A 42,696-nucleotide genomic window follows, 5' to 3' on the forward strand; every position below is an offset into this window, starting at 1 on the left:
GCTTGGCGATGCGGCGGACGCATAGGGGGAGAGAAGTGTCACCTATGTATCCGGTTCAAAGTGTTACCCATCTATCGGCTGGACAAGCCTGGCTGGGACAGCGCCAACGTCCGGAAAGATGGGGGGGAGCGCCCCGGCCGTAAGCGCAGGTCCTGCACGAAAACTGCACATCCCTGCGGAAAACCTCCTCCGCTCCGCCCCGCCGTTTCCATGCGAGCCCGCGACAACAGCGGCATGCAACAACGAGACGCTCACCTTTGGTCCTCGCCCTATCGCCTGCGCAGCGAAAGCTGGTGGTTGGTCGATCCGCCCCGGGCGGCGGCCCGCCCTTACCTGGAAGCGAGCCTGCTCCCTTTTATCCGCCCACCGGCCGAGCGGACCCAGCCCATCAGGAAAATCCGCGCATGACATCGTTTGCAAGCTTTTCCAGCCGCTTCGGCATCGCCGTCCTGCTCGTGGCGCTGGCGGATTTTTTCTTTTACGGCCAGCCCGCCGGGATCACGGTGCTGCTGTTTGCCATCCTGATCGCCGGCGCGGTGGTCGCTGTGCATCCTGCCGCACTGAATTCCACCCGACCCTGGCTCAAGCCGGCCGCTTTGTCCGTCGCGCTGCTGCCGCTGGCCGAGAACGTCAGCCCGCTGTCGGTGGCGATAGCTGTCGTGGCGCTGGTGGTGTTTGCGCTGTCCCTGTCCGGGCGGCTGCGGCACGGCATCGCCCGCATTGCCGGCCAGGTCGCGCTGTTCCTGCTGGCGGCGCCGCTGCGCCTTATCCGTGACTTTTTCCAATGGCGCCGCACGGTGCGCCGGCTTGGCGGCCGCCGCACCCACCTGGCGTCCATCATCGTCTGGGTCATGCCGGTGACGCTGGGCGCGGTGTTCCTGTTCTTGTTCGGCGCCGCCAATCCGGTCATCGAATACTGGCTGTCGCTGATCGACCTGATGAAGCTGCTCGATCTCATCCAACTGGCGCGGATCGTCTTCTGGCTGCTCGTGCTCGCCGGCGTCTGGGCTTTCCTGCGGCCTCGCCTGCCGCGTTTCCTGCGCCGCCTTCCACGCCGCCTTCCACCTTTGACGCCGTCTGCAGCCGTGGCCGCACCGGCCGCGACAAAATCCGCCACGACGATCGAGGCCGTCGTCTTCGGCAAGGCCGCGATCCTGCGCGCGCTGATCGTCTTCAACGCCTTGTTTGCGCTGCAGACCGGGCTCGACGCAGCCTATCTCTGGGGTGGGGTCGCCCTGCCGGACGGGTTGAGCTATGCCGCCTATGCCCATCGCGGCGCCTATCCGCTGATCGCCACGGCGCTGCTGGCCGCCGGCTTCGTGCTGGCGGCGCTGCGGCCGGGCAGCGAAACCTCAGGCGATCCGCTGATCCGCCGGCTGGTCTATGCCTGGGTGGCGCAGAACATCGTGCTGGTCATCTCGTCGATTCTCAGGCTCGATCTCTATATCGGCGCCTATGCACTGACCTACTGGCGCATCGCGGCTTTCGTCTGGATGGGGTTGGTGGCGTCAGGGCTTGTACTGATCATTGCCCGCATCGCGCTTGGAAAATCCAACGAATGGCTGCTCTCCGCCAATCTTGCGACGTTATCGGCGACGCTTTATGCCTGCTGCTTCATCAACTTCGCCGCAGCGATCGCCAACTTCAATGTCGACCATTCCCTTGAAATGACCGGCGACGGCACGCCTATCGATACCGAATATCTGCGCTCGCTCGGCGCTGCCGCCATGCCGGCGCTGGACCGCCTCTACATGCATCAATTCGGAAACCAAACCACCTGTCTGGCCGATCAAATGATGATCGACGACACTATCGCCGAGCAGAAGCAGTGGCGCGCCTGGAGCTTTCGCGGCTGGAGGCTCGTGCAGGTTCTCGACAAGAGAGGTCCGCTCGTGCTTCCTCCACCTACCCAGCCCTCGCAACCTTCAGTGCCGGACCGTTAGATCCATGCCGCATCAGATCCTGGTCGCCGACGACGATCCGCACATTCGCGAGATCATCTGCTTTGCGCTGGAGAGGGCCGGGATGAAGACGCAGGCCGTCGCTGACGGCGCAGCCGCCCTGCAGGCGATCGAGCGCCGCGTGCCCGATCTCGTCGTGCTCGACATCGGCATGCCGGAGATGGACGGGCTGGAGGTCTGCCGGCGGCTCAGACAACGCTCCGATGTGCCGGTGTTGTTCCTGTCGGCGCGTGACGAAGACATCGACCGCATCCTCGGGCTCGAAATGGGCGGCGACGACTACGTGACGAAACCGTTCAGCCCGCGCGAACTGGTGGCGCGCGTGAACGTCATCCTGCGCCGCGCCCGCCCGGTGGCGCCCGACCCGGTCGACGACAAGAACTTCGCGCATGGCAAGCTCAGCCTGGTGCCGGCCAGCCACGGCGCCAGTTTCGACGGCAAGGCGCTGGCGCTGACGGCGATCGAATTCTCGATCCTGAAAGGATTTCTGGCGCGGCCGGCGCATGTGCTGGGGCGCGACCTGGTGGTCGCTAGCGCCTATGCCGCCAACATCCATGTCGCCGACCGTACCGTCGATAGCCACATCCGCAACATCCGCGCCAAGCTGGCGGCGGCAGGCTGTCTCGACGCCATCGAAACCGTGCATGGCGTCGGTTTCCGGCTTGGCCGATGCGGCGCCTGAGCGACGCCAAATGGATCGGCACCAAATGGCGGCCAAGGCTGGCCACGGTGGTCCTCGCCATCCTCATCATGGTGCTGGCGCTGCCGCTGGTCGGCTTGTTCTTCTTCCGGCTTTATGAAAACCAGCTGATCCGCCAGACCGAGGGCGAGTTGATCGCGCAAGGCGCCGTCATCGCCGCCATCTATGCGCAGAATATCAGTGACGCCGCCATTGCCCCGGAGAAGCTTGGGGTGCCGATGCAGGCTGACAGCGGCGAAGCCAGCCGCGGCGACGACACGCCTTACCAGCCGATCGAGCCTACCCTCGATCTCGCCTCCGACTATTTGCTGCCGACCCGGCCCGCCGGCGTCGCTGCCGCCACCGATCCGGCCTTTGCAGCGATCGGCGCGCGGCTGTCGGGCATTCTCGACACCACGCAGAAAACCACCCTGGCCGGCTTCCGGCTGCTTGACCCGCATGGCGTCGTCATTGCCGGGCGCGACGAGGTCGGCCTGTCGCTGGCCCTTGTAGAGGAGGTGCGCACCGCCCTTACCGGCCACTATGCCAGCGCGCTCAGGCAACGAATTCCCGACCAGCCGCCGCCGCCGCTCTATTCGGTCAGCCGGGGCACCAAGGTCCGCGTCTTCGTCGCCATGCCGATCGCGGTCGACGGCCATGTCGCCGGCGTGATCTACCTGTCTCGAACGCCGAACAACATCGTCAAGCATCTCTATGGCGAACGCGGCAAGGTGACGCTGGCGGCCATCGCCATGCTGTTCGGCACGCTGCTGATCGCGCTGGTCTTCCTGCGCACCGTCAGCCGGCCGCTCTACGCGCTGATGGAGCGCACGAGGCGCATCGCCGCCGGCGACCGCGACGCGATCCGGCCGCTCGACCATCACGGCACGCGCGAAATGGCCGAGCTGTCCGCCGCCTTCCTCGACATGGCCGAAAAGCTGCAGGCGCGCTCCGACTCGATCCAGACCTTTGCCACCCATGTCTCGCACGAGCTCAAATCGCCGCTGACGGCGATCCAGGGCGTGCGCGATTCCGTCGAGGCGATGGACGCGGCAGAGCGCAAGCGGTTTTCCGGCAACATCGTCAACGATGCCGGAAGGCTCAATCTGCTGGTACGGCGCCTGCTCGATCTGGCGCGCGCGGAAAACCTGGCGCCGAGCGGCGAAAGCACATCGCTCGATGCGGCGCTGGCATTGCTGCCGGTGGACGGCAGGCTGGCTGTGACCATCGAGACGGGCGGCGAAACCGGTCTGCGCATCTCGGCCGAGAATGCGGCGATCGTGCTTGCCAACCTGATCGACAATTCCGCCAGGCACGGCGCGACCCAGGTTTTGCTGGCGGCTGCCAGCGCCGACGGCAAAGTGACGATTGCGATCAGCGATGATGGCGCCGGCATTTCGCCGAGCAACAGGGCGCGCATTTTCGAGCCGTTTTTCACCACGCGGCGCGAGTCCGGCGGCACCGGCCTGGGCCTCGGCATCGTGCTGGCCCTCCTGAAAGCGCATGATGGCACGATCGCGCTGGTTGACTCCGGGCGCGGCACGCGCTTCGAGATTTCCTTGCCAGCCGCGTGAGGGCTGGTGGATCGGAGAACAAAGTGCGCTACGACATCGTCATCATCGGCGGAGCCATCGTCGGCTCCTCGGTCGCCTACTACCTTCGCGAGGAAGGCTTTTCCGGCTCCATCGCGCTGATCGAACGCGACCCGCAATTCGCCCATGCGGCAACGACGCTGTCCATGGCCTCGATCCGTCAGCAATTCTCGATTCCGGAAAATATCCGGCTGTCGCAGTTCACGCTCAACCTGTTCCGGCGGCTGAAGGAGACCTTCGGCACCGACGCCGATATCGGTTTTCGCGAAGGCGGCTATCTCATCCTGGCCGGCGACGCCGGGTTGCCGATCCTGAAAGCCAACCACGAGGCGCAGGTCGCCGAGGGCGCCGACATTCTGCTCGAGGACGCCGACCAGCTGGCAAAGCGCTTTTCATGGCTGTCGACCGAAGGCATCAGCGCCGGCGCCTTCGGCCGTACCGGCGAGGGCTGGTTCGACGCTCATGCCATGTTGACGCTGTTTCGCAAGGCATTGCGTGACAGACAAATAGATTTCATCGCCGCCGACGTCACCGGCATTGAGAGGCAGGGCAACCGCGCCACCGGAGTGGACCTCGACAATGGCGAAAGACTGCAAGCCGGCATCGTCGTCAACGCCGCCGGGCCGAATGCCGGCAAGGTGGCCGGCATGGCGGGGCTCGTGCTGCCCGTCGAGCCGCGCAAGCGCAACGTTTTCGTCTTCGAGGCGCGGGAAAAATACGTCGACATGCCGCTGCTGGTCGACCCATCCGGCATCTATGTCCGGCCTGAAGGCTCGGTCTATCTCACCGGCGGCGCCGAACCGGAGGAGGGCGATGGCCCCGCCGACCCCAGGGATTTCGACGTCGACTGGCCGCTGTTCGAAGAGGTGATCTGGCCCGTGCTGGCAACCCGTATCCCTGCCTTCGAGGCGATCAAGCCGACACGCGCCTGGGCCGGCCACTACGACTACAACACGCTCGACCAGAATGCGGTGATCGGCCCGCATCCCGAGGTCGGCAATTTCATCTTCGCCAACGGATTTTCAGGCCACGGCCTGCAGCAGGCGCCGGCCGTCGGCAAGGCGCTGGCGGAGTTGTTGGTGCATGGCGGGTATCGGACGGTGGATTGCTCGGCGTTTGGGTACGCCAGAGTGGCTGAGGGAAGGGCGTTCCGGGAATTGAATGTGATTTGAGGCGGCAAAAGCTCACTGTCGAGTTCCCGCCCACCCCCCTCTGCCCTGCCGGGCATCTCCCCCGCAAGGGGGGAGATTGGCAGCTTCGGCGAAGGCGCCATTCTTGCAACGTCGGCGATTGGCGAAAGCGGTCGCGGCATCTGATCTCCCCCCTTGCGGGGGAGATGGTCGGCAGGCCAGAGGGGGGTGCTGTCCCGCGAGAGTCTAAGCAACCATCGCACTGACAGCCATCGCGTTGCCCAGTGCATGCCCGGCGGCCGTGTTGTCGAAAATGCCCCAGACCTCGGCACCGGAAGCGGCCGCTGCTTCCACTTGCCGCGCAAACCGGTCTAGCGTTTCGGCATCGTAACCCGAATAGTAGATGCGCGGCGCGCCGTGCCAGCGGAAATAGGCAAGGCCGGGCGAGCCACCCGGCCCTGCTGCCTCCGGAACCGAAGCCGGGTCGGCGGCGACCCGTGCGACCTGGTGACCGGCGAGCAGTGCGTCCGCCTCGGCACCGAACCAGCTGGGATGGCGCGGCTCGCATGCCAGCCTTGCCCGGATACGCCTGCCCAACATGTCGAAGAAGCCGCCGGCGACCTCCGGCTCGAAGGGCAAGCTCGGCGGCAGCTGCACCAGAAGCACGCTCAGCTTTTCGCCGAGACCTTCGACCTGCCCGAGAAAGTCCTCTGTCAGCCCCTCGCAATCGGCGAGGCGATGATCATGGGTCATGTTCTTCGGTGCCTTGACCGCGAAGCGGAAGTGCTCCGGCACGGCGTGCGCCCAGCGCTCATAGGTCTCGCGGCGGTGCGGCTTGTAGAACGTGGTGTCGATCTCGACGGCCGGAAAGCGTTTTCCGTAACGTTCGAGATGCGAACCGGATTGCGGAAAGTCAGCCTTGTATCGAGACGGAATTCCCCAGCCGGCGGTGCCTATCAGAGATCGGCGATTTCCCATCCTGCGGATTTGGACCGGATGAAGCGCGGGTCAAGGGCGACAAGGAGGCGTTGCTCCGCGGGGTCCTGAACACCGTTCCGCATTGCCCGAGAACCTTGCCCGCCGCCCGGTCCCTATCGGCGATTGCTTCTGACGCGACGTCAGCCCTTGCGTGAGAACCAGAACGCGTCGGGCATGCGCTTCATGCCGATACGCTCATAGAAGCCGACGGCGTCAGGCATCGAGATCAGGCTGATGGCGACCGAAGGCCCAAGCTGCCGGCGGGCCTCGTCCATCAGGCCCTTGCCGATGCCGACGCCTTGCGCCGATTGCGACACGGCGAGCTCTGAGACGTAGCACACCCAGGAAAAATCGGTGATGGCCCTGATAACGCCGATCAGCGGCCTGCCTTCGATGTCGAGCCGCGCCGTCAGCACCAGGTTCGCGGCCGAAAGCATCGCCTGCAGCCGGGCGTCGTCATCGACGGGGCGTGTTTCGCCGAGCGTGGATTCGACCAGCACGCGGCGGAATTCGGCGACGTCGAGCTCAGGCTCCCGGGCATAGATAATCTTCGATTGTGCGGTCATGGGCGCAAGGTGCACCAACGGCAGCTGGTTTTAAAGACAGTGCCGCGCCGATCTTTCGATCGGGGCCGCGCACCAACAGTTGCCTTTTATTTGCCGGCGGCTTTGTGTAAACCGGGCGCCAGCAAACCCTGACGCAACGAATTATCGATCAAGAACGGGCAAAAGCCATGGAAAAATTCACCAAGCTCACCGGCGTCGCCGCACCGATGCCGATCGTCAATGTCGACACCGACATGATCATCCCCAAGGATTATCTCAAGACGATCAAGCGCACCGGGCTCGGCAGCGGCCTGTTCGCCGAAATGCGCTACAAGGACGATGGCTCGGAAAACCCCGACTTCGTGCTCAACAAGCCAGCCTACCGCAAGGCGCAGATCCTGGTCGCCGGCGACAATTTCGGCTGCGGTTCGAGCCGCGAACACGCGCCGTGGGCGCTGCTCGATTTCGGCATTCGCTGCGTCATCTCGACGTCCTTCGCCGACATTTTCTACAACAACTGCTTCAAGAACGGCATCCTGCCGATCACCGTCAGCCCCGAAGACCTGGAGAAGCTGATGGACGACGCCTCGCGCGGCTCCAATGCGACGGTGTCGGTCGACCTCGAGGCCAAGGAAATCCGCGGCCCCGACGGCGGCGTGGTCACCTTCGACCTCGACGACTTCAAGCGCCACTGCCTGCTGAACGGTCTCGACGATATCGGCCTGACCATGGAGAAGGCCGGCGCCATCGCCTCGTTCGAGAAGAAGAACGCTGCCGAGCGTCCTTGGGCCTGAGTGGTACGAGATGGCCCGGCCGCCACAAAGCCGGGTTCGTGGCGGCTGAACGGAGGGGACAGTCATGACACGTTTTCTTCTTGCCGGCGCCTGCGCGCTGGCGTGGATGCTGATGCCGGTGGCCGGCGCGCAAGCACAGACCGACACGGTCCTCGTGCCGGCAGAAGATCCGTCCGCCGCCGATCCGGGCGCGTCGAGCAATGCGGCCCTGGCGGACGATGACAGCCAGGGGCCGGTCCCGTTCGAGGGCGGGCAGCTGACCATTACCGAGCCAGAGCAGGATGGCGAAAAGGTGCTGGCCTATGACGGCAAGCAGCTGGCCAGCAATTACGACGTGTTCTTCGACAGAACAGTCAAGGTCGGCGGCGTCAACGTGGCGCTGGTCGATGTTGGCGACGGCGGCAACCAGTGCGGCCCGGCCAAGGTCATCGTCTGGAAACCGGAAGGCGGCGAGATACAAAGCCTCAAGGTCGAACAGGACGAATGCGGCGCGCCGCCGGCGGCGGTGGCCGACAACGCCATCTATTTCGTGCCGTATCTGTTGCCGGGCGATACGAAGCAAGCGCTGCAATGGTCGCCCAGCGATGGGCTGACGATCTCGGGCGACCTGACCTACGCGCCGGAGCCGGGTACGGACTGGAAGGACGTCGATCCGGCCAAATACCAGAACATCATCGACGCCTTCCACAATGAGGCCGTCTACAAGGCGGCGCAGACGCTGCTCGGCGACACCATGCCCGACATGGCGACCAGCCTGCTGGTCGGCGGCGGCACCGAAAAGACGGCGTCGGGCGCCTTCTACGCCACCGGCTGCGTGCCGCACGCATGCGGCAGCAATGACGGTTTCATGGCGGTCGACCCGGCCAAGCACACGCTCTACTTCGCCCGGCGCGGCGACAATGGCGAGCCGCAGGCGTGGCCTGACGTGAAGACCTGGCCTGCGGATGTGAAGGAAGCAATGGACAAGGCGCAGGAGTCGGGGAACTAGAGTTCGCGGCAGCGCGGCGAACACTCGGTGTTCATGCTTGTTTCGTCGCGATCCGTCACACGCCCCTCTGCCCTGCCGGGCATCTCCCCCTCAAGGGGGGAGATCAGACGTCACTCTGGCTTTCGCCAATCGCAAATGTGGAAAGCGAGAAAGGCGTCCGAACTGCTAATCTCCCGCCTTGAGGGGGAGATGGCCGGCAGGCCAGAGGGGGGTGCTGTCCCGCCGACGACCAAGATTTGCACCTGACTTGGCCCATGGCCTAGCCGGCCCTTTCCCTGCAAAGTGTCCGAAACCACAGCGAGGCTCCATGCGCACACTCATCTCCACCGGTTCGCCCTTCGAAAAAACCGCCGGCTATTCGCGCGCGGTGGTGCAGGGCGACTGGTGCTTCGTGTCGGGAACGACCGGCTACGACTATGCGACGATGACCATGCCGGAAACGGTGGAGGCGCAGACGCGCAATTGCCTGGCGACCATCGCGGAGGCGCTGAGGGATGGCGGCTTCGACATGGCCGATGTGGTGCGGGCGCATTACTACATCACAGACCGGGCCATCGTGGACGTCGTCTTCCCCATCCTCGGCGAGGCTTTCGGCGAGATCAGGCCGGCGGCGACGATGATCGTGTGCCAGCTCAACAAGCCGGAAATGAAGATCGAGATCGAAGTCACGGCGCTGCGGCGCACGGCTTGAGGAGGCCAAAGCCATGACGGTCCGGCGCATCGTAGCCAATATCGGGACGCAGGACGCGGCGGCGGCGAAACGCTTCTATCAGGACGTGCTTGGCCTCGATGTGCTGATGGATCAGGGCTGGATCGTCACCTACGGGTCCGACGAACGGATGCAGGTGCAGATCAGCTTCATGGCCCAGGGCGGCTCCGGCACGCCGGTGCCGGACCTCTCCATCGAGGTCGACGATGTCGATGCGGCGCTGCAAGGCATGAGGGCCGCCGGCTTTGCCGTCGAATACGGTCCGGCCGACGAGCCGTGGGGCGTACGGCGGTTTTATGTGCGCGATCCGTTCGGCCGGTTGGTGAATATTTTGTCGCACAAGTGATTTGTTCCTCTCCCCCGCCTCTGGCCACGGCGAGGAACCCAGGTCTTGAGAGGCGGGCGCCGTCGTAGCGTTCTTCATCCCCTTGCGCCGCAAGCTCTTGGCGTTTAGCAAGGCCGCGGTTTCTCCAAACAGCATCGGACGGTTCTCCATGGCTTCGAAAAATCTTCTCCTGCTCGCCGGCGACGGCATCGGCCCCGAGGCGATGGCCGAGGTGAAGAAGCTGATCGCGGCCATGAACGCAAAGCTCGGCAGCGGTTTTGCCACTGATGAAGGCTTGGTCGGCGGCTGTGCTTACGACGCGCATGGCGCGGCGATTTCCGACGCCGACATGGCAAAGGCGATGGCTGCGGATGCGGTTCTGTTCGGCGCCGTTGGCGGGCCGAAATGGGACAAGGTGCCTTACGAGGTGCGTCCCGAGGCCGGGTTGCTACGGCTGCGCAAGGATATGGAGCTGTTCGCCAATCTCCGGCCCGCCATCTGCTATCCGGCGCTGGCCGCGTCCTCTTCGCTGAAGCAGGAGGTGGTCGAAGGCCTCGACATATTGATCGTGCGCGAGCTTACCGGCGGCGTCTATTTCGGCGAGCCCAAGCAGATCATCGATCTCGGCAACGGCCAGAAGCGCGGCATCGACACGCAGGTCTACGATACGTTCGAGATCGAGCGCATTTCGGGCGTCGCCTTCGAGCTGGCGCGCACCCGCAAGAACCATGTGACATCCATGGAGAAGCGCAACGTCATGAAATCCGGCGTGCTGTGGAACGAGGTCGTCACCCAGACCCACACAGCCAGATATGCCGACGTCAAACTCGACCACATGCTCGCCGATGCCGGCGGCATGCAGCTGGTGCGCTGGCCAAAGCAGTTCGACGTCATCGTCACCGACAATCTGTTCGGCGACATGCTGTCCGACATCGCCGCCATGCTGACCGGATCGATCGGCATGCTGCCGTCGGCCTCGCTCGGCGCGCCCGATGTGAAGACCAGGAAGCGCAAGGCGCTGTACGAGCCGGTGCATGGCTCGGCGCCCGACATTGCCGGACAGGGCATCGCCAACCCGATCGCCATGATCGCGTCGTTTGCCATGTGCATGCGATATTCCTTCGGCATGGTCGATGAGGCCGACAAGCTCGAAGGCGCAATAGCCGCCGTGCTCGACGACGGGCTCCGGACGAAGGATATTTTGTCCGAGGGCATGACCGAAGTCGGCACTGTCGCAATGGGCGATGCCATCATCGCCAAGTTCCTGGCTTAGCGGCCGACTCAGCGGATCTCGCCGGCCAGCCGTTTCAGCAGGCCGACGAGTTGCGCCTCATCCACGGTTGAGAAAAAAGCAGCGTCGGCGGCTTCGACGGCGACGATAGCGCGCTGGACTGCGGCCGTCCCCGTCGTGGAGACGCGGATCACCTTGGCGCGGGAATCCCGCGGGTCGGTGTCCCGCACAATCAGTCCCTTTGCCTCAAGCCGGGCGACGACGTCCGACGTCATCTTCACCTCGGTGCCGGCCTGCGCGGCGAGTTGGACCTGGTTGGGCGGCTCGCCATAGCGGCCGAGCCACATCGCCGAAGCCAGCAGCACGAACTGGACATGGGTAAGGTCAAGCGGGGCCAGCGCCGCCGTCATGACGCGCTGCCAGCGCATGGTGGTTCGCCAGAGCAACAAGCCGGGGCTCTCGGATGGTCCGCTGAAGCGCGTTTGCAGATCCCCCCGATCAGCCACCGTTCGCCAACTCCCTTGCCTGCTCGAACAGTTTGGCCATCGAAGTGTCGAAATCGCCGCTGATCTGCGGCCCGAGCTCTGGTCCGACCTCGGCGGCCGATGGGCCGGAAATCTCGAGGCGATGAGTCACTTGAGTGCCACCCTCGACCGGCGTCAGCGTATGCCTGAACAGCAGTTTCGTGTCGCCGAACGAGGTCTCGTCGGCATAGGTTACAGCGTCGACGAGGTCGACGATCGTCGATTCGAAGGTGTCCTGCCCGACGGGCGTTACAGAGACGCGGGTGCCCTTGGCGAACGGGCCGTGCAGCACGAAGGTATCGGACCCTTCGTAGGTGAGGCGGCCTTCGTGCAGCGCCTTGAGCGCGTTCCAGATGGCCTGCGCCGAAAGGGGGGAAATTGCGGTGTACTCGTTGGTCCACATTTGTCTTGGCTCCATCATCCGTTTTCGATCGTCGATTTGATGAGTGCACAGATTATCTGTGTGCAGACTAAATGGCAAGAGAAATATTTTGTTCGTCCGGTCAAAACAGCAGCTGCCTTCCTGGCTGCGACCTAAGCCATTGTTAAAGCACGGCTGTCCGCAAACAGCCGGCAGTTCATTTCTGGTGCGGTCTAGGCTCCGCCTCCTCCAGGCACCGGCCCCCACTGGTTTACGTGGGCCTGGGTCGGGATCAATCCGAGGATCAGCGCGAGGATCAGCGTAGCCGGAGCGAACATGAAGGTGATTGCGAAGTAAGGTATTGCCAGCCAGCCGGTCAGGCCGATGTCGTGCAAGCGGCGCACGACGAGCCCGACCCAGGGCAGGAACGTCGCTAGCCAAAACAGCCCCCAGACGCCGATCATCACAATCGGCCAGTTGCCGGCATCGAAATTGCCGACGGCCTGGTCGGCGAGGGCGCCGGCAATTCCGACCAGGATGAAGCTGACGGTCCAGAACAGGCAGTAGCCCCAGAATTCCTTGCGGCGGGCGCGTTCGGCGAAGTTGATGTAGTTGCGCGTCACGCCTCGCCAGAAATAACCCGGCAGTCCGCTATCGCGAACCGCGCCGTCTTCCGCCAGGCGGCCGAAATGCTGTGGCGCGGCTGAAGCGGCAGCCGCCTTGGGCGGCGCGGCGCTTGCCGCTGGCGCAGCGGTGGCGGGACTGGCGGGCTGGGCGCGGATTGAAAAAACGTCGCGCGCCTGACCGCTTGCCGGCAGAAACTCGACCACTGCGCCGTTCGCGATCACGGTATCACGGCGCAGATCCTCGCGCGCGAAGGTGTAGCGGTTGCCGTCCGCCCCGGTGATGAAGCCGAAACCCTGGGCCTCGTCATAGTGAAGAACTTCGCCGCGCATTTAGCCTCGCCCCCGTGCAGGCACAGACTGTTCAAAGTTGCGGCGGACTGCAAGGGGGTGGACGAAATGGAGGGCAAACGGTTCAGGCATGAGTTGCTTATTTTCCGGTGCGTTGGCGCTGCCCCTCACCTGCCTGCCGGCATCCTCTCCCGTATAGTGACGGGGAGAGGGGTCGCTGTTATCGACGATTCCGCCAATCACCAACGCTGCAAGAAGAGCGCCAAGGCTGCGGTCCGCCCTTTCTCCCGTCACTATACGGGGAGAAATGCCCGGCAGGGCAATGAGGGGCAGCGCCTGCATTTGTAATTGGCCGATAAGAGCCTCAAACCGGCCGCTTCTTCGGCTTCTTGTTCTTCGGCCGTCCCGCCTTGTCGAATTTCGGTTTCCCGGCCCAAGGCTTTGCATCGCCGGCGGGCCGTTCCCGCTTCTCGAATTTCGGCTTGTGTGCGCTTTGCGGCGCCTCGAACGGGCGCTTGCCGCGATGCGGTTTCTTGTCCGGCTTCGGCGCCTGGTAGCCGGCCCGCGACAGGTCGGGCGTGCCGTCCAGGCGCTTCACCACGATGTTGCCCTGCAGCTTCTTGTCGGGGCCGATGGCGGCGAGGAAGCGATCGGCCCAGTCGGCCGCGATCTGCACGTAGGTCTCATCCTGCTGCATCTTGATGGAGCCGATCTCGCGCTTGGAGATGTTGCCGGTGCGGCACAGCATCGGGATCAGCCAGCGCGGCTCGGCATTCTGCTTGCGCCCGATCGACAGCGAGAACCAGACACTGTCGCCGAAATCGTCGCGCCGGCCTGGCGCTTCATCGCGGCGCTCGAATTTTTCGCCCGCCGGTTTGTCACGCGAAGGCGTGAACGGTGCGACCTCCGTCAGTTCCTCGGGCGCCGAGCGGCTGGCGCGGCATTGGCGCACGAAGGCGGCGGCCACCTGTTCGGCGCCATGCCTGGCCAGAAGCGCGTCGATGAAGCCGCGCTCGTCCTCGGCAATCGGCTCTTCGAAGGCTGGATCGGCAAGGATGCGCTCGTCGTCGCGCTTGATGACGTCGTCGGCGGAGGGCGGGCTCGCCCATGTCGCCTTCAGCCCGGCATTCTGCAGCAGCCGTTCGGTGCGCTTGCGGGCGCCGTTGGGCACGATCAGCGCGCTGACGCCCTTGCGTCCGGCTCGGCCGGTTCGGCCGCTGCGGTGCAGCAGCGTTTCGGGATTGGTCGGCAGATCGGCGTGGATGACCAGTTCGAGATTGGGCAGGTCGATGCCGCGCGCCGCGACATCCGTGGCAATGCAGACCTTGGCGCGGCCGTCCCGCATCGCCTGCAGCGCGTGGGTGCGTTCGTTCTGGCTGAGCTCGCCCGACAGCGCCACGACGGAAAAATTGCGGTTGTTGAAGCGCGCCGTCAGATGATTGACGGCGGCGCGGGTGTTGCAGAACACCAGCGCGTTCTTCGCTTCGTAAAACCGCAGCACGTTGATGATGGCGTTCTCGCGGTCGGGATAGGCGACATTCAGCGCCCGGTACTCGATATCGAGATGCTGCTTTTCCTCGCCGCCGGCCGAGATGCGTACGGCATCGCGCTGGTAGCCCTGCGCCAGCGTGGCGATCGAGCGCGGCACGGTGGCCGAAAACATCAATGTACGGCGCTGGGTGGGTGCGGCATCGAGGATGAATTCGAGATCCTCGCGAAAACCGAGATCGAGCATTTCGTCGGCTTCGTCCAGCACCACGGCCCTCAGCGCCGACACGTCGAGGGAGTTGCGGGTGATGTGGTCGCGCAGACGGCCCGGCGTGCCGACGACGATGTGGGCGCCGCGCTCCAGCACGCGCCGTTCGGAGCGCATGTCCATGCCGCCGACGCAGGACGCGACGGTGGCGCCGGTCGGCGCGTAGAGCCATTGCAATTCGCGCATCACCTGCAAAGCGAGCTCGCGCGTCGGCGCCACGGCCAGCGCCAGCGGTGCGCCAGCCTGGTCAAAACGTTCGGCGCTTCCAAGAAGGGTCGGCGCCAAAGCGAGGCCGAAGGCGACGGTCTTGCCTGAGCCGGTCTGCGCCGACACCAACGCGTCGGACTCGCCGAGCTCCAGCACGGCCTTCTGCACTGGCGTCAGCTCGGTATAGCCGCGTTTTTCCAGCGCTTCTGCCAGCGCAGGAACAATAGCTTCGAAATTGGACATCTCACTCTTTCGGAATTCAGGGTCTGGGCTCATCATGGAGCACATGCCGGGGCTGACGCACGCCAGCCAAACACTATTTGGGCGTTCGTACTTCTTGCGGCCGCCATTGTACAGGGCAGGCGTGTGCCTGGCCGCAATTGACTCCTGACGCAAACCGCGTAAAAGCCGGCATCGAACGGGATCATTTTCGATGCGCGGCCTTCTGATGGCTCTTCTTGCATTCGACTTCCCCGGCCACAATCATGGGGCCGGGCGCGTTGGCGCGTCTTACCGTTCCAGCAAAACTATGGCCAAAACCACCACCAAAACGGTGTGATTCCCTTGGCCTAACCACCCTCTCCCGGGTCCGGCCCGGGGGACGAAACCCGCATTGGCCGGCGGGTTTTCTCCAAAAACCAAGCGGAGAGGGACAGGAGATTTCTGATGAGTTTCAAGGTTGCGGTAGTCGGCGCCACGGGCAATGTGGGTCGCGAAATGCTCAACATACTGGAAGAGCGCGGCTTTCCGGTAAGCGAAGTCGTGGCGCTGGCCTCGCGGCGCAGCCAGGGCACCGAAGTGTCGTTCGGCGACCGTTCGCTGAAGGTCAAGACGCTCGACCAGTATGATTTTTCCGACACCGACATCTGCATCATGTCGGCCGGCGGCAACGTCTCGAAGGAGTGGTCGCCGAAGATCGGCAAGCAGGGCTGCGTCGTCATCGATAACTCGTCGGCCTTCCGCTACGACCAGGACGTGCCGCTGATCGTGCCGGAAGTGAACCCGGATGCGATCTCGCTGTTCACCCGCAAGAACATCATCGCCAATCCGAACTGCTCGACGGCGCAGCTGGTCGTGGCGCTGAAGCCGCTGCACGATGTCGCCACCATCAAGCGCGTCGTCGTCGCCACCTATCAATCGGTATCCGGCGCCGGCAAGGAAGGCATGGACGAACTCTTTACACAAACCCGCGCGGTGTTCGTCGCCGATGGCGTCGAGGTCAAGAAGTTCACCAAGCGCATCGCCTTCAACGTCATTCCGCACATCGACGTCTTCCTCGACGACGGCTCGACCAAGGAAGAGTGGAAGATGGTCGCCGAGACCAAGAAGATGCTCGACCCCAAGATCAAGCTGACGGCGACCTGTGTGCGCGTGCCGGTGTTCATCGGCCATTCCGAAGCCGTCAACATCGAGTTCGAAAAGCCGATCACCGCCGACGAGGCGCGCGATATCCTGCGCGAAGCGCCAGGCTGCCAGGTCTTGGACAAGCGCGAGGATGGCGGCTACATCACGCCGCTGGAATCGGCCGGCGAGGACGCCACATTCATCTCGCGCATCCGCGAGGATTCGACCATCGACAACGGCCTGTCGATGTGGATCGTCTCCGACAATCTGCGCAAGGGCGCGGCGCTGAACGCGGTGCAGATCGCCGAGCTGCTGGTCGAGCGCGGCCTGATCCAGCCGAAGAAGAAGGCGGCATAGTTTATTCGCTCACGGGCCGTATCGCCGCTGCCGCGGCGGGCCCTCCGCGGGGGCGCCGGAAAGCCGGCGGCCCGCAGTCGCGGGCTCGGCCTTCGGCCGAAGCCTTCCTTCTCCCCGTTCACGGGAGAAGGTCCCGGCAGGGGATGAGGGCAGCGCTGACCTCTGTTGAGAAAAGCCTTTGAACGATCCCACCAAAATCGTGCTGCGCCCCGCCACGGCTTTGGATGCCGCGACCATCGCCATTGTCATGCGGGCCGCACTTGGCTCGTTCTCCTGGATGCCGGTCATCCCGCGAGATCGTGCTGTCCCGGCAGCAGGTGACGGTCGCCGAGGCCGGCACCGGCATTGTCGGCTTCATTGCCCTGAGCGGCGATTGGGTGGAACAGCTCTATCTCGACCCCGCCTGGACGGGGCAAGGCATCGGCAGCCGGCTGCTGGTGCAAGCGACCGCCGCGCTACGGATCGTCAAACTGCATTGCTTCCAGGCCAACACCGGCGCGCGTCGCTTCTACGAGCGCCATGGCTTTCGCCCCGAGGTGTTCGGCGAGGGCACCACCAACGAAGAAGGCCTGCCGGATATCCTCTACGTGCGTCGAGCTTGATACTCAGCCGTCGCTGTCCTTGGCCAGTTGGCGCAATAACTCCATCGCTTCCTCGGCCCGCTCAGCGGGCACGAACAGATGGTCATGATAGAAAGCAGAGACCGGATTGACGCCCATGCCGGCGGCGGCCAGCCGGGCGGTGATGGCGGCGAGGAAGCCGACGGCTTCCAGCGAGGAGTGGACGTTCAGGGTGATCATGCGGCAGCGGAAGGCGGCCTGCAGCCCGGGGGCCTGGTCTTCGGGCAAGATCAGCGTGGTGCCCTCCTTCTCGCGAAACAGCATCACCGGATTGAGCGTCTCGGGAACCGGTGCACCGGGGACCAGGGTGGCGAAGACATGGACGCCGGGAAGCAGTTCCGGCGTCATCGCCGCCAGCAGCTTTTTCAGATCAATCTCGCCGGCCATTCGCTCGTCTCTCGCCCAGCCCTACCAATAGCCGTGACTGGTGGATGTCGATAGTCCGTCAAGGTCGAGGGACAGCACCCCCCTCTGCCCTGCCGGGCATCTCCCCCGCAAGGAGGGAGATCGGCGGTTTCGATGCTCCGCTCATTCATGGAACATTGCCGAAGCGGTCGAGCGTGTAATCTCCCCCCTTGCGGGGGAGATGGCCGGCGGGCCAGAGGGGGGTGTGAAGGATCGCCACGCAGCGGCTTTTGCTTGCTGCTACCCAAAAAGAATCCGCACCCTGTAGGATCGCCGCCCCATCGCTCGTCCTTGGTCCGAAGCCAGCAAACGGTTCGAACCGCTTAGGAGGGAACACCCGTGAGTATTTCTCAAACCATGCCCGTCTCATCGGGCGCCCTGTGGACCGGCCGCGTGCTCAGCGGCCTCATCATCCTGTTCATGATCTTCGACGGCGTCATCAAGCTGCCGCCGCTCGATGTCGTCACCCAGACCATGGTGCCGCTCGGCTGGCCGGCCGATGTCAATGTCGCGCGCACGCTCGGCATTATCGGGCTGATCTCGACCGCGCTCTATGCGCTGCCCCGCACCTCGGTGCTCGGCGCCATCCTGCTCACCGGCTATCTCGGCGGCGCCATCGCCACAAATATGCGCGTCGGCAGCCCGTTGTTTTCGCACACGCTGTTTAGCGTCTATCTCGGCATCATCCTGTGGGGCGGTCTCTATCTGCGCGACCCAAGCGTGCGCGCCCTGATCCCGTTCAGCCGTTAAGCGAGGAGAAAAACATGCTCAGCACCATTCTCATCCTCCTGGTCGTCATCATCGCCGCCGTGCTCATCTATGCGGCGACGAGGTCGAATGATTTCGTCACCGCCCGCACCGCCAGGATCAAGGCCGCGCCGGAAGCGATCTTTCCGCTGATCAACAATTTCAAGCAGTGGCCGGAATGGTCACCCTACGAAAAGCTCGACCCGCTGATGAAGCGCACGCTGTCGGGCGCTGATGCCGGCAAGGGCGCCGCCTACGCCTGGGAAGGCAATGCCAAGGCCGGCAAGGGACGCATGGAGATCGTCAATTCCGTGCCATCCTCGCTGGTGTCGCTGAAGCTCGACTTCGAGAAGCCGTTCCGGGCCAGCAACAGCGTCGACTTCACCCTGAAGCCCTCGGGCGACACCACCGCAGTCACCTGGGCAATGCGCGGCAGCCGGCCCTTCATTGCCAAGCTGATGGGCCTGTTCATGAGTTTCGATACGCTGATCGGCAAGGATTTCGAGGCTGGCCTCGCCAATCTGAAAAAGGCAGCCGAAAGGTAGAAAAGCCTGGATTTTCAACAAGCTCGGCGGCGGTCGGCACGAATGTGACCGGCGCGGACACCGCGATCTCTCACGTCATCGGGATCAAATCAGCCGTCTGGGAGTTAGAGCCGTGGCGGCGAGGACGGCGATCCGCGTGAGAGAGGAACGATAATGAAAAGAGCGATGATCATTCTGGTACTGGCGACCGCACTGGGTGCGTGCTCGCAAACCGAAAAGGGTGCCGCGGTCGGCGGCCTCGGCGGCGCGGCGGTTGGCGCAGCTGTGGCAAATGATCCGGTTCAGGGCGCCGTCGTCGGCGGCGCCGTCGGCGCCGTGGCCGGCGCGCTGATCGGCCGTGCCAGCGAAAGCGGTCAATGTCGCTACCGCGGCCGCAACGGGCGCACCTACATCGCCAGCTGCCCCGACGGTTATTGAACACAGCCAGGTCCAACATCGGAAACCGGCGGCTATAGATCGCCGGTTTCGCTGTTGCCTAAGGCAGCTGGACCATGGCTGCTCGGATATGCTCCCAAGCCAGGCGGCCCAGGCGCGTGTCGGCGTCGTCATTGCCGCCATGGGCATGCAGCCTCGAGCGCGGCGTGATTTCGCCCGGCAGCAGAATGCGGTGGCCGGCGTCGGGCACTGAGACGAGGCAGGTGGTCATTGCGGTGTCCTGGCGACGCCGAACGATCGACTGGGCAAAATCCAGCGATGGCCATAGCGCGTCGTCGCCGCCCGCAACCAGAACAATGTCCGCTGAAATAGCTTCGACGGGAATGGCAGCCTTGGCCGCTGCGTCCTCGAGGGTTTGCAAGGCATGCAGGAAGAGCCGCCGGTAGGACACCAGACCATCGACATACTCGGCGTTCCAAGCGGGATGATCGCAACCACGACGCCGATGCGTGGACCGTGAGCCGCCGCAAGCAGGGAGGCCTCGGCGCCTTTCGAGGTCCCGACATAGACGATGCGCCGGCATCCCATCTGGACAAGATAGCCGGTCGCGGCGAAAAACGTTTCGAGCGGGATCTCGCAAATGCCGGGCACCTGACCTTCGCCGCCAAACCATTGCAGCGCGAGAGCGGATGCTCCTTCCTTGGCAAAGAGCCGGGCGCGGGTGACGTCGATGCGGCCGCTCGATCCGCTGAGCACGACGACGCCTGTCGTGGCGCCGGCGCATCGCAACAGCGTCCCGGCTACGCCGCCGAAAAGGGCCTCTTCCGTGACGGTCCGCTCAGTCATCTTTCGTTCGAACGCATATGGCATCGCCGCACAATAGCAAAACGGCGGGCACAGGCCCGCCGTTTTGTCGATGCGATGACGCGGTTGCTTATTCGGCGGTGGCGGCTTCCGCTTCGGCCGGGGCTGCAGCAGCGGCGGCAACGGCGGCGGCGGCGTCTTCCTGGGCCTTCTTCAGCAGAGAGGCGCGTTCCTGCGCCTTCTTGCCGGGCTCCGCCTTCTTCGGGTTGGAGCGGGCTTCGCGCTTGAGGAGGCCGGCCTCATCGAGGAAGCGCAGCACGCGGTCGGTCGGCTGAGCGCCGTGCGACAGCCAATGCTTGACGCGGTCGGCGTCGACCTTGACGCGCTCGCCGTCCTTGGGCAGCAGCGGGTTCCACGAGCCGATCGACTCGATGAACCGGCCGTCGCGCGGCGAACGGGCGTCGGCAATGACGACGTGGTAGTAAGGGCGCTTCTTCGAGCCCGCACGGGCCAGTCGGATCTTCAAGGGCATTTCATTTCTCCTAAAATTTCTGATTTCAGTGTTGGTTAATGGCTTTGTCTGGTGCAGGTCGTTGTCCCAAAACCGCTGCGCACTTTTGGGCGACATGCACTTTGTTAGCCGGTTTTGCTTGCGCCGTTGGACGCGGCGATCTGCTCGTGATGGCGGATCACTTCGCGGACGACGAAGTTGAGGAATTTTTCCGCGAAATCGGGGTCGAGATGAGCGTCCTTCGCCAGCTGGCGAAGGCGGGTGATCTGCTCCTGCTCACGCGCCGGGTCGGCGGGCGGCAGGCCATGCTCGGCCTTCAGTACGCCGACCGCCTTGGTGCAGCGGAAGCGCTCGGCCAGCATATGAATGAGGGCGGCGTCGATGTTGTCGATCGAGGCGCGATAGCCGGCCAGGATGGTGCGTGCGTCGGCCATGTCTTTTTCTTCGTTCATAGCGTCCTCACTTCTTCTTTCCGAGGCCGGGCAGACCACCGCCGCCAAGGCCGGGAAGCTTCATGCCGCCGGGCAGACCGGGCAGGCCACCGCCGCTCGGGGTGGGCGGGCCCTTCATGCCGCCAAGGCCGGGCATCTGCTTCTGCAAGGCTTCGAGCTGCTTGGGATCCATCTTGGAGAGGTCGGGCATGCCGCCACCCATCATGCCGCCGGGGCCGCCCGGCATCATGCCGCCGAGGCCCATCTTGGAGGCAAGGCCGCCCATCATGCCGCGCATCAGGCCGCCGCCTTTGCCCTTGCCGCCCATCGCCTTCATCATGTCGGCCATGCCGCGATGCATTTTCAAGAGCTTGTTGATCTCGGCCGCATCGGTGCCGGAGCCGGCGGCGATGCGCTTCTTGCGCGAATGTTTCAGCATGTCCGGATTGGCGCGCTCGGCCTTGGTCATCGACGAGATGATGGCGAGTTGGCGGCCGAACATCTTGTCGTCGAGGCCGGCGGCCGCCATCTGGTCCTTCATTTTGCCCATGCCGGGCATCATGCCCATGATGCCGCCCATGCCGCCCATTTTCGACATCTGCTGAAGCTGGCCGGCAAGGTCGTTCAGGTCGAACTTGCCCGACTGCATCTTTTTGGCCATCGCCGCCGCCTGCTCGGCGTCGATGTTTTCGGCGGCCTTTTCGACCAGCGAGACGATGTCGCCCATGCCGAGGATGCGGTCTGCAATACGCTTGGGGTGGAATTCCTCCAGCCCGTCCATCTTTTCGCCGGTGCCGATCAGCTTGATCGGCTTGCCGGTGACGGCGCGCATCGAAAGCGCGGCACCGCCACGGCCGTCGCCGTCCATGCGAGTCAGCACCAGGCCGGTGATGCCGACGCGCTCATCGAAGCTTTTGGCAAGGTTGACGGCGTCCTGGCCGGTCAGCGAATCCGCGACCAGCAGGATTTCGTGCGGGCTCGACACCTTCTTGATGTCGGCCATCTCCACCATCAGCGGCTCGTCAATATGGGTGCGGCCGGCGGTGTCGAGGATGACGACGTCATGACCGCCGAGCTTGGCTGCCTGGACGGCGCGCCTGGCGATGTCGACCGGGTTCTGGCCCGCAATGACAGGCAGCGTCGCGACTTTGACCTGCTCGCCGAGCTGGCGCAGCTGCTCTTGTGCCGCGGGCCGCCGCGTGTCGAGCGAGGCCATCAGAACCTTCTTGTTCTGGCGCTCGGTCAACCGCTTGGCGATCTTGGCCGAGCTCGTCGTCTTGCCGGAGCCCTGCAGGCCGACCATCATGATGACGACCGGCGCCGGCGCATTGAGGTCGATGGCGACGCCCTCGGCGCCGAGCATGTCGACCAGCTCGTCATGGACGATCTTGACGACCATCTGCCCGGGCTTGATCGACTTGACGACAGCCGCGCCGACGGCCTTCTCGCGCACCTTGTCGGTGAAGGAACGCACCACTTCCAGCGCAACGTCCGCCTCGAGCAGCGCACGGCGCACCTCGCGCAGTGCGGCCGAGACATCAGCCTCCGACAGCGCGCCGCGGCCTGTCAGGCCGTTCAGGATGGAGCCAAGGCGCTCCTGAAGTGATTCAAACATTGGTCAACCCGCCGCGCGAGAGCGCCTTGGATTCATGGTGATCCCTGTCGGGCCGATGGCCCTCCACGCCTCTTGTGCGCTCCTGCAGCGATTCAAACATTCCGTTTCCTTTTTCTCAGGCACCCCGATGGTGCCCGAGAGGTAGTGCGTTCGCGCCGCTCATCCAAGCAAAGCTCAAAACCAAAAAGCACCCGGGGGCGCTCAGCGCTGCCGGGTGTTGGCCTCCAGGATCTGTTTACAGCACCCACCTCAAAAGGTTTTGGCGTCCTGGTCGGCTTGCTCGGAGGGATACTCGTCGCGGATTTCGGGGCTGTAGACAGGAAATCGGCCGAAGAGTCAAGACAAGGGCGGCTTGCCGGTCTCTGGATCGGTCCCTGTTTAGTTCACCCTGCATCCCGAGGGTCGGCCGTAACCTTCAGCGGCGAGCGCGGGTGCAGAAGCAGCAGGATCGTCAGCAAGGTGCAGACGATACCGATGGCGGCGATGATGACGGCATCCGTCGTCGTCCAGTCCGGACCTTCCAGCGGCTTGGCGTTGAACAGGGCGAAGGAATTGTAGTTCTCCTGATGCGAGATCAGCAGGAAGCCGGTGAGATTGTTGCCGAGATGGGCGCCGAAGGCGGCGCCGAGATTGCCGGTGACATAAACCACCAGCGTCAACAGCAAGGCGAAGGCGGCGATCGAGGCCAGCACGCAGGCGTTGATGGCGGGGCTCGAGCCCGGGCTCCAATGCAAGGAGGTGAACAGCAAAGCGGGCAATAGCGCCCACACGTAAGGGCTCTCGAAGCGCCTGGCCAGGCCGCGCAGCAGATAGCCGCGAAACAGCATCTCCTCGGACGAGGTCTGCAGCAGGGTCAGCGCCACGATCGGGAGCAGGAACAGCAGCCAGGTCGACAGGTTGATCGTGCCGCGGGCGATTTCGGGCTGTAGCCAGTAGAGCAGGATTTCGGAAAGCGCCGATGTGATCAGCACCGCGACCAAGCCCTTGAGGAAGCCCGACAAGGACACGCGGCGACTGGCGCCGAAAAGCGCCGAGAGCGGCTCGCCATGGACGAAACGCATGGCAAGCCAGAGGCCGAGCCAGATGCCGGTAAACGAGGTGAGTGCGGTGAGTATGCCGATGGGCGAGGCCAGAAAGCCCTGAAGCGGCCCGCGCGGATCGTCCGGCAATACATGCCAGACGATCGCGACATAGGTGCCGCCAAGCACCACAACCAGGGTGATCGCCACCCAGAACAGGACGACGACCGCCGTTCCAATTATCAGCCGCGGCAGGTTCGTCTTTTCGGTGGCCGTGTTGCTATAGCGCTCGAAGGCGGCTGGATCTGATATCACGCGAGTTCCTCTGCCGAACGCATCGGGTCGCATGATCTAGGGGATCGTCGGCTCTCGCGCAATTGCTGCTGTTCAGCGACCCTTTTGCCGCCCTCAGCCTCCGCAGGAGGGCGGCACGAGTTCACTTGTCATTCTTTCCAGGCAAAATCAGCGCACGACGTACATGATGCGCCGTGTCTGCGGGTCGACCAGCGCCTGCTGGCCATTCACATAGACGTAGCGGTAGCGGTAGTCGGGGATTTCGCGCAGTTCGACCGTGTCGGGCAAGGTGGCACCGGTCACCACCTCGCCCTCGAGATAGACAGGATCGAGCCGGTGCGTGCTGACATAGGTGCCGACTTCCGCCGGTGGCCTGTCGATGGCGTCGACGGGCCCGTCGTCGGACAAAATCGCACCGGTATAGGTATCGGGATAATCATCCTGCGGCGGTGTAACCACGGTGATGGCGGCGTCGGCGGGGCGGCGTGTCAGAACGACCCGGTTGCCGCCGAAATCGGCCGTGACATAGTCGGAATAGACCCAGCCCTGGCCTCCGGCTTCGGCAATGGTGCACCATTTGCTGTTTTCGATGCAGCCATTGAGCGTCGCCGACTGGCCGGCGGCGAGCACGCCGATCACAGGATATTGCGGGCCGGGGCCGGCGCGCACATTAAGATCGGTGACGGCCGAGACGGCGGTATCGGCGAGTGCCGCACCCGACATCGCGACAAGCGCCCCGGCGACGGCCGGAAACAATATGCGTCTCATGGTTTCTCTCCCTTTCATGGTCCCTCGCGACACCAAACGAAACCAGAACGCATGCGTTCCGGCTAAAATACCGACGCCAGCTCACGATTTGTTCCGGTTTCTTTCGGCAAGCCGGTCAAAAGCTCATGCACGAAGCTGAGTTTCTGCGCCGTCACGTCCGAAATGACGAAGGGATAGAGGTCGGGCAGGCCCATGCAGCGGTTAATCGAGTTTGAGGCTTCCGAGAGTACCAGCCAGCGGGCGAGAATCTTTCCGAACGGCTCGGGCACGGCGTTGGGTTCCGCGGGCGCCGCCTGCAACCGGCCGCCGGTGTCGCCTTGCGGCAGCACATTGGTCTCCATCGTCTCAAGCTGGCCGAGTGGAAAATTCAGCGCGTGCACCATCTCCAGCGTGTCGGTGATGTGGAGATGGTGCGCCCAGGTCTCGGCCCAGTCTTCCCATGGATGCGACGTCGCATAGGCGGAGATGTGGTTCTGCTGCCAGTCGGGCGCAGCGCCATTGGCGTAATAGGCCTTCAGCGCCTGCTCGTAGTCCGGGCGTTCGTCGCCGAACAGCGCCCGGAAGGCTTCGAGCCGTTGCGGCACGTCGCGGATCAGCCGGTCCCAGTAGTAATGGCCAAGCTCATGACGGAAATGACCAAGCAGCGTGCGGTAATTTTCGCCCATCTCGACGCGCCGCCGCTCGCGCTCGGCCGAGTCCGCCTCGGCGACGTTGAGCGTGATCAGGCCGTTGTCGTGGCCGGTAAGGATGCGTTCGCCGCCGGGACCGCCGCCGATCGGATCGGCAATGAAGTCGAAGGCGAGGCCGATTTCGTCGCCGTGCTTGTGCTTGGGCGCTACCGGCAGGCCGAAGGCGAGCAGCGAATAGACGGCGCGCTTCTTGGCCGCCTCGACGCGAATCCAGCGGCGGCGGTTGCCGTCGACGGAGAGGTCGGGGATCAGCTGGTTCAGCACGCAGGCGCGGCAGTAGGTATGGCCCGGTTCGGCCATCCAGTTGCAGGCGCATTCATCCGCATTGGTGCAGTGGAAGATGCCGTCGACGTCAGACAAGGCAAAGCGCGCATGCTCGGGATCGTAAAGCACGAGACTCCCGCAATTCAGGCACTGCGCATTCTCGAAGTAGAGGCGGTGGCCGCAATGCGGGCAGTCGAACAGTTTCATGTCGTTCTCGATGCGTCAGGCGTTGGCGTATGGCGTCAGAGGAGGAATATGGTGCGGAGCGGCGCCTCGCCCAAACGCCCGCCACGGGCCGCCGTTCCATGCCCCCGTCACCTCTTTTTACCCGAGCAGCGAATTCGCCTGCCCGGCGCCGGGCGTTTCGGCCACAATAAGCACTTGATCGTAAGCAAATTCCGCTGCATTGGCCAGGGTAGCGCCGGGGGTACGGTGACAATGGCGCGTTTCGCTGGCAAGTTCGCAACCGGGACGTGATTCAGGCAATCAGGAGAGAAAGCATGGCATTGCTTGCCAAGGGAAAGATTATTGCTGCCGCGGTGGTCGCGGTACTCGCGCTGGCGACGGGCGCGCAGGCGGCGGCCAGCTGCGGCAAGACCGGCGCGGGCTTCGAAGCGTGGAAGCAGGATTTTGCCGCGCAGGCCAGGTCCGAAGGTGTTGGTGGGAAGGGTCTGGCTGCTCTGGCCGGTGCCAGCTACGCGACAAAGACAATCTCCGTCGACCGCGCCATCCACAAGGCGTTCAGCGGTTCGGTGGACGCCTTCATGAAGCGCCGTGGCGGAGCTGCGATCATTTCCAGGGGCCGTGCGCTGAAGAAGTCGAATGCGGCGATGTTCGACAGGATCGAGAGCAATTACGGGGTGTCGCCGGGCGTGTTGCTGGCCATCTGGGGCATGGAAACCGGCTTCGGAGCCTCCCTGGGCAACCAGAACACGGTCTCCGCCATTCTGACGCTTGCCTATGATTGCCGTCGCCCGGGGTTCTTTTACCCGCACGCCATTGCGGCGCTGAAGCTGGTCGATCGCGGCGCGCTGAGCGCCTCGTCGGTCGGCGCTGCGCATGGCGAGATCGGCCATACGCAGTTCCTGCCCGGCAATGTCCTGAAGTATGGCGTCGGCAACGGAAATCTGCGCGACAAGGCGACGGCCTTGGCTTCGACGGCCAACTTCCTCAAGGCTCATGGCTGGCGGGCGGGTGCGAGCGCGAGTGCGAATATGGGGGCCATCGCCGGCTGGAATTCCGCCAGCGTCTACCAGCAGGCCATCGCCCAGATCGCCGACGCGATCGACGGCGGCTGACAGAAATATCCAGATCGAAGAACGGAAAGCCCGGCCATGGCCGGGCTTTTCTGCAAGGACTGGAGCTTTTGGCGGTCAAACCGTTCAGCAGCCAAGCGGCTACCCGCCTTTTATGACCTTCCAGATGTCCGTGGACTGGTCGAACTGGAGGCGGTTTATGTCGGAGAAGGTCAGCCGGCCGGTCTTCATGGCATCGACAAGGCGGCGGCACAGCAGTGGCGGCATGCGCTCCAGGGAAACGCCCATAAAAGCGGCGATCTCGTGTTTGGCCGATATATTCGATATGGCCACCTTGGTGATGCAGCGATCGAATGCCGCCTCGGGATCCTGTTTCACTTGCTCCTGCCCAGTCTGGCAACCGGCCAGCATGACGACCATTGCAGGCAGGGCCACAAACCACGGCTTCATTGTCAGCTGCCCCCATCGATTGTGAGGAGGCTAGATAAGGGCCCGAAAAGATCAAGCAGGAAAAGCACTGAGTTCTTTGCCGCCGCTCTATTTCTTTGTTTTTACGCAGTTACGGACGAAGTCGGGCATGCTCTTTCTCGAATTGCTCGATCGTTGGCCCAAATGCCGGCTGAGCGACTGGGCTCTCAATAATGTGCGTAGCCGCTCAACGGGCACTTCTGGGAAATAGGAACCTCGAAGGCGCCTTCAGTACCTTTGCAGCTCCGGAATTTGGAGTTGCGCAGCACCGGCGCGGCCCTGGCAGCCGCCTTTGACTTGCCCTTGATGACCAGCCATATCTCGGTCGGCAGGTCTAGCTGCACTCTGTTCAAATCGGAGTAGCTGATCCGCCCGCTGCGTACGCCTTCGGTGATACGCTGGCAGAACAGGGCCGGCATGCGCTCCTGCGAGACGCCCATGAAAGAGGCGATTTCGTGCTTGAACGTGATGCTCCACAAATGGACTGCGGAGATGCACCCGTCCTGCTCGCGTTTCGCGGCCGCCTGCGAGGACTGGCATCCGGTAAAGACGATGGCCGCCGCAAGCATGAGAAAAATGGCGTTTTTCACGATCAGAATCCCTCGTCTCGCAAGGAATTTAGATGAGGCTTTTAAAAGGTCAAATGGAAACCATGTCAGCCAGCTTGGCCTCTTATATTAGAGGTATCAAATAAAAACCCTGCGTGACCGCCGGGTTTCCTGGAACACTAGTTTGGTTCACCCTTGCGGCTCCTTGCCGCCAGCGTCCTCAGCCGCAGCGCGTTGAGGCGGATGAAGCCGGCAGCGTCCTTCTGGTCGTAGGCGCCGCGGTCATCCTCGAAGGTGACCAGCGCGTCGGAATAGAGCGTCTTCTTGGATTTGCGGCCGGTGACCATGACATTGCCCTTGTAGAGTTTCAGGCGCACCGTGCCTTCGACGTCTTCCTGGCTCTTGTCGATCATCGCCTGGAGCATCAGCCGCTCGGGCGAGAACCAGAAGCCGTTGTAGATCAGCTCGGCGTAGCGCGGCATGAACTCGTCCTTGAGGTGGCCGGCGCCGCGGTCGAGCGTGATCGATTCGATGGCGCGGTGGGCTACGATCAGGATGGTGCCGCCGGGGGTCTCGTAGACGCCGCGCGATTTCATGCCGACGAAGCGGTTCTCGACCAGATCGAGCCGGCCGATGCCATTGTCGCGGCCAAGATCGTTAAGCGCCGTCAGCATGGCGGCCGGCGACAGCTTCTTGCCGTTCAGTGCAATCGGATCGCCCTTCAAAAATTCGATCTCGATCTCGGTGACCTTGTCCGGCGCCTCCATCGGCGAGACGGTGCGCTGATGGACGAATTCCGGCGGCTCGCTCCACGGGTCTTCCAGCACCTTGCCCTCGGAAGAGGAGTGCAGAAGGTTGGCGTCGACCGAGAACGGCGCCTCCCCCCGCTTGTCCTTGGCCACCGGGATCTGGTGCTGCTCGGCGAAGTTGATCAGGTCGGTGCGCGACTTGAACGACCAGTCGCGCCACGGCGCGATGACCTTGATGTCGGGATTCAGCGCATAGGCCGACAGCTCGAAACGCACCTGGTCGTTGCCCTTGCCGGTGGCGCCGTGCGCAATGGCATCGGCGCCGACCTCCTGGGCGATCTCGACCAGGTGCTTGGAAATCAACGGGCGGGCGATCGAGGTGCCGAGCAGGTAGGTGCCTTCATAGACGGCGTTGGCGCGAAACATCGGGAAGACGAAGTCGGCGACGAATTCCTCGCGGACATCGACGACGCGGATATCCTTGATGCCCATCATCTCGGCCTTCTTGCGCGCGGGCTCCAGCTCGCCGCCCTGGCCGAGATCGGCGGTGAAGGTGACGACTTCGGCGCCGAGCTCGGTCTGCAGCCATTTCAGGATGATGGAGGTGTCGAGACCGCCGGAATAGGCGAGCACGACCTTCTTGACGTCTTTTGTCTTGGGCATTGCTGGGGACATTTTGGCGGTTCCGCGCGATGAGTTTCGCGGGCGAGGTATCACGGCATTTCCGGCCAGCGCAAGGGATGAACGGGCTCCGGCTGCCGCAGCCACTGGACCAGATGCCACGCCAGCCAGTTGCTGGCGTGAGCGGGGAGGCTGCGTTATAGACCGACGATCATTCGCCAGGGGCCACCGATGTCCTTCATTCCCGACACCACAACGCTGATCCAGTTCGCCATCGCCACCATGATCCTGGCGATCACGCCAGGACCGGATATGACGCTGTTCGTCTCGCGCACACTGAGCCAGGGCCGCGCCGCCGGCTTTGCCTCGCTGGCGGGTGCTCTGTTCGGCACGCTGATCCATACAACTTTGGTGGCGGTCGGCATCTCGGCGCTGATCGTCGCCTCGCCGATGGCCTTCCTGGTGCTGAAAATCTTCGGCGCCGCCTATCTGGTGTTCCTGGCCTGGCAGGCGATCACCAAGGGCTCGGCGTTTTCACCGCAGAAGAAGAATGGCCCACAGATTTCGCTGTTCCGCAGCTGGGCCGCCGGACTCGGCGTCAACCTGCTCAACCCGAAGATCATCCTGTTCTTCATGACGTTTCTGCCGCAGTTCGTCTCGGCTCACGATCCGAACGCGCCGGGAAAACTGTTCTTCCTCGGCCTCATGTTCATCGTGCTGTCGATCCCTGTGACGGCGCCGATGGTGTTTGCCGCGGAAAGGTTTTCGGCGGCGATGAAGGCCAGCCCGCGCGTAACGCGGGTCGTCGACTATCTCTTTGCCGGTGTGTTTTCGGCCTTCGCGCTCAAGATCCTGACCGCTCAGGCGAAGTAGCGGCCTGCCACCAGCTTCCGGCCCAGCGGCCGGCGCTTAGCCAGTAGAAGATGCCGCCGACCATGCCGCAGCCGATCACCGCGGCGATAGCGCGCGGTTCGGTGACGTCGAAATCCACGTTCTGGTGGACGAAGCCGAGGAAGGCCGCGGCCACCAAGCCGCCCGCGAGTGCATAGAACAGCCAGTCGCGGCGGCTGAGGACCTCGGAGATCAGGATTGCGACCACCGCCGGTATGAAAGCGAAATAGGCGACAAACAGCGCCACGAACGGGATCGAAAAATACAGCGCCGCGGCCGCCGCTGGGTGCGCATCGTCCGGCATATAACCGACGGAAGCCAGGAACAGCACGTTGAGAAAGGCGCTCGCCGCCAATGAGGCGACGACATAGCCGAACAGGATGACAGCGAAACGGAGGATATAGGCGAAGAGGCGGCTCACGCCTCGCCATGCCCCGCAATCATCATGGCTTCCAGCGCCAGGCGGTCGACCTTGCGCATGCGTTCGGAGTCCGATTTGAGCTGCCCGCAGGCGGCCAGGATGTCGCGGCCGCGCGGCGTGCGGATCGGCGAGGCATAGCCGGCATTGTTGATGTAGTCGGCAAACTTCTCGATCGTCTCCCAGTCCGAGCACTGATAGTTGGTGCCCGGCCACGGGTTGAACGGGATCAGATTGATCTTGGCTGGAATGCCCTTGAGCAGCTTGATCAGCCCCTTGGCGTCCTCGATGGAATCGTTGACGTTCTTCAGCATCACATATTCGAAGGTGATGCGCCTGGCGTTGGACAGGCCGGGATAGGCGCGGCAGGCCTCGATCAGTTCCTTCAGCGGATACTTCTTGTTGATCGGCACAAGCAGGTCGCGCAGATCGTCATTGGTGGCGTGCAGCGAGATCGCCAGCATGACCCCTATCTCCTCGCCGGTGCGGAAGATCTCGGGCACCACGCCGGAGGTCGAGAGCGTAATGCGGCGCTTCGACAGCGACAGTCCGTCGCCGTCGGAGGCAATCAGCAGCGCCTTCTTCACCGCCTCGAAATTGTAGAGCGGCTCGCCCATGCCCATCATGACGACGTTGGAGACTTTTCTGCCCTCGGCAGGGACGATGGCGCCGTCGGGTGTGTCGCGGTCGGGGAAATCGCCGAGCCGGTCGCGGGCGGTGAGCAATTGCGCCAGGATCTCTTCCGCCGTCAAATTGCGCACCAGCTTCTGCGTGCCGGTGTGGCAGAACGAGCAGGTCAGCGTGCAGCCGACCTGCGATGAGATGCATAGCGTGCCGCGGCCTTCTTCGGGGATATAGACGGTCTCGATTTCGACGGGACGGCCGGCACCGCGAGGCGGAAAGCGGAACAGCCACTTGCGCGTGCCGTCGGAGGAAATCTGCTCCTCGACGATTTCGGGCCGGGCGACGGTAAAATGCTTGTCCAGTTCGGCGCGCAGATCCTTGGAGATGTTGAACATGCCGGCAAAATCGGAGACGCCGCGCACATATATCCAGTGCCAGAGCTGCTGGGCGCGCATTTTCGCCTGGCGCTCGGGCACGATGCCGGCACTGACAAGGGCTTCACCGAGCTCGGCCCGGGTCAGGCCGATCAGCGACGGCTTCTCGGGCGTGGCGCGAGCGCGCAACGCGTCGCGTGCGCCCTCAGTGGTGAGATCGAAGGAAAGGGTCATATCAGCGCCAATATAAGCGAATTGCGGCCGATTTCATCCATCGTGCCGAAAAGAAGCGCGGCGCATAGCACAGGTTGCGGCGAGAGTCATGCGGCGGGAACCGCGCTAGCCTACTTGCACTTGGCGATCGACGTCAGCGCGGCCGAGATGCCTTTCAGCGAAAACACATAGGTCGTCGGATTGCCGCGGCCAGACTTCGCCGAGACCTTCATGTCGGTGCCGGTCTTCATGGCGGCGATCAGCACCGGCTCTTCGGCGGCGTTCTCGACCCAGGCCGACTTGCCCCGGGTGAACATCGAGAACGTCTTCTTGTCGATGGTGACGGTGGCCTTGGAGCCTTCCTGGAATGTGTAGCCGGCGATGAATTGCGGCTCGTAGGACACTTGCTGGCCCGGCCGCTGGCTGACGAAGAAGAACATGTCGCCGTGATCGAGCGTCGGCGGCTGCTTGTCGGTCGGCACGGTGAGCACATAGCAGACCTTGCCGCCCTGCGCCTGGTAGCTGTAGGTGCCCCAGGCATTGTGCTGGCCGATCTTGGTCGCCTGCTGCGCCAGCGCCGGCGCGGCAAAGGCCACCAGGACCAGGCTCGAGACTAGTGCAATCAATCCGCGCATCGCTTTTCCCGTATTCCAAATGGTGCGGGGCAGGCCGGCTTGGCGTCCTGCCCGTCGCTTCATTTTGATTTAATCTGGGTTACCAAACGGTGAATTTCCCTCGGAAAAGGACATTCACCCATGGAAACCACCGCCATTTCCGCGCCGCTTCTTGAAAAAACGGCTTTCGCAATGTCCCTGCGGCGACTTGGAGGCCACGAAAGCGGCAAGAGTTTGACTTTTTGCACGGCCGCAGCGGACCCGAAGCCAAGCCGCTATCCTCCTGTTTGAGCGGAGGATTTCTTCTGAACCCAGTTGCCAACGCGACCGCCGATTCAGCTCTTGTCGGCGATCGCCTCCTTGGCGGCCTTGCGGTGCGCAGGGGTGATATGGGCGCTTACCGCGGAGATCGCGGCGGTCAGCACGGCGATGTCGTCGGTGAAGCCGAGGCCGAAGACGAAATCGGGTATGACGTCGACCGGCAGCACGAAATAGCCAAGCGCCGCCAGCAATATGCCCTTGGCACGCAAAGGCGTCTTCCTGTCGAGCGCGCAATAATAGCCGGCGACGACCTCTTCCATAAACGGAATCTGCCGGGCGGCCTTCTTGGCCGTGCGCCAGAATTTGGAGCGCACTTCACTCTCGTCGCCGAGCTTGCTGCCGAAGCCGAAGAAATCAAAACCGGGCTGCTGCGCCATCAATCCTCTCCTTGCCGGCCGTCGCGCTACGCGTTGCGCGCGGCCGCCACAGAAAACGTGGTGAAAGTCCCGGTCCACTGCAAGAGGATGGCGCCGATTTGGCGTTGCCGCCCCAGCGTTCAGCCGCCAGCATACCCATTCATCTTCTTGGCCAGCGCGATGTCGAGCGCGGTGACACCGCCGGCATCATGGGTGTTGAGCGTCACGTCGACAGTCTTGTAGACGTTCGACCAGTCGGGATGATGGTCCATCTTCTCGGCGGCCAGCGCGACGCGGGTCATGAAGGCGAAGGCTTCGGAAAAATTCTTGAAGACAAAGCTGCGCTTGATGGAGGCGCCATCGGCTGCCTGCGACCAGCCAGGCAGTTCGGCCAGTGCGGCGGCGATGGCGTCCTTGCTGAGTTTCTCTCTCGTCATGATGATTTCCCGTGCTATCCCAGTTATTGACCCTCACCATAATGCAAGTCGCCCAAAATCCTTTGCGTTTTGGGCTTCCAAATGCACGAACGGCGCATATCGAATGAGCGTAAATTCCATACTCTTCGTCTGCCTCGGCAACATCTGCCGCTCACCCCTGGCCGAAGGCGTGTTTCGCGCCGTGCTGGCGGAACGCGGCCGCGACATGGTGCTGGACGATATCGTGCTGGACTCTGCGGCGACCGGCGGCTGGAACCTCGGCGAAGCGCCCGACCCGCGCTCGATCGCGATTGCGGCCCGCCACGGCATCGACATATCAGGGCAGCGGGCACGCAAGGTCAGGCCGGGGGATTTTTCGCGCTTCGACCTGATCCTCGGCATGGATCGGCAGAATGTCCGCGACCTCAAGGCGTTGGCGCCGGCCGGTGCGCGCGAACGTATTCATCTCTTGGCAGAGTTTGCGCAGGGCAAAACCCGCGACGTGCCGGATCCCTATTATGACGGGGCCGAAGCGTTCGCTTCGGTCTACCGCATGATCCGCGAAGCGTCGGAGGCGCTGGCGACGAGATTGGTGGCGCGCGCGTCGACGCCGGAGAGCGGCCATGCCTCCTCGACAATGTAGGGACCGCCGCCGACCGAATCGCGCGACGACATCAGCACGAAGCGGCCGACGCGAAACGGCAGCGTCGCAAAATTGCCGCGCGCCGACAGGTACTGCGCGACGTCGAGCGGGCTCGAATTGCGCAAGCGTGCCAGCGTAACATGCGGGGTGAACTTGCGCGGGTCGGCAGGCAAGCCGAGCCGCTGGCAGATGCGGTCGATTTCGCTCTGCAGCGCCGAAAGGTCGGGCGAGGCGAAGACGCCGGCCCAGACGGCGTGCGGCTTCTTCTGGCCGAAAGCGCCAACTCCGGACAGGGTGAGCGAGAAGGATGGGCGGTGCACCCGGTCGAGCGCGTTGGCGATTTCGTCGGCGATATGGCCTTCGACGTCGCCGATGAAGCGCAGCGTCAGATGGTAGTTTTCGACATCGATCCAGCGGGCTCCGGGCAGGCCGCCCCTGAGCAGGGACAGCGAAAGAGCGGCGTCACGCGGTATTTCGAGGGCGGTGAAAAGACGCGGCATGGTGAGCCTCCCTTCCTCGAATCGAACTGTGCCCCTAGCGAATCATCGATAGTCAAACGGGGCAAGTGGTTTGTTGGTTGCAGGCATTTTTACGAACAGGCGCCTCCAAGCGATGAATAAGCACTATTGCCGTGCCGCTTCGGCGCTTGCATTACCCAGATGCTGCATATGCTCTTCGAGCGCAGCATGAATGACTCGGGTCATCGGCAGCCCGGTCTTTTGTTTCAAAGTTCGCGCGAGGCGAACGCCGCGTTATTCTCGTCAGGCCGGCGTTCAACCGCCACCCTGAACTGCCGCAACAGCCTTCTCCACGGCGGGCAGGATGCGCTCGACCATCACTGCGACGCCCTTCGGATTGGGATGCAGGCCGTCCTCCAACTGCAGGCCGGACTGTCCGGCGACGCCATCGAGAAAGAACGGATAGAGCGGCACATCGTATTTCGCGGCCAGCTTTGGATAGATCGCATCGAAGGCGTTCTGGTAGTCGGCGCCGAGATTGGGAGCGGCGCGCATGCCGGCCAAAAGCACCGCGATCTTGCGCGCTTTCAGCTTCGCCAGCATGTCGTCCAGGTTCTCTTTCGTAATGCTGGGCGAGACGCCGCGCAGCATGTCGTTGGCGCCGAGTTCGAGTATAACCAGCCTTGTCCCATCCGGCACCGACCAGTCAAGCCGCGCCAAGCCGCCGCTCGAGGTGTCGCCTGAAACGCCGGCGTTGGCTACGGTGACGTCATGGCCTTTGGCGCGCAGCGCAGCTTGCAATTTGTCGGTAAAGCCATCGCCAGGCCCGAGGCCGAAACCGGCCATCAGGCTGTCGCCGAACCCGACGATGGTGAACGTCTCGGCGCGTACCGACGAAATGGCGCCGCAAAGGGTGACGAAAAAGACGAGCCCTGCGGCATTCAAGCGTTTGAAAGATATCTTGCGTTTGAAAGACATGTGGCAGGCCCCATATACCCGAGGAATTCTTCCGGCGACGGCTTCCGGCAAGCAGAGCCTTCATCTGATATAGGACGCTTTAATTGTGACAGAAGCCGTCATCGCGCTGAAAGACATATCCCTGACCCTGGGCCAAGGGGCTTCGTCTGTGCATGTGCTGAAAGGCGTCAGCCTTGACGTGACGCGCGGCGAGGCGACCGGCATTGTCGGCCCTTCGGGTTCCGGCAAGTCGACCTTGCTGATGGTGCTGGCCGGGCTGGAGCGGGTCGATTCGGGCACGGTGCGCATTGCCGGCGAATTGCTGAACGGCCAAAGCGAGGATCAGATCGCCTCGTTTCGGGGCCGAAACATAGGCATCGTCTTTCAGTCCTTCCATCTCATTCCCAACATGACGGCGCTCGAAAATGTCGCGGTGCCGCTGGAACTGGCCGGCCATGCCGATCCGTTCGGCGTCGCCGCGCGGGAGTTGGCGGCCGTCGGCTTGAGCGATCGCGTCACCCACTATCCGGGCGAGCTGTCCGGCGGCGAACAGCAGCGCGTGGCAATCGCCCGCGCTCTGGCGCCGTCGCCGCGCATTCTGATTGCCGACGAGCCGACCGGCAATCTCGACCAGGCGACGGGGCGGCAGGTCGCCGACCTTCTGTTCGCCAAAGCGGCCGAGCGCGGCATGACCTTGGTGCTGGTCACGCACGATCCGGCCCTTGCGGCGCGCTGCTCGCGCCAGGTGTCGATGCGCTCCGGCCGCATCGAGGATGCGCCGGTAGCGCAGGTCAAGGTGCCGGCCTGATGCCACTGTCGCAGACGCTGAAGCTCGCGTTCCGCTTTTCGCTGCGCGAGATGCGCGGCGGACTGTCCGGCTTCATGATCTTCCTTGCCTGCATCGCGCTCGGCGTCGCTGCAATCGGCGGGGTCAATTCGGTGGCGCAGGCGATCACCGCAGGCGTTGCCGACCAGGGCCAGACGCTGCTTGGCGGCGACTTGCGCTTCCAGCTCAACCAGCGCGATGCGACGCCAGCCGAAAGCACCTTCCTCGACCGCCTCGGCACTGTGTCGCACAGCGCCAATATGCGCTCGATGGCGCGGCTGGATGACGGCTCCGACCAGGCGTTGGTTGAGGCCAAGGCCGTCGACGACGCCTATCCGCTCTATGGCGCGCTCGAGACCGCGCCGCAGCTTGGCAGAGAGGATTTGTTCGGCGAGAAATCAGGCGTCTTTGGCGCCGCCGCGCCCGACCTGTTGTTCGACCGGCTGAATGTGGAGATCGGTGACCGGCTGAAGGTCGGCAGCGCGACATTCGAATTGCGGGCCAGGCTGGTGAGCGAACCGGATGCGGTGTCGGACGGTTTCGGCTTCGCGCCGCGGCTGATGATTTCGATGCAAGGGCTCGCCGCCTCTGGTCTGATCCAGCCAGGCAGCCTGGTCGAGAATGCCTACAAGGTTCGGCTGCCGGCCGGCGCCAGCGAGGCCGATCTCAAGGCCATCCAGGATCGGGCGGCGAGCGATTTCCCCGAAGCCGGCTGGTCGATCCGCACCCGCTCGAACGCCGCGCCGGCGCTGTCCTCCAACATCGAGCGCTTCTCGCAATTCCTGACGCTGGTCGGGCTGACGGCGCTGGTCGTCGGTGGCGTCGGCGTTGCCAATGCGGTGCGCGCCTATCTCGACGGCAAGCGCGGCGTCATCGCCACCTTCAAGAGCCTTGGCGCCTCGGGCGGCTTCGTCTTCACCGTCTATCTCGTGCAGATCCTGATGATCGCCGGCCTCGGCATCGCGCTTGGCCTCATCCTCGGCGCCGCCATGCCGTTTGCTGCCAGCGCTGCGCTCCAGTCGGTCATTCCGGTGCCGGCTAAAGGCGGCTTCTATCCCGGTGCGCTGGCTCTTGCCGCGCTGTTCGGGCTGCTGGTGACGCTTGCCTTCGCGCTGTTGCCGCTCGGCCGCGCCCGCGATGTGCCGGCGACCGCGCTGTTTCGCGAAATGGGTTTTGAGGGCCGCGGCTTTCCACGCCTGCCCTATCTTGCCACGGCGGTCGGCATCGCGCTCGCTTTGGCGGCGCTCGCCATCCTGTTTTCCGGCGACCGGCGCATCGCCTTGATCTTCGTCGGCGCGACGGTCTTTGCCTTTCTGGTGTTGCGCCTGGTCGGTGCGCTGGTGCAGTGGGTGGCGCGCAAAAGCCCGCGTGCGCGCTCGGTCGCGCTCAGGCTCGCCATCGGCAACATCCACCGTCCCGGCGCGCTGACGCCGTCCGTCGTGCTGTCGCTGGGCCTCGGGCTAACGCTTTTGGTGACGCTGGCGCTGATCGACGGCAATCTCAGGCAGCAGATCTCCGGCAGTCTGCCGGAACGGGCGCCGAATTTCTTCTTCGTCGACATCCAGAATAGCGAGGTCGATGCCTTCTCGACACTGATCGGCAAAGAGGCGCCGAAGGGAACGCTGGTCAAGGTGCCGATGCTGCGCGGCCGGGTGATGGCGCTGAACGGCGTTAGTGTCGACAAGGCCAATGTGCCATCGGAAGGCGCATGGGTGCTGCGCGGCGATCGCGGCCTGACCTACGACGCCAAACAACCGGCCAATGCGACATTGACCGAGGGCAGCTGGTGGCCGGAGAACTACAGCGGCGAACCGCTGGTCTCGTTCTCCAACGATGAAGGCAAGGCGCTCGGCCTGAAGCTCGGCGATACCGTCACCGTCAATGTGCTCGGACGCAATGTGACGGCCAGGATCGCCAATTTCCGAGAGGTGCAATGGGAGACGATGGGCATCAACTTCGTCATGGTGTTCTCGCCCAACACTTTTGCAGGCGCGCCCCATGGCTGGCTGGCGACGCTGACCGAAAAGGATGCCACGGCAGCAGAGGATGCCCGCCTGCTCAACGCCGTCACCCGCGCCTTCCCGGCGGTGACGACAGTTCGGGTCAAGGACGCGCTCGATGTCATCAACCGGCTGGTCGGCCAGCTCGGCACGGCGATCCGGGCCGCGGCCGGCGTGGCGCTTATCGCTTCGGTGCTGGTGCTGGCCGGCGCGCTCGCCGCGGGAAATCGCGCCCGCATCCACGATGCCGTGGTGCTGAAGACGCTGGGCGCCACGAGGCGCACGCTGATCGCGGCGTTTTCGCTGGAATACATGCTGATCGGCCTGGCCACCGCGGTGTTTGCGTTGGCTGCCGGCGGCATCGCCGCCTGGTACATCGTTGCCCGCATCATGACGTTGCCGTCGCATTTCATGCCGGAGGTGGCAGTGGCGACCTTGGTGTTTGCGCTGGTGATCACGGTCGGCATCGGCCTTGCCGGCACCTGGCGGGTGCTCGGTCACAAGGCGGCGCCGGTGCTGCGCGACCTCTAGGCCCCAAACGGCAAGGTTGGCCGAATCTGCCGTTTCCGATTAAATCTTGGTAATGTGCAGTCATGGAAGCCCAAGAAAACCGGCTTCCGGAGATTCACCAAGCGCTGCAGCCCGTTACGGTCTTGTTCTTGACGTCAAGAACCATCATATTTCGCCACAGGCATGCTGGAGCCCCGCCAGCGGCGCCCAGGTCCGAAAGGGCCTGACACCGTACGGGGCAGAAGCAACAGAGGATTCCAATGGCTGAGCCCATTCGCAACTACCAGACTTCGGCCGTGCCGGGCGCGCGCGCCGACATCGACCAAGGCCTGCGCACTTACATGCTCAAGGTCTACAATTTGATGGGGCTTGGCCTCCTCATCACCGGCGTCGCCGCCTGGGGCGCTTTCCAGCTCGCCGTCACCGGCGACGGACAGCTGACCGCTTTCGGCACGCTGATCTATGCCAGCGCCTTCCGCTGGGTGGTCATCCTGGCTCCGCTCGCCGCCGTCTTCTTCCTGTCGTTCAGGATCCAGTCGATGAGCGTGGCCGCGGCGCAAACCACCTTCTGGGTCTATTCGGGCCTGGTCGGCCTGTCGCTGTCGACCATCTTCCTGGTCTACACCGGCGCCTCGATCACTCAGACCTTCTTTGCCACGGCGGCCGCCTTCGGCGCGCTGTCGCTCTACGGCTACACGACAAAGCGTGACCTTTCGGCCTTCGGCTCGTTCCTGGTTATGGGCGTCGTCGGCCTTGTGATCGCCATGCTGATCAACATCTTCCTGCAGTCGTCGGCGCTCGGCTTCGCTATCTCGGCGATCGGCGTGTTGATCTTCGCCGGCCTCACCGCCTACGACACGCAGACCATCAAGGAAATGTACTACGAAGGCGATCAGGCCGACGTTGCCGGCCGCAAGGCGATCATGGGCGCGTTGAGGCTATATCTCGACTTCATCAACCTGTTCATGTTCCTGCTGCAGTTCATGGGCGATCGCCGGTAGGCGGTCTTCCCATCAGGCAACTGGACCAGCTGATATCAAGAGGGCGGCCAACGGCCGCCCTTTTCTTTTGTGCCGGCCTTTGCTGTCATGGAGGCAGATGAATCGTCTGCATAAATCATGAGCACTATTTCCATCCGCGCGGCCTTGGAAGGCGACCTCGGCCGAATCACCGAGATCTACGGCGATGCCGTGACGCATGGCACCGCGAGCTATGAGCTGGAGCCGCCCAGCCGCACTGAGATGGGTGGGCGCTTCGACAGCCTGACGGCGGGGGGCTTTCCCTATCTGGTGGCGGAACGAGATGGCGCGCTGCTCGGCTACGCCTATGCCGGCGCGTTCCGGCCGCGCCCGGCCTACCGCTTCATCGTAGAGGATTCCGTCTATGTCGCGCCTGATGCGAAGGGCCAGGGCGTCGGGCTGCTGCTGATGCAGGCGCTGATTGAAGCCTGCCGTATGGCGGGCTTTCGCCAGATCGTCGCGGTGATCGGCGACGGCCATGCAGACAGCGCCTCGGTGCGGCTGCATGAAAAGCTCGGCTTTCGCCATTCCGGTCGCCTGGAAGGCTCCGGCTACAAGCATGGGCGCTGGCTTGACACGGTGTTCATGCAGCTGTCGCTGAATGGCGGCGTAACGGTTCCGCCCGATCCGCATTCGCTGCCGGAGCGGAAGTTTCGTGAGAGCCTGAGGAGGGGAATTGAGGAGAACTGAAGAATTGAGGATCTGAATAGCTGAGAACAAACCCGGCGGTATTTCGACCGTTACATCCTCTTTTTTCAATTCTTCAGCTCTTCAATTCCCCAATTTTCAATTAGGCCTGGACAATCTTCAGCTTAGCATCGAAGACGTTGAGCACGCGACCGAGTTCCTGGCCGCGCTTGAGGATTCGGCCGCCGGCGGCGATGACGGCGAAGGCGCCTTGCCGGCGTGCCAGTTTCGGATCCTTGACGATCTGGAACAGCGGCACTTCGCTGGCCCGGCGGAAGACTGAAAACACAGCCCGATCAGACAGATGATCGATGGCATAGTCGCGCCATTCGTTGGCGGCGACCATGCGTCCGTACAGCCTCAGGATCTCGTCGAGTTCACGCCGGTCGAAACGGACCGGCTGGTCGAGGCGTTCGCGTCGCGCCTCGTGCAGCGGGATCAATATTGCGGATGCGTCCCCATCCTCCGTCCCACCGCTGCGATCGGTCATCCCGCGATCCCTTTGAAAATGAATCTCGCTTGCAGAAGTTGGCGTGTTCGCCGTGGAATTGCAAGGCCCGGCTAACCATCCCGGGACCGCGCTGTTTTCGCAACGTCCAGTCACTTTTATAAAACGCGGTGTTTGAATTGGTGATGCCTCGCCACATTTCCGCCATTTTTTATCCGCGCTCATGCCCCAATGTCCGACGAATTTACCGGCGTTGCCTGAGACGGTTCGGTCCGGCACCGGCTCGTAAACCCCAAGCCCCCCGCCCACGGGTCTGCGTCGGATCGAACCAACCTCGGACTTTCCTCAGGGAGAGACCGGGTGCGACGATCCCAAAACCTAAATGACCGACGTCAGAAGCAAGCTGACGTCGGTTTTTTTGTTTTTGGCTGCTTGAAGAATTTGCTGGAGGCTGCGGTGCCCAGTTTGCGGGCGCATCCCCTCACCCGGATTGCCAGCCGAATTGCAACAGCAATTCGGGCCAATCCGACCTCCCCCGAGCGGAGAGGAGTTCGCGCCAGCGCTGATTCAGCCTCTTCTCCCCTCGGGGAGAAGGTGGCCGAGAGCGGCCGGATGAGGGGGCCTCTTAAGGCTTGTGAATAAACGCCGCGCCCAGAATAGGCCCCGGCAGGCCGTCCTTGCCGACCGATTGCAGCAGCACGGCGCAGCCGCCTTTCTTGGCGATCTCGGTCATCGGCAATTCGTAGCGCTGCGCCTTGCCGTGCCACATGCCGGCGGTCTGGATGCCGGTGACGGCGTTCCAGTAGGTCATGCTGCGGCCGGTGTTCTCGCCCTTGGCGATGGTCACCGTCTGCGGTGGTTCGAAATAGACGATGACGACATGGGCGTCGCTGGGGCCGCTACCGGCGTCGCCGGCATCGATCATGACGCGATCGCTGGTGCGGCTGACCTTGACGCTGACCCGCATGCCTTCACCGGATTTCTCCATGCGGGCAAGCGCGCCGTCGACCTCCTTGCGGCTGGCGCCGTTGACATGGCTGCGACCATTGATGACGGCTTGCGGCGTGTAGACGGAGCGGGTGCCGAAGGCGCGCATATAGTCATATTGCCGGTCGGTATTGTCCTTGCTGCTCAGCGTGTCCTGCCAGCCGAGATAGTCCCAGTAATTGACGTGGTAGGCGAGCGCGACGACGTTGTCCTTGGCCGCCAGCTCGGCAAAGAAAGCGTCCGCCGGCGGGCAGGAATTGCAGCCCTGGCTGGTGAACAGCTCGACCACGCCCAAGGGCCTGTCAATCTGCGGTTTGTCGGTCTGGGTCGTTCCCGATTCCTCGGCGAACCCGGTCCCGGCAAGCGCCGAGAAGGCCAGCGCAAAAGCCGCAAGCCGCAGAGGGTGTCGAGGTGCCATGATCGTTCCGATTCCCGCCGGTGACGCCGGCCTTGTTCTGGTTGCCCAGATTTGTGGCAGAAGCGACAGTCAACGGGAAGTCACGTTGCGGTGAAATTTTTGCTGCCGCAACCATGGGTATGGCCATCACAGGGGGAGCACTTCACCGCCCGGTTCGATCGGGAGCATGGCATCAGGAGCGTGGGGCAGATCTTGCTGAGCCCAGCCGGTTTTTACTCCTGTCGTACAGGGCGGGGCTTCGATCGGGTCGGGCAATGCTTTGGAAAGACTGGGAGTAGGGAGTAGGGAGTAGGGAGTAGGGAGTAGGGAGTAGGGAGTAGGGAGTAGGGAGACTGGAGTAGCCATTAGGGATTAGGGAGTCGGGCGGAGGGGAGGCGGGTCTCCGGGACGGG

Annotated in this window: 47 protein-coding genes and 1 pseudogene; 22 read left to right on the forward strand and 26 right to left on the reverse strand. The window is 63.6% G+C overall.

Features of this window, described 5'->3' with window-relative positions:
• Positions 1–404: 404 nt before the first annotated feature.
• The 4 genes from NKH22_RS29885 to NKH22_RS29900 are packed head-to-tail and all read left to right on the forward strand — an operon-like array spanning position 405 to position 5,404.
• Complete coding sequence (locus tag NKH22_RS29885) at positions 405–1,943, forward strand: DUF4153 domain-containing protein (RefSeq protein ID WP_023726007.1); 1,539 nt, start codon at positions 405–407, stop codon at positions 1,941–1,943.
• A gap of 4 nt (positions 1,944–1,947) precedes the next feature.
• Positions 1,948–2,643, forward strand: a complete 696-nt coding sequence (locus NKH22_RS29890; RefSeq protein ID WP_352912191.1) for a response regulator — start codon at positions 1,948–1,950, stop codon at positions 2,641–2,643.
• Positions 2,631–4,214: a sensor histidine kinase gene (locus tag NKH22_RS29895; RefSeq protein ID WP_352912193.1), complete on the forward strand. Its 1,584-nt coding sequence runs from the start codon at positions 2,631–2,633 to the stop codon at positions 4,212–4,214. Before NKH22_RS29890 ends, NKH22_RS29895 begins: the two co-directional genes overlap by 13 nt.
• Before the next feature lie 23 nt (positions 4,215–4,237).
• Positions 4,238–5,404, forward strand: coding sequence for an NAD(P)/FAD-dependent oxidoreductase (locus NKH22_RS29900; protein WP_023730278.1), 1,167 nt, complete (start codon positions 4,238–4,240; stop codon positions 5,402–5,404).
• A gap of 204 nt (positions 5,405–5,608) precedes the next feature.
• Here NKH22_RS29900 and NKH22_RS29905 read toward each other — a convergent pair whose 3' ends face one another.
• Together NKH22_RS29905 and NKH22_RS29910 are read right to left on the reverse strand one after the other, a co-directional pair.
• Complete coding sequence (locus NKH22_RS29905; protein ID WP_023821935.1) at positions 5,609–6,340, reverse strand: DUF72 domain-containing protein; 732 nt, start codon at positions 6,338–6,340, stop codon at positions 5,609–5,611.
• A gap of 140 nt (positions 6,341–6,480) precedes the next feature.
• Positions 6,481–6,906, reverse strand: coding sequence for a GNAT family N-acetyltransferase (locus NKH22_RS29910; protein WP_352912195.1), 426 nt, complete (start codon positions 6,904–6,906; stop codon positions 6,481–6,483).
• A 167-nt stretch (positions 6,907–7,073) separates the two neighbouring features.
• Here NKH22_RS29910 and leuD point away from each other — a divergent pair, with 167 nt between their 5' ends.
• The 5 genes from leuD to leuB all read left to right on the forward strand — a co-directional run bounded on the left by leuD (position 7,074) and on the right by leuB (position 10,974).
• Positions 7,074–7,679 carry a 3-isopropylmalate dehydratase small subunit gene (leuD, locus tag NKH22_RS29915; RefSeq protein WP_023694556.1) on the forward strand — a complete coding sequence of 202 codons (606 nt, stop codon included), beginning with the start codon at positions 7,074–7,076 and terminating at the stop codon, positions 7,677–7,679.
• A 64-nt stretch (positions 7,680–7,743) separates the two neighbouring features.
• On the forward strand, positions 7,744–8,667 hold the full coding sequence (locus NKH22_RS29920) for an Ivy family c-type lysozyme inhibitor (RefSeq protein ID WP_023740124.1): 924 nt from the start codon (positions 7,744–7,746) through the stop codon (positions 8,665–8,667).
• Between the two features lie 307 nt (positions 8,668–8,974).
• A complete protein-coding gene (locus tag NKH22_RS29925; protein WP_023683820.1) occupies positions 8,975–9,358 on the forward strand; it encodes a RidA family protein in 384 nt (127 codons plus the stop codon).
• Between the two features lie 13 nt (positions 9,359–9,371).
• Positions 9,372–9,722, forward strand: coding sequence for a VOC family protein (locus NKH22_RS29930; protein ID WP_023740123.1), 351 nt, complete (start codon positions 9,372–9,374; stop codon positions 9,720–9,722).
• 148 nt (positions 9,723–9,870) lie between these two features.
• Positions 9,871–10,974, forward strand: coding sequence for a 3-isopropylmalate dehydrogenase (gene leuB / locus NKH22_RS29935; RefSeq protein ID WP_023821936.1), 1,104 nt, complete (start codon positions 9,871–9,873; stop codon positions 10,972–10,974).
• 8 nt (positions 10,975–10,982) lie between these two features.
• Here the strand turns inward: leuB and NKH22_RS29940 are convergent, their stop codons facing one another.
• The 4 genes from NKH22_RS29940 to NKH22_RS29955 all read right to left on the reverse strand — a co-directional run bounded on the left by NKH22_RS29940 (position 10,983) and on the right by NKH22_RS29955 (position 14,937).
• A complete protein-coding gene (locus NKH22_RS29940; RefSeq protein WP_023683823.1) occupies positions 10,983–11,360 on the reverse strand; it encodes a MarR family winged helix-turn-helix transcriptional regulator in 378 nt (125 codons plus the stop codon).
• Positions 11,361–11,430: 70 nt separating this feature from the next.
• Complete coding sequence (locus NKH22_RS29945; RefSeq protein ID WP_023821938.1) at positions 11,431–11,859, reverse strand: SRPBCC family protein; 429 nt, start codon at positions 11,857–11,859, stop codon at positions 11,431–11,433.
• 191 nt (positions 11,860–12,050) lie between these two features.
• Positions 12,051–12,773: a DUF805 domain-containing protein gene (locus NKH22_RS29950; RefSeq protein ID WP_023821939.1), complete on the reverse strand. Its 723-nt coding sequence runs from the start codon at positions 12,771–12,773 to the stop codon at positions 12,051–12,053.
• 322 nt (positions 12,774–13,095) lie between these two features.
• Entirely contained in the window at positions 13,096–14,937 is a 1,842-nt protein-coding gene (locus NKH22_RS29955) for a DEAD/DEAH box helicase (RefSeq protein ID WP_023821941.1), read from the reverse strand.
• A gap of 423 nt (positions 14,938–15,360) precedes the next feature.
• Between NKH22_RS29955 and NKH22_RS29960 the strand changes: the two genes are divergently transcribed.
• Complete coding sequence (locus NKH22_RS29960) at positions 15,361–16,395, forward strand: aspartate-semialdehyde dehydrogenase (protein ID WP_023671698.1); 1,035 nt, start codon at positions 15,361–15,363, stop codon at positions 16,393–16,395.
• A gap of 260 nt (positions 16,396–16,655) precedes the next feature.
• Positions 16,656–16,997, forward strand: coding sequence for a GNAT family N-acetyltransferase (locus tag NKH22_RS29965; protein ID WP_352912198.1), 342 nt, complete (start codon positions 16,656–16,658; stop codon positions 16,995–16,997).
• Between the two features lie 3 nt (positions 16,998–17,000).
• Here the strand turns inward: NKH22_RS29965 and NKH22_RS29970 are convergent, their stop codons facing one another.
• Positions 17,001–17,402, reverse strand: a complete 402-nt coding sequence (locus NKH22_RS29970) for an ACT domain-containing protein (RefSeq protein ID WP_352806432.1) — start codon at positions 17,400–17,402, stop codon at positions 17,001–17,003.
• Between the two features lie 357 nt (positions 17,403–17,759).
• Here NKH22_RS29970 and NKH22_RS29975 point away from each other — a divergent pair, with 357 nt between their 5' ends.
• From NKH22_RS29975 to NKH22_RS29985, 3 genes are all read left to right on the forward strand, one after another.
• Positions 17,760–18,170 (forward strand): DoxX family protein, encoded by a 411-nt coding sequence (locus tag NKH22_RS29975; RefSeq protein ID WP_023687655.1) that lies wholly within the window; start codon positions 17,760–17,762, stop codon positions 18,168–18,170.
• Between the two features lie 14 nt (positions 18,171–18,184).
• Complete coding sequence (locus NKH22_RS29980) at positions 18,185–18,712, forward strand: SRPBCC family protein (RefSeq protein ID WP_352806435.1); 528 nt, start codon at positions 18,185–18,187, stop codon at positions 18,710–18,712.
• Positions 18,713–18,865: 153 nt separating this feature from the next.
• Complete coding sequence (locus NKH22_RS29985; RefSeq protein WP_023687657.1) at positions 18,866–19,129, forward strand: YMGG-like glycine zipper-containing protein; 264 nt, start codon at positions 18,866–18,868, stop codon at positions 19,127–19,129.
• 58 nt (positions 19,130–19,187) lie between these two features.
• Here the strand turns inward: NKH22_RS29985 and NKH22_RS29990 are convergent.
• From NKH22_RS29990 to NKH22_RS30020, 7 genes and pseudogenes are all read right to left on the reverse strand, one after another.
• Positions 19,188–19,933 (reverse strand): annotated as a pseudogene (locus NKH22_RS29990) (acyl-CoA thioester hydrolase/BAAT C-terminal domain-containing protein).
• A gap of 88 nt (positions 19,934–20,021) precedes the next feature.
• Positions 20,022–20,423, reverse strand: a complete 402-nt coding sequence (gene rpsP / locus NKH22_RS29995) for a 30S ribosomal protein S16 (RefSeq protein ID WP_023671705.1) — start codon at positions 20,421–20,423, stop codon at positions 20,022–20,024.
• 104 nt (positions 20,424–20,527) lie between these two features.
• Positions 20,528–20,854 carry a chorismate mutase gene (locus NKH22_RS30000; RefSeq protein ID WP_023671706.1) on the reverse strand — a complete coding sequence of 109 codons (327 nt, stop codon included), beginning with the start codon at positions 20,852–20,854 and terminating at the stop codon, positions 20,528–20,530.
• Positions 20,855–20,861: 7 nt separating this feature from the next.
• A complete protein-coding gene (gene ffh / locus NKH22_RS30005) occupies positions 20,862–22,448 on the reverse strand; it encodes a signal recognition particle protein (RefSeq protein WP_352748072.1) in 1,587 nt (528 codons plus the stop codon).
• 383 nt (positions 22,449–22,831) lie between these two features.
• Entirely contained in the window at positions 22,832–23,782 is a 951-nt protein-coding gene (locus tag NKH22_RS30010; RefSeq protein ID WP_352806438.1) for a CPBP family intramembrane glutamic endopeptidase, read from the reverse strand.
• A 147-nt stretch (positions 23,783–23,929) separates the two neighbouring features.
• On the reverse strand, positions 23,930–24,529 hold the full coding sequence (locus NKH22_RS30015; RefSeq protein WP_023683834.1) for a DUF1236 domain-containing protein: 600 nt from the start codon (positions 24,527–24,529) through the stop codon (positions 23,930–23,932).
• A 62-nt stretch (positions 24,530–24,591) separates the two neighbouring features.
• The gene (locus tag NKH22_RS30020) at positions 24,592–25,689 is read right to left on the reverse strand and encodes a zinc-binding metallopeptidase family protein (protein ID WP_023683835.1); all 1,098 of its coding nucleotides are present in this window, start codon (positions 25,687–25,689) and stop codon (positions 24,592–24,594) included.
• Positions 25,690–25,982: 293 nt separating this feature from the next.
• Here NKH22_RS30020 and NKH22_RS30025 point away from each other — a divergent pair, with 293 nt between their 5' ends.
• Entirely contained in the window at positions 25,983–26,780 is a 798-nt protein-coding gene (locus tag NKH22_RS30025; RefSeq protein WP_023671711.1) for a lytic murein transglycosylase, read from the forward strand.
• A gap of 99 nt (positions 26,781–26,879) precedes the next feature.
• Here NKH22_RS30025 and NKH22_RS30030 read toward each other — a convergent pair whose 3' ends face one another.
• The 3 genes from NKH22_RS30030 to NKH22_RS30040 all read right to left on the reverse strand — a co-directional run bounded on the left by NKH22_RS30030 (position 26,880) and on the right by NKH22_RS30040 (position 29,166).
• Positions 26,880–27,188 (reverse strand): hypothetical protein, encoded by a 309-nt coding sequence (locus NKH22_RS30030; RefSeq protein WP_352912201.1) that lies wholly within the window; start codon positions 27,186–27,188, stop codon positions 26,880–26,882.
• A 185-nt stretch (positions 27,189–27,373) separates the two neighbouring features.
• The gene (locus NKH22_RS30035) at positions 27,374–27,796 is read right to left on the reverse strand and encodes a hypothetical protein (RefSeq protein ID WP_023710248.1); all 423 of its coding nucleotides are present in this window, start codon (positions 27,794–27,796) and stop codon (positions 27,374–27,376) included.
• A 137-nt stretch (positions 27,797–27,933) separates the two neighbouring features.
• On the reverse strand, positions 27,934–29,166 hold the full coding sequence (locus NKH22_RS30040; protein WP_023698861.1) for an argininosuccinate synthase: 1,233 nt from the start codon (positions 29,164–29,166) through the stop codon (positions 27,934–27,936).
• A gap of 189 nt (positions 29,167–29,355) precedes the next feature.
• Here NKH22_RS30040 and NKH22_RS30045 point away from each other — a divergent pair, with 189 nt between their 5' ends.
• The gene (locus NKH22_RS30045; protein ID WP_023730267.1) at positions 29,356–29,997 is read left to right on the forward strand and encodes a LysE family translocator; all 642 of its coding nucleotides are present in this window, start codon (positions 29,356–29,358) and stop codon (positions 29,995–29,997) included.
• Here the strand turns inward: NKH22_RS30045 and NKH22_RS30050 are convergent.
• The 3 genes from NKH22_RS30050 to NKH22_RS30060 form a co-directional block, all read right to left on the reverse strand.
• A complete protein-coding gene (locus NKH22_RS30050) occupies positions 29,969–30,436 on the reverse strand; it encodes a hypothetical protein (protein ID WP_023694539.1) in 468 nt (155 codons plus the stop codon). The two genes, NKH22_RS30045 and NKH22_RS30050, sit on opposite strands and share 29 nt — an antisense overlap.
• On the reverse strand, positions 30,433–31,665 hold the full coding sequence (gene rlmN, locus NKH22_RS30055; protein ID WP_352912204.1) for a dual-specificity RNA methyltransferase RlmN: 1,233 nt from the start codon (positions 31,663–31,665) through the stop codon (positions 30,433–30,435). The genes NKH22_RS30050 and rlmN overlap by 4 nt, the downstream gene beginning before the upstream one ends.
• Before the next feature lie 110 nt (positions 31,666–31,775).
• Complete coding sequence (locus tag NKH22_RS30060) at positions 31,776–32,279, reverse strand: invasion associated locus B family protein (protein ID WP_023671718.1); 504 nt, start codon at positions 32,277–32,279, stop codon at positions 31,776–31,778.
• A gap of 120 nt (positions 32,280–32,399) precedes the next feature.
• Between NKH22_RS30060 and NKH22_RS30065 the strand changes: the two genes are divergently transcribed.
• A complete protein-coding gene (locus tag NKH22_RS30065) occupies positions 32,400–32,549 on the forward strand; it encodes a hypothetical protein (protein WP_352912206.1) in 150 nt (49 codons plus the stop codon).
• Between the two features lie 44 nt (positions 32,550–32,593).
• Here NKH22_RS30065 and NKH22_RS30070 read toward each other — a convergent pair whose 3' ends face one another.
• Together NKH22_RS30070 and NKH22_RS30075 are read right to left on the reverse strand one after the other, a co-directional pair.
• Entirely contained in the window at positions 32,594–32,956 is a 363-nt protein-coding gene (locus NKH22_RS30070; RefSeq protein ID WP_023694537.1) for a YkvA family protein, read from the reverse strand.
• A 119-nt stretch (positions 32,957–33,075) separates the two neighbouring features.
• Positions 33,076–33,372, reverse strand: a complete 297-nt coding sequence (locus tag NKH22_RS30075) for a 4a-hydroxytetrahydrobiopterin dehydratase (protein ID WP_023694536.1) — start codon at positions 33,370–33,372, stop codon at positions 33,076–33,078.
• A gap of 103 nt (positions 33,373–33,475) precedes the next feature.
• Here NKH22_RS30075 and NKH22_RS30080 point away from each other — a divergent pair, with 103 nt between their 5' ends.
• Positions 33,476–33,994 (forward strand): low molecular weight protein-tyrosine-phosphatase, encoded by a 519-nt coding sequence (locus NKH22_RS30080; RefSeq protein WP_023807680.1) that lies wholly within the window; start codon positions 33,476–33,478, stop codon positions 33,992–33,994.
• Here NKH22_RS30080 and thpR read toward each other — a convergent pair.
• Together thpR and NKH22_RS30090 are read right to left on the reverse strand one after the other, a co-directional pair.
• Positions 33,898–34,494 (reverse strand): RNA 2',3'-cyclic phosphodiesterase, encoded by a 597-nt coding sequence (gene thpR, locus NKH22_RS30085; protein ID WP_023671722.1) that lies wholly within the window; start codon positions 34,492–34,494, stop codon positions 33,898–33,900. The two genes, NKH22_RS30080 and thpR, sit on opposite strands and share 97 nt — an antisense overlap.
• 273 nt (positions 34,495–34,767) lie before the next feature.
• Positions 34,768–35,430 (reverse strand): GDSL-type esterase/lipase family protein, encoded by a 663-nt coding sequence (locus tag NKH22_RS30090; protein WP_373420140.1) that lies wholly within the window; start codon positions 35,428–35,430, stop codon positions 34,768–34,770.
• A gap of 85 nt (positions 35,431–35,515) precedes the next feature.
• Between NKH22_RS30090 and NKH22_RS30095 the strand changes: the two genes are divergently transcribed.
• The 4 genes from NKH22_RS30095 (at position 35,516) to NKH22_RS30110 (ending at position 40,454) form a co-directional block, all read left to right on the forward strand.
• Positions 35,516–36,217: an ABC transporter ATP-binding protein gene (locus NKH22_RS30095; RefSeq protein ID WP_023738019.1), complete on the forward strand. Its 702-nt coding sequence runs from the start codon at positions 35,516–35,518 to the stop codon at positions 36,215–36,217.
• Positions 36,217–38,766, forward strand: a complete 2,550-nt coding sequence (locus NKH22_RS30100; RefSeq protein ID WP_023821951.1) for an ABC transporter permease — start codon at positions 36,217–36,219, stop codon at positions 38,764–38,766. The genes NKH22_RS30095 and NKH22_RS30100 overlap by 1 nt, the downstream gene beginning before the upstream one ends.
• Positions 38,767–39,005: 239 nt before the next feature.
• Positions 39,006–39,746, forward strand: a complete 741-nt coding sequence (locus tag NKH22_RS30105) for a Bax inhibitor-1/YccA family protein (protein WP_023671726.1) — start codon at positions 39,006–39,008, stop codon at positions 39,744–39,746.
• A 117-nt stretch (positions 39,747–39,863) separates the two neighbouring features.
• Entirely contained in the window at positions 39,864–40,454 is a 591-nt protein-coding gene (locus tag NKH22_RS30110; RefSeq protein ID WP_023671727.1) for a GNAT family N-acetyltransferase, read from the forward strand.
• 100 nt (positions 40,455–40,554) lie between these two features.
• Here the strand turns inward: NKH22_RS30110 and NKH22_RS30115 are convergent, their stop codons facing one another.
• Both NKH22_RS30115 and NKH22_RS30120 read right to left on the reverse strand, forming a co-directional pair.
• On the reverse strand, positions 40,555–40,941 hold the full coding sequence (locus NKH22_RS30115) for a DUF2794 domain-containing protein (protein WP_023683844.1): 387 nt from the start codon (positions 40,939–40,941) through the stop codon (positions 40,555–40,557).
• Positions 40,942–41,524: 583 nt separating this feature from the next.
• Complete coding sequence (locus tag NKH22_RS30120; RefSeq protein WP_023683845.1) at positions 41,525–42,304, reverse strand: DUF1223 domain-containing protein; 780 nt, start codon at positions 42,302–42,304, stop codon at positions 41,525–41,527.
• Between the last annotated feature and the right edge of the window lie 392 nt (positions 42,305–42,696).

Source organism: Mesorhizobium sp. M1252 (assembly GCF_040318265.1).
Lineage (GTDB): Bacteria > Pseudomonadota > Alphaproteobacteria > Rhizobiales > Rhizobiaceae > Mesorhizobium.

Bases quoted from the DNA above. Each gene is read 5' to 3' on its own strand.
- NKH22_RS29885 (WP_023726007.1), top strand. From the start codon at position 405: ATGACATCGTTTGCAAGCTTTTCCAGCCGCTTCGGCATCGCCGTCCTG.
- NKH22_RS29890 (WP_352912191.1), top strand. From the start codon at position 1,948: ATGCCGCATCAGATCCTGGTCGCCGACGACGATCCGCACATTCGCGAG.
- NKH22_RS29895 (WP_352912193.1), top strand. From the start codon at position 2,631: ATGCGGCGCCTGAGCGACGCCAAATGGATCGGCACCAAATGGCGGCCA.
- NKH22_RS29905 (WP_023821935.1), bottom strand. From the start codon at position 6,340: ATGGGAAATCGCCGATCTCTGATAGGCACCGCCGGCTGGGGAATTCCG.
- NKH22_RS29910 (WP_352912195.1), bottom strand. From the start codon at position 6,906: ATGACCGCACAATCGAAGATTATCTATGCCCGGGAGCCTGAGCTCGAC.
- leuD (WP_023694556.1), top strand. From the start codon at position 7,074: ATGGAAAAATTCACCAAGCTCACCGGCGTCGCCGCACCGATGCCGATC.
- NKH22_RS29920 (WP_023740124.1), top strand. From the start codon at position 7,744: ATGACACGTTTTCTTCTTGCCGGCGCCTGCGCGCTGGCGTGGATGCTG.
- NKH22_RS29925 (WP_023683820.1), top strand. From the start codon at position 8,975: ATGCGCACACTCATCTCCACCGGTTCGCCCTTCGAAAAAACCGCCGGC.
- NKH22_RS29930 (WP_023740123.1), top strand. From the start codon at position 9,372: ATGACGGTCCGGCGCATCGTAGCCAATATCGGGACGCAGGACGCGGCG.
- leuB (WP_023821936.1), top strand. From the start codon at position 9,871: ATGGCTTCGAAAAATCTTCTCCTGCTCGCCGGCGACGGCATCGGCCCC.
- NKH22_RS29940 (WP_023683823.1), bottom strand. From the start codon at position 11,360: ATGCGCTGGCAGCGCGTCATGACGGCGGCGCTGGCCCCGCTTGACCTT.
- NKH22_RS29945 (WP_023821938.1), bottom strand. From the start codon at position 11,859: ATGTGGACCAACGAGTACACCGCAATTTCCCCCCTTTCGGCGCAGGCC.
- NKH22_RS29950 (WP_023821939.1), bottom strand. From the start codon at position 12,773: ATGCGCGGCGAAGTTCTTCACTATGACGAGGCCCAGGGTTTCGGCTTC.
- NKH22_RS29955 (WP_023821941.1), bottom strand. From the start codon at position 14,937: ATGTCCAATTTCGAAGCTATTGTTCCTGCGCTGGCAGAAGCGCTGGAA.
- NKH22_RS29960 (WP_023671698.1), top strand. From the start codon at position 15,361: ATGAGTTTCAAGGTTGCGGTAGTCGGCGCCACGGGCAATGTGGGTCGC.
- NKH22_RS29970 (WP_352806432.1), bottom strand. From the start codon at position 17,402: ATGGCCGGCGAGATTGATCTGAAAAAGCTGCTGGCGGCGATGACGCCG.
- NKH22_RS29980 (WP_352806435.1), top strand. From the start codon at position 18,185: ATGCTCAGCACCATTCTCATCCTCCTGGTCGTCATCATCGCCGCCGTG.
- NKH22_RS29985 (WP_023687657.1), top strand. From the start codon at position 18,866: ATGAAAAGAGCGATGATCATTCTGGTACTGGCGACCGCACTGGGTGCG.
- rpsP (WP_023671705.1), bottom strand. From the start codon at position 20,423: ATGCCCTTGAAGATCCGACTGGCCCGTGCGGGCTCGAAGAAGCGCCCT.
- NKH22_RS30000 (WP_023671706.1), bottom strand. From the start codon at position 20,854: ATGAACGAAGAAAAAGACATGGCCGACGCACGCACCATCCTGGCCGGC.
- ffh (WP_352748072.1), bottom strand. From the start codon at position 22,448: ATGTTTGAATCACTTCAGGAGCGCCTTGGCTCCATCCTGAACGGCCTG.
- NKH22_RS30015 (WP_023683834.1), bottom strand. From the start codon at position 24,529: ATGAGACGCATATTGTTTCCGGCCGTCGCCGGGGCGCTTGTCGCGATG.
- NKH22_RS30020 (WP_023683835.1), bottom strand. From the start codon at position 25,689: ATGAAACTGTTCGACTGCCCGCATTGCGGCCACCGCCTCTACTTCGAG.
- NKH22_RS30025 (WP_023671711.1), top strand. From the start codon at position 25,983: ATGGCATTGCTTGCCAAGGGAAAGATTATTGCTGCCGCGGTGGTCGCG.
- NKH22_RS30030 (WP_352912201.1), bottom strand. From the start codon at position 27,188: ATGAAGCCGTGGTTTGTGGCCCTGCCTGCAATGGTCGTCATGCTGGCC.
- NKH22_RS30040 (WP_023698861.1), bottom strand. From the start codon at position 29,166: ATGCCCAAGACAAAAGACGTCAAGAAGGTCGTGCTCGCCTATTCCGGC.
- NKH22_RS30045 (WP_023730267.1), top strand. From the start codon at position 29,356: ATGTCCTTCATTCCCGACACCACAACGCTGATCCAGTTCGCCATCGCC.
- rlmN (WP_352912204.1), bottom strand. From the start codon at position 31,665: ATGACCCTTTCCTTCGATCTCACCACTGAGGGCGCACGCGACGCGTTG.
- NKH22_RS30060 (WP_023671718.1), bottom strand. From the start codon at position 32,279: ATGCGCGGATTGATTGCACTAGTCTCGAGCCTGGTCCTGGTGGCCTTT.
- NKH22_RS30065 (WP_352912206.1), top strand. From the start codon at position 32,400: ATGGAAACCACCGCCATTTCCGCGCCGCTTCTTGAAAAAACGGCTTTC.
- NKH22_RS30070 (WP_023694537.1), bottom strand. From the start codon at position 32,956: ATGGCGCAGCAGCCCGGTTTTGATTTCTTCGGCTTCGGCAGCAAGCTC.
- NKH22_RS30075 (WP_023694536.1), bottom strand. From the start codon at position 33,372: ATGACGAGAGAGAAACTCAGCAAGGACGCCATCGCCGCCGCACTGGCC.
- NKH22_RS30080 (WP_023807680.1), top strand. From the start codon at position 33,476: ATGAGCGTAAATTCCATACTCTTCGTCTGCCTCGGCAACATCTGCCGC.
- thpR (WP_023671722.1), bottom strand. From the start codon at position 34,494: ATGCCGCGTCTTTTCACCGCCCTCGAAATACCGCGTGACGCCGCTCTT.
- NKH22_RS30090 (WP_373420140.1), bottom strand. From the start codon at position 35,430: ATGTCTTTCAAACGCAAGATATCTTTCAAACGCTTGAATGCCGCAGGG.
- NKH22_RS30100 (WP_023821951.1), top strand. From the start codon at position 36,217: ATGCCACTGTCGCAGACGCTGAAGCTCGCGTTCCGCTTTTCGCTGCGC.
- NKH22_RS30105 (WP_023671726.1), top strand. From the start codon at position 39,006: ATGGCTGAGCCCATTCGCAACTACCAGACTTCGGCCGTGCCGGGCGCG.
- NKH22_RS30110 (WP_023671727.1), top strand. From the start codon at position 39,864: ATGAGCACTATTTCCATCCGCGCGGCCTTGGAAGGCGACCTCGGCCGA.
- NKH22_RS30115 (WP_023683844.1), bottom strand. From the start codon at position 40,941: ATGACCGATCGCAGCGGTGGGACGGAGGATGGGGACGCATCCGCAATA.
- NKH22_RS30120 (WP_023683845.1), bottom strand. From the start codon at position 42,304: ATGGCACCTCGACACCCTCTGCGGCTTGCGGCTTTTGCGCTGGCCTTC.